Origin of the sequence: Paenarthrobacter sp. TA1.8, assembly GCF_048595705.1 — a bacterium.
Taxonomy (GTDB): domain Bacteria; phylum Actinomycetota; class Actinomycetes; order Actinomycetales; family Micrococcaceae; genus Arthrobacter; species Arthrobacter nitroguajacolicus.
Genome location: NZ_CP184287.1, coordinates 4111235 through 4167428, shown reverse-complemented (window position 1 = coordinate 4167428; position 56194 = coordinate 4111235). Strand labels below are relative to the sequence as shown.

Below are 56194 nucleotides of genomic sequence, written 5' to 3'. Positions count from 1 at the left end.
GTAACGCTCTAATGGCGCTTTCAGCTTGACCGGAACAGCCCCTCTGCAGGCGTTTGGCTAGGCGCCGACCGCCACCCTGGCCGCCATCACGCGATTTACCTGGGCCATGACTTCGTCAGGTTCGCCGTTTGCATCCACCACCACAAAGTCATCGAACTCAGGCAGCGAACGGTAGGCATCCCGGAATGCCCGCAGGTCGGCCACGGTCTCCTGGTCGGTGCCGCGTGCCGTGACGCGCTCGTGCGCGACGGTGGGATCAGCGTCGAAGTGCATGTGAAGATCAGCGGCAGGGAGCTTTTCCAGCAGCCATGGGAGCAAACGCCCGCGCTGCAATCCACTGGCTTGGCGTAGCGCGAGTTGGCAGTGCAGATGGCGATCCATGACTACCAGGCCGTCGAACTGCCGGGCGCGCGCATGGTTCACCAGCACGTTGAATAGGCGAACACCTGTTTCGATGAAGTCCGCAACCCGTGGCGCCACCTTCCAGCCATATCGCATCGAGAGAAGCGACATCCTCCGGCGAGCAGCGTGATTACTGAGCAGCAGGGCGCTTCGTCCTTCAGCGCGAGCCGAATCGACCAGGGCGTGGGCCGCCGTCGTTTTTCCTGAACCGTCAATGCCTGTCAGAACAATGAGCATGAGCCCTCCCTTCGTCTTCTGTGGGACTCGTTCTATGTACAACGCGGGGTTGGCCTCAGTTGTGCCGAGTGAGGTATAGATCACACACTGGCGCTGTTCGCTACGCTGCGTCGTGACAGGAGCGGCTCCGCAAAAGGGTACTAAGTTTCCTGTTCAAATACTTCGCCCCAGCGGAGTGCGCGCCTATCATGATGCTATGTACGTGCCCCTCAAGGGATGTGGTTCCGGTTTGAACCTAATTCCGCGGGGGTACGTAAGCGATATGGAGAGTAATTCTCCGATCGGTGCCCGTTGGCATGGGTGGCGCTTCAGAAATGGAGTACCAGCGGACGCCTTCCTGAATAGACAACCGTTATTGAAGGGATGCGTAGCTCAATGAATACACTTTTGATAATCGCCGGTGTTATAGCGATCATCTTGCTCCTCGTCGGCGGATTCAACCAAGCCCTCAGCTTCCTCCTGTGGGTGGGAATTATCCTGCTGGTGTTGGCCCTTATTGGCTGGGTACTAGGCCGTGGCCGGTCGCGCGTATGACGACTGATCCAAGCGAGGTTGCCGGCTTCGCGCAGGTTCGCGATGGGACAACCACGCCCGGACATCCCATTCCCAGGGATCCCGGGACGCCGGAAGCAAGCAACCAGGTACCTGTGGGTGATTCGTCGTCGGAAAGTCCGGAAGACTCCGTCGACGCTGGTCCCAGCGAATCAGCCAACCCGCCCGGGCCGGCAGAAGAGAAGGACGAAAAGACTGCGGACCATCGCGGTCTGACAACCGAAACCAACCCTACGGATTGAGCAGGGCAGGCGCGGCTGCGGACGGGAGGGATCCCGGTCCGCGGCCGCGTTTCTTTGGTCTTCGGCACTTTTGTCAGTATGCTTACTAATAGCTGGGGGTTATCAGTTCAGCGATTGGGGTAGTGATGCGGATCGGGTCGATTGTGGGGCTGTTCGTGGTGGTGTGGCTCATTATTGGGGCCGTGGCAGCAGGTCAGCGCGGGTACTTCACGGCTCCGCCCGCGCAGTGCTCGCAGCTTGCCACCATTGCACTAAATATTGTTGCGGGTCCATTGAATTACACAGGCTTGGATCCCCAGGGTGGCTGTGAGATTCCACAACCGTCTTGATGCGCCAGCGTTTTAGGGCTGTACGGTAACGCATTCACCCTCAAATTGCTAAGATTGCTGACTAATTTCGTCAGAGCATGGACAGGCCACCAGCTGCACTTATAGGTTCGAAGTGTTCCATAAACACGTTCACCGCTTTGGAAAGGACAGGTCTCATGGACAAGCAAAACGCCACACCGGAAGAGGAAGTGGGAGGCTACGGTACTCCTACGGCAGAGCAAGAGGCCGGCGGCGGCCAGGCACAGCCCCGCGTGGAAGAAGATATCGAGGAAGCCGCCCTCGGAGAAGGCACCGGCGCCCCGAACCTTAGCCACTTGGATCCGGAGGACTCCGACAGTTCCGGAGAGCCAGGCGCGGGCCGCTTTGGCGGAACTGACGAGCAGTACTTGGCTGAGCAGTCCACCCAGCCGGACGGAAACGACGGCGACCTGCCGGACGGCAGCGGCAATGACCTTCCCCAGGAAGAGTCACCCAACGACGATGACGAAGAAAGTTTCGACGCCGGCTAAGAGCTTTGGCTGGCGCGCTTTAGACAGGCGCGCCACTGGTTAAGCAGCCAGCTGGCTGGCGCGCCACCAGCATTACCGCATGAGCACCCGAGACACGATCGAAGGAGCAAAACCTTGGCTACGGTAAATAAGTCAATCGAAGTGGATGTACCTGTATCTGTTGCCTACAACCAGTGGACGCAGTTTGAGACCTTCCCTCAGTTCATGAATGGAGTGGAGGCCGTTGAACAGATCGATGAAACTGGCCTTCATTTTTCAACCAATGTGGGTGGTGTGAAGCGGGAGTACAACGCCCAGATCATTGAACAGGTCCCTGATTCCCTGGTCAGTTGGGCCAGCGTGGACGGTCCCCGCAACGGCGGAACGGTGAGCTTCGAGCCACTCGACACCGGCAGGACCCGGGTCAACGTGGAGATCGTCTGGGAGCCGGATGGCCTCGCGGAAAAGGCCGGCTCCGCCCTTGGCGTGGACAGCATGCGCGTAGGTGCGGACTTGGACAAGTTCAAGAAGTTCATCGAAGCCCAGAGGCATGAAACGGGTGCCTGGCGTGGCACGGTTTCCGGTGGCGATGTTGATGACACCGGTGAAACCTTCGGTAGTGGCGCAGTGGCAACGGCTGAGTTCCCGCCCGTCGATCCGGATCTCGCAGCGCCGGCTGCCAATGAAGGGCCCGCCGAGCCGCCACAGCCGCGCACTCCGGGGATCTAGCGCGACGGGTTGATCTAACTCAAACTGGACATGGAACCACATAAGCAGCTCCAACGAGGGCCGGCCATCACAACGGGCCGGCCCTCGCGGCATATCCCCGAAAGGCAGGAATTCCGCGGTCATGGCAACCTCCAGCAATGTGGAAGCTGAACAGAAATTCGACGCCGAAGCGTCCACTCCGCTCCCTGCCCTCGAAGCAATTGACGGGATAGGGAGTGTGGGTGAACCCGCGAGCCACAGCCTGGAAGCCATTTACTTTGACACCCGCCACCTGGCCCTGGCATCCCGCGGAATCACACTGCGCCGCCGGACCGGCGGGCCGGACGCCGGCTGGCACCTGAAGCTACCGCACAGTGCGGGCAAGCGAACAGAGATCCAGGCACCGTTGGGCAACGCCGACTCTGTCCCGGTGGAACTCATGGACCGCGTGCTTGCCTATACCCGGGGTCACGCAGTGGCGGCTGTCGCAACCCTGAACACGGAACGAACCAGCTACGCCTTGTACGGCGAGGATGGCCACCGACTGGCTGAATTCGTGGATGACTACGTTCGTGCCAGAGCGATGCTTGGCGAACCCCGCGAGCTGGAGTGGAGGGAGTGGGAGGTGGAGCTGGCACCGGAGGAAGCCGACGACGGTGCCGACACCTTGCTGAGCACCCTGACACAGCAACTCTCCGACGCCGGAGCAAAGCCGAGCGAGCGCACGTCCAAGCTGGCCACCGCCTTAGGCGACTCATGGCCTGCTTCGAAGCTAACAGACCGCGAAGAGCCCAGCGGCAACGGTCCAGCCGTCATTCCCGTGCTCAAGTACCTGGACGAGCAAGTGGCCGATCTGCTCCTTCAGGACTCCCATGTCCGCCTTGCCCGTGACGATTCAGTGCACCAAATGCGGTCACAGATACGCCGAATCCGTGCTGTCCTGCATGGTTACAGGGATCTCTTTGAACCGGACCCGGTGAAGGATCTCGAAAAGGAACTGAAGTCGCTCGCCAAGACCCTTGGCCGCTACCGGGACGTGGAGGTCTTGCACGAACGCTTGAGGAGCAGCTTCGATGAACTGCCAAGAAAGCTCGTCCTGGGTCAACTCCACAATGAGCTGGAAGAGCGTATGGCATTGAGGGCCGAAACTGCGATGTCTGCCGTAAGGAACCGGTTGAACAGTCCCCGCTACTTCAAGTTGCTGGACGCTGTGGAAGCCTTCATCGACGCTCCGCCCACAACGTCAAAAGGTGAGGCAGCGGCAAAGGAGACCACGGCGAAGCTCGTCAACAAGGCCGGCAAAAGGCTCCGCAAACGGCACGACGAAGCGGTGGGTGCCGCCGTCGGGCCTCAACGCGATAGGGCATTCCACGAAGTACGGAAGGCCGCCAAGAAGCTGCGCTTTGCCGCAGCGGCTGTGGAAGGCATCCACGGCAAACGTGCCGTGAAGTTGGAAGACGCGGCGCACAGGATTCAGTCGATTCTTGGCGACCATCAGGACAGTGTGATGGCGCGGGCGGAACTGCTGAAGCTGGGCTCAGCGCCGGGCGTCAGCAACGGTGCTTTCACTTATGGAGTGCTCCACGCGATGGAGCGCACCGCCGCTGACGCCACTCAGCAGGAGTACCTGCGAAAGGGCAAGAAGGCGCGGAACCTACGCCTCAAGAAGTAGCTCCACGTCTTACTTCTTGAGGAACGCCAGCAGGGCCTCGTTGATTTCCGCACCATGCGTCCAGAGCAAGCCGTGCGGTGCGCCCTCGATTTCAAGGTACTCGGCGCTGGGCAGGGCATCCTTGAATCGCCGACCCGTGACGTCGATGGGCAGGATGTTGTCCGCCGTGCCGTGGACGATCAAGGCCGGGACATCGATCTTGGGAATGTCCGATCGGAAGTCCGTCAGCCAGGTGGGCTGGGCGGCTACTGAGGCGAACGCACCGGATTTGCTGGCAAGGTTCCAGCTGGCGTCCACTGATTCCTGGCTGAGCCGTGCGGTGCCAAGGAAGGTGTCCGTGTTGTAGAAGTTCTTGAAGAAGTCGGTGAAGAAGGCGTACCGGTCGGCCTTAACGGACTCGGCGAGGCCATCGAAGACCTCCTGGGGGACGCCGTCGGGGTTGTCGTCGGTCTTCAGAAGGAAAGGCTCCAGCGAACCGAGGAACACGGCCTTTGCAACGCGCGCCGAGCCGTAGGTGCTGATGTAGCGCGCAACTTCGCCTGTACCCATGGAGAAGCCCACCAAAACGGCGTCGTTCAGGTCCAGGGTGTCCAGCACGGTCTTCAAGTCTGCTGCGAAGGTGTCGTAGTCGTAGCCTTCGGTCGGTTGGCTGGACTTGCCGAACCCGCGGCGATCGTACGTGATGACGCGATATCCGGCGTCGAGCAGTGCGGCCGTCTGCTTCTCCCAGGAGGATCCGTCCAACGGGTAGCCATGAATCAGGACCACTGGCTGGCCGGCCCCATGGTCCTCGTAGTAAAGCTCAATCTCAGTGCTGTTTTCGTCTCCGACGGTGATGTAAGCCAAAACTCAAGTCCCTTCGATGCAGTTCAACACGAACGTTTCCAGCCTACTGTCCGGGACTGACACTGACACCGGCTCCGGCTCAGGGTGGTGTTCCCACCACCACCATCCGCGGACACTGGTTGCCGACGCTGTTGCAGTGGATTCTTGGATCACCGCCGATGACGAAACCAAGGAACACTCATGCCCCTTGCCCTACGCCCCGCCACCGAGAGTTACGCCTCAATCGACGACCTCCTGGGCGACGGACGCCGCCGCTTCTTCAGCCACGGTTACAAGACCACCAACCCGCGGCTGCGGAACCTTCGCGTTGCCCACACCGTCGCTGAGTCCACACTGACTGCCCGAGCCAGCTTGGGTGTCGCGGGAGTTTGGTCAGTCAAAGGCAATCAAAAGCAAACACCGCACCTTGGCACCACGGACGTCCTTGTCCTTGCCTGCAGAATGGCGGAAGCCCTGCTGGCCAGCAGGTTTTCGCCGGATATATTGCCAGCCGCTTACCTGACGTCCGTCACCATCTCCGGCGGCAGTGAACCGGTGGAAGACACCTTGGGTGATCTTGGCTGCAAGGCTACGCTGCAGGACCACGGTGAAGGGTCCGTCCTGAGGTGCTCGGTGGCCTCCATGAGCGCGGTCCTTGAAGTAACCCACGCTCCGGCTGAACTTGGACTTGCGTCCGTCGAGTCACCCTCAGAAGAGGCGTTGGTGGGCGACGCCGCCACGCGACTCTATGGTGCCCTGTGGGCCGAACGGCAAGTCACGTTGTCAGACGTGGTTCTCGAAGCGGCACAGGGTGCAGCCCACGCGCAGCTCTCGTTTCGCCAGCAACCCACGTTGGGCCACCAGCTGGGTGACCGGCGCGGCCTGGAAGCTGCGTACCCGCAGGCGCTGTCCGCCGTCGAGTACTTTGTGGCCACCCTGCAACTAGGGCAGGTCCTGCTCTACAGCTTGGACGCCATGAACCGTTCCGACAGCAACACGCTCTGGATGCGCAAGACACGGGTTACTTTTACCGGTCCCGGCCCGAAGATTGGGGGCGGGCAGGGAACCGGTCTGAGTGTGGGGTTGCAGAAGAGCCGGCTGATCGGAAAGGACGGCGGGTCCTGGCGCTGCGCCGATGTAGTGGGAACGTTCGACGGCGGCGAGGTAGTCTGCAGCGTCGCTCACCAACTGCCGGCAGGGGCTGTTCAATGAGCGCGAAATCCGCGGTGGTCCGGGGCCTGGGCGGCGCACTTCCCGAACGCGTGGTCACGAATGAGCACCTCTCCTCCGTCATGGATACCTCCGATGAATGGATCCGGCGCCGGACCGGCATCGCCGAGCGGCGCCACTCAGACGAATCTGAGAGCACCAGCGTCCTTGCCACAACAGCTGGCCGACGAGCGTTGGCAAGCGCCGGCGTCGATACCGTGGGGCTGCTGATCGTGGCGACCTCGACGCCGGACAAGGTCTGCCCTGCCACTGCACCAAAGGTTGCGGCGAACCTTGGGCTACAAGGGATTGCCGCGTTCGATATCTCGGCCGTTTGTTCAGGATTTGTCTACGCGCTCGCTACGGCCGGCTGGGCCATTACCTCCGGCTCCGTTGGCTCTGCGCTGGTGATTGGCGCGGACACCTTCACCCGGCTGCTGGACCCGACGGACCGCACCACGTCCGTGATCTTCGGCGACGGAGCAGGAGCCGCCTATCTCTCGGCCGGTACCGCAGAAGAACCCGGGGCCATCCTTGCTACAACGCTGCACTCCGACGGAGACGGGGAAACGCTGATTCATGTCCCACGCAGCGCCGGTGCCTTCTTTGAGATGCAGGGCAAAGAAGTGTTCACGCAGGCGGTGACGGCGATGTCGGACTCCGTGCAGACCGTGCTGGCGAGTGTTGGCTGGACGGCTGGCGACGTCGATTCCCTGATCGCGCACCAGGCCAACCTCCGGATCCTCAACACGGTGGCCTCGGTGACCGGAATACCCGGCTCCAAAGCCGAGGTCCACTTGGACAGGGTGGGAAATACTTCAGCTGCCTCGATTCCACTGGCCATGACCGACGCCGGCACCAAGGGCCACAGGTCTCCCGGGGACAAAGTGGTGCTGACGGCCTTCGGCGGGGGAACCACCTGGGGTGCCATCGCCATGACCTGGCCTTCGATCTCGGTTGTGGACCCGCATTAGGGCCACTACCGATTCCTGCGGGCAGGGTGCCTTGCGGGATCACCGTGGCCCGGCCATCCCGGGCCACCCTACAAAGGGGGAAACCACATGGAAATTACAGCTTTGGACGTCGTCGAGGCTATCCGATCCACCATGGACGAGCTCAGCCACATGGGCCCGGACGACTCCTTCGCGGACCTGGACATCGATTCACTGTCCCTCGTTGAAGCGGCCGTCATCCTCAGCAACAAGTTCGGCGTGCGCGTGGACGAATTCGAACTCGCAGACGCAGGAACTGCCCGGGTTGCGGCCGGACTGGTGACCGGGAAGCTTGCCCTGCAACCCGCCGTCTAACCGGAATCCACTACCGCTTAATCTTTGCCATTACATAGACACAGATACGAACATTGAGGACACCCATGGCCACTCCGGCAATTGCAGTTGTTTACTATTCAGGTTCCGGTCACACCAAGGTCCTCGCGGACGCAGTGGTGTCCGCCGCCGCCTCCACGGGAGCCACCGCAGCCCTCCTGCGCGTGGATGAACTTACCCAGGAGTCCTGGGACTTCATCGATGAAGCCGATGCCATCATCTTCGGCGCACCCACTTACATGGGTACTGCACCTTCAGCGTTCCACGCCTTCGCAGAAAAGACGGCAGGCCGTTGGGCTGTGCAGAAGTGGCACAACAAGCTGGGTGCGGGTTTCACCAACGCCGCATGCAAGGCAGGGGACAAAAACTCAACCTTGGATTACTTCGCTACTTTTGGCGCCCAGCACGGCATGAACTGGATCAACCTCGGCCTGCTCCCAGGCTGGAAGAGCACCAAGGGTACCGAAAACGACCTCAACCGCTTCGGCTACTTCAACGGCGCTGCCGCACAAACCTTCTCGGACGTTGGGATCGAGGGCGTCCACCCCGCGGATATCGCTACGGCCGCCCACTTGGGCCGACGCGTTGCGGAAATCAGTGCGGTCTTCGCCGCCGGAAAGGCCGCCCTGGAGAACCGCACCTCAGACCGGGAACTCATCAGCACGGGAGCCTAGCCGTCCTCGTGCCGAGGAGCGGGCGGACACGGATAAAGCCTGGCGACACGGATAAAGCCTGGCGACACGGATAACGCCTGGTGACACCCATATTTGGGTGGCGCCAGGCTTTATCCGTGGCGCTGATCCGTCTGGGCGTCCCTACTCCGCTCCGGGGACAGGGTCTTTTCCACGAGTAACCGCACGGCAGGGTTGCCCAAGTGGAACAGATGACCTCCAGTGTCCAGTTTCATCAACCGTGGCTCGGCCGCGCACCATGCCGCCCAGCGGAGGGAATCGGCAACAGGCACCACAGGATCGTCGGCGCTGTAGAGGACGGTTGCTGGAACTTCCAACTGTTTCCCGGGTGGTCTTCCGGGATATCCTGCCAGGAGATCGAGGTCCTCAAGGAGGACTTCCCGGGCACGCGGGGACAGAGCGCCCGCAGCGGCAATTGCGGCAGCACCGGCGTCGTGCATTCCCGACGGCGGGCGCGTGGCGGCGAGGAAGACGTGGGCTACCCGGCCTGTGTGCTGGAGCCGCAGGGCGATCTCGAATGCGAGGACAGCCCCCATGCTGTGGCCGTACAGGGCTAGCCGGGCAGACGCCGACGCCGTCACGCGCTCTGCGAGTGCATCAGCAGCCGCCCCCAAGGACATGAAGTCCCAGCCACGGTAGCTGAGTTTGGTCACCGTCACGCCGTCGAAGCGCCAGCCTGCGAAACTGGCCGTGGTCCCACCGGCATGGTGCAGGCAAAACAGGTGCACGCCGGGGTCCTGGCCGTCAGTTGAAGGCGAGCCGGTGGCGGTCGTGCTCCAAACGGGACGCAGCAACATCATCCATGTGCTCCTCCGCCCACTCCTTCATTTCAAAGATGATGCGCAGCAGCGAGCGGCCGCGGGGAGTGAGTTCGTAGTCGGTGCGGATGGGAACAGACACCGTGACATGCCGGAGGACCAACCCATCGCGTTCCAGGGAGCGGAGGGTGGATGTCAGCATCTTCTGGCTGGCACCTGGTATGAGCTTCCTCAGGTCACTGTGGCGCTGCTGGCCGTCCTCAAGGGCAAGCATCACCAAGGTGACCCACTTGCTGCTGATGGCCTCCAGCAATTGCCGGGCCGGGCAAAGGTCCAAGGACGCGTTGTAGTGCTTCCGGGCTTTCTGGCGTTTCTGTTCAGCCGTGAGAGTCATATCCCCAATACTTTCCTCATCAAGTGGACTGCTGGGCTCAGTTTACTTGGGGCCTCTGACAGCTCGGGGAACGGTGTCGTAAACCTTAACTCACCGGCGTGGCTGAGACCCTCAGCTTGGCGTGAACCAACAGGGATTCCCCTGCCAAGGCCATGAATTGGAGATCCGAATGATGGTCCCCGTAAGCGAAGCTAGCCGCGAGATCAACATTGTTCGCTAACGCGTGGGCCAGGACGGCCCGGGCTTTGGCATCACCCACCAGTGCTTCCTCGATCCCACCCGTGTACTTGCCACCGGCCACTACCGGGTGGGTGCATAACAGCTCAAGGTGGGGCCACCGCCGTCGAACCCGTACCAAGGCCGGCTCGAACGATGCCGTGACTGCAACCAGCTGCCGCCCGGAGTCCGCATGGGCGTCCAGGATGGACACCACAGGCTCCAGGAAAGCCCAGTCGGCCGCCTGCCCATCCTGCAGATCCGCCCAGCGCTCGCCGAGTTCGGCCACCTCTGTGACGCTTCGGCCGCGCCACCAGCGGAAGTAGCGGGCGTTCGTCACCGAACGCGGGACCCCGTTCTCCGCTGCAGCCCGCAGACCTGCGAGGAACTCCTCGGCCTCTTCAGCGCGGGCATGTTCGGCGGCGTCGAAGCGAAGGAACTCGAAAATGGTGTTGTAAGCGGTGACGGTGCCGTCGATGTCTGTGTAGGCAGCTTGGATGCGGCTGCGGGAGGATTCTTCCACAGGAAGAATCCTAGGGACCGATCCGCCGTTCGGAAGCCCCTCAGGGCAGGGCACTTTGAGGTGCCCTAGGCACAAAAAAGTGCGTTCTTACGCGGCGCCGCGCTGTCAGTGAGGATCGATGACGGGGCACAAAGCGTCCCCGAAAGCACAGCCTTGAAAGGAAGCCAATGCCTACCATCCTCCACATCAACGCCTCTCCGCGCTACGCCAACAGCGACTCCCTGCGGTTGGCCCGGCACTTCATCGATTCCGTCCAGACTGCCGGTGCGGAGAGTTTCGAAGTGGAGACGCTGAACCTGTTCGACGACGGCGCGCTGCCCGTTTTCGGTCGCGTCGCCGCCGCTGCGAAGATGGCTGTTTTCACCGGACAGGACCAGACTCCCGATCAGGTTGCTGCGTGGGAATCCGCCCGTGCAGTATTCGACCAGTTCGCTGCCGCCGACGCCTACGTCTTCAACATCCCCATGTGGAACTCGGGCGTTCCGTATGTCCTGAAGCAGTGGATCGACATCATCACCCAACCCGGCTGGAGCTTTGGTTTCGACCCCGAGCAGGGCTACCGCGGCCTGCTGGAGGGCAAGCAGGCCCTGGCAATCCACACCAGCGGCGTTTACGCACCGGGCGTTCCGGCCGCGTTCGGCTCTGACTTCAGCAGCACTTTCTTTGCCGACTGGCTGAACTTCGTGGGCATCGAGGACGCCACGCACGTCCGCTTCGCCCCCACGGTGCTCAACGGAGACGTGGATGGCACCCGTAAGGTTGCCGAGGCGGACCTCAGTGACGCCGCCATCGAGTTCTCCGGCAAGCTCAGCGCCGCGGGAACCCTCCAGCTCGTCAACGACTAAGGCGGACGCAGTGCGCATCGGCATTTCAGGTACCTACTCCTCGGGCAAGACGTTCACGTCCATGGCCTTGTCCCACTACACGGGGCTGCCCCGGACCCGGGCAAGGACCATGCGTGAAATCCTCCCCGAGGCCGCGCCGGGCAAGACCCTTGAGGAGTGCACGGCCGCGGAGCTTATCCAGATGATCGTGACCCGCCACGTTGAGCGGGCCGTTTACGAGGACAAGCTCTCGGCAGGGTTCATTTCCGACGGATCATCCTTGCAGGAATGGATCTATGGGTCTGTGCGGGTTTCGCTTGGCCTGAATCCCAGTGCCTCGGCGCATCTTTCGGCGGGCGAGACCGTGGAGAAGACGCCGGAACTCGCCTTCTTCGAAGAGGTGATGACCAGCCTTGGCAACAGCTTCAAGAGGCACGTGCAGAACTCCTTCGATGTGTTCGTGCACCTGAAGAACGAGCTCCCGCTCTCCGCCGACGGGCACCGCCCGGTCAATGATCAGTTCCGGAACATGTCCGACGCCATCTTGCAGCAAACCATGGACGAGCTGGGGATGCCGTTCCATGTGGTGTCCGGTTCCGTGGAGGAGCGACTCGAGCAGATCGCTTCCCTGTTCAAGCTGGAACCACGCATGAGCCCGGAGGATGCTGCTCGTTTGGCCTCCGAAGAGTACGCACAGTTGGATGTCCGTTCTGAAAAGGAACGCGTCCTGCAGTAATCCGCCTGACCCAGGATTCCGGATTCGACTCACCCGTTCGTCCGGCCGACTGCCATAAAGCGGTCGGCCGGACGCTCGTCATTAGTGGAGAACCCATGCCCACCCATCCTTCTGCTTCCCACCAAGCGCGGTCCAACCACGCGCGACTAGGCGAGTTCTTCCGCACCCGCCGCGAGCAGACCCGGCCGGAGGACGTCGGGTTACCGGTCAGCCCACGACGCCGGACTCCCGGACTCAGGCGGGAAGAGGTGGCCGTCCTGGCGAACGTTGGGGTCTCCTGGTACACCTGGCTGGAGCAGGGGCGGGCCATCGGTGCCTCAGCAGAAATTTTGGATGCGATAGCCAATGCCCTGCAGCTCAGCCCGGAAGACAGGAACTATGTCCGCAGGCTGGCGTCCGGGCGTCGGCCCAGCCCTGACGCCGGCAACAGACAAGCCGCTCACAGCGGCTTTCAGGGGACCGGGGAGGGAGGACAGCGTTTCGACGTCGACAACACCCAGTTGGCGCTTCTGCAGCAACTGGTGGATGCCATGGCAAATCCCAGCTACATCGCAGACCCGTTCTGGACCGTCGTGGCAATGAACCCGGCCGCGGCTGACACTTTTGATACCCGGGTGGGCGAAAGCTGCCTCCACCGCTTCTTCACCGATCCGGAGCTTGCCCGGCCCCACGTCCACAAAGAGATGATGGCCCGATCCATGGTTGCCCAGTTTCGTGCGCAATCAGCCAAGTTCCCTGACGATCCCCGGTTCGACACCATGGCCCGGAGCCTCTGCGAGGTCTCGAAGGCTTTCAACGAACTGTGGCAGCGCCAGGTGGTGAGCGACTCGTACCATGTGGACGTTGTCTACGACCACCCAACACTCGGCCGGCTCAGCTTCGCCCCCATGGTTCTGGGCGTGCCGCAGTTTCCCGCCCTCCGCCTCTTTACCTACCTGCCCAAAAGCGGGACAGGGACGCAGGCGGCACTGTTGGGGCTTGGTCGGAAGGCTGTTGTCTAGTGCGGGTCAGAGGTTCGTCATCCGTTCGCCGGCCTCGTTGTAGCGCCCACCCTCCACGGTGATTTTCGCTGCGGCGGCTTCGATCTCGTCAATCTCTGCAGGCGAAAGTTCGACGTCGGCCGCCGCCAGGTTTTCTTCGAGGCGGTGCAGTTTCCGTGTGCCTGGAATAGGCACGATCCACGGCTTCTGCGCCAGCAACCATGCCAAGGCGATCTGGCCCGGCGTCGCGCCTTTTCGTTCTGCGATGCCGGCGAGCAGGTCCACCACAGCCTGGTTATTTTGCATGGCCTCCGGGGTGAACCGGGGGATGGTGCTGCGGATGTCGTTGCCGGATTCGAAGTTGGTGGAGGCGTTGATGGTGCCGGTCAGGAAGCCCTTGCCCAGCGGGCTGAAGGGAACGAAGCCGATGCCAAGTTCTTCGCAAACGTCCAGGACTTCTTCCTCCGGTCGGCGCCACCACAACGAGTACTCGCTCTGGACGGCAGCCACGGGAAGGACTGCATGGGCCCTGCGGATGGTGCCTGCCGCAGCCTCGGACATGCCGAAGTGCTTCACTTTTCCGGCGTCGACGAGTTCCTTGACTGCACCTGCTACGTCCTCGATGGGGACGTCCGGATCAACCCGGTGCTGGTAGTAGAGATCCAGGGCGTCCACTCCCAGCCGCTGCAGTGATCCTTCGACTACCTCTTTGATGACCTCGGGGCGGCTGGTGACCTTGCCGCTGGCTTTCCGCGCGGCGGGGTCAATGTCCCAACCGAATTTGGTGGCAATGACTACCTGGTCCTTGAATGGGGCCAGTGCTTCGCCGACGAGTTCCTCATTAGCGTAGGGTCCGTAGATCTCGGCGGTGTCGAAGAATGTCACGCCGCGCTCCACGCCTGTGCGGATGAGTGAGATCATTTCCTCGCGGTCCGGCTTCTCGCTGTAGCCGCCTGTCATGCTCATGCATCCCATGCCAATGGCGGAAACCTCAAGGCCGCCGGTGCCGAGTGTGCGCTTTTCCATGGTTGGTCTCCTATGGTGTTCGAGCTGATTGCTACCTCGACGGTATGGCCATGCTGAGACGCGAGGGAGTCCCTGGCATTACCCCTCAGTTCCCCTAGTTGCCCACAGCAACCAGACGTAAACTGGCCTTCGGTTCACATCGCCTGGCTCGGAGATTCCATGCTGTGGAAGGTACTTGTTCGCTTCCTGCGGCCGCATCAGCGGCTGCTGATCGCCGTCGTCGTCTTCCAGTTGGCCCAGTCCATCGCATCCCTTTACCTTCCCACCCTGAACGCTGACATCATCGACAACGGGGTGGCCACCGGGGATACCGACTACATCCTGCGCATGGGCGGCCTCATGCTGCTCATTACCTTGCTCCAGATCGCGTGTGCGGTGGTGGCCGTGTACTTCGGCGCGAAGGCAGCCATGGGAATGGGCCGCGACCTGCGGGACGCCGTCTTTGCAAGGGTGGGGGAGTTCTCGGAGCAGGAGGTCACCAGGTTCGGGGCGCCATCCTTGATCACCCGGTCCACCAACGACGTCCAGCAGGTGCAGCAGCTGGTCCTCATGTCCTGCACGCTCATGGTCGCCGCTCCCATGCTGAGCATTGGCGGCGTGATCATGGCTGTGCGGCAGGACGCGCAATTATCCTGGCTGATTGCCGTTTGCGTTCCGGTGTTGCTGGTGGCGGTCGGGCTGATCGTGACGCGGATGGTACCGCTGTTCCGGAAGATGCAGGTCCGGATCGACGCCGTGAACAGGGTCCTCCGCGAGCAGCTCACCGGCATTCGTGTGGTGCGGGCGTTCGTCCGCGAGGACATGGAGACAGCCCGGTTCGGCAAAGCGAACGACGACGTTACTGATGTTGCGCTCCGGGCCGGCCGTTTGATGGCGCTCATGTTCCCTGTGGTCATGCTTGTCATGAACGTTTCCAGCGTGGCGGTCATCTGGTTCGGATCTTTCCGGATCGAGGACGGCTCCATGCAGGTGGGCACCCTGATCGCGTTCCTGAGTTATCTGATGCAGATCCTCATGTCCGTCATGATGGCCACGTTCATGGCCGTGATGATCCCGCGCGCGTCCGTTTCCGCCGACCGCATCGGCGAGGTCCTGGACACCGAGTCAAGCGTCCAGCCGCCGTCGAACCCGGTCACGGGCGGGATACGCCGCGGCGAACTGGAAATGCGCGACGTCGGATTCGCCTACCCGGGTGCCGAGCAGCCGGTGCTGAGCGGACTTTCGTTTACCGCCCGGGCGGGAAAGACCACCGCTATCATCGGCAGCACCGGCGCTGGCAAGACCACTTTGGTGAACCTCATGCCGCGGTTGTTCGATGCGACCAGAGGATCAGTGCGGATGGATGGCGTGGATGTCCGGGAGCTGCACCCGGACCTCCTGTGGGGGCACATCGGGCTGGTGCCGCAGCGGCCCTACCTGTTCTCCGGGACGGTCCGTAGCAACCTGCAGTATGGCAAGCCCGATGCCACTGAGGACGAGTTGTGGCAGGCGCTCCGGGTGGCCCAGGCTGAGGACTTCGTGCTGGAAATGGAGGGCGGCCTGGATGCGGCGATCTCGCAGGGCGGTACCAACGTCTCCGGCGGGCAGAGGCAAAGGCTCGCGATCGCCCGGGCACTGGTGAAACAACCTGAGCTCTACATCTTTGACGACTCCTTCTCCTCCCTGGATACCGCCACCGACGCCAGGCTCCGGCAGGCCCTCAAGCGCCACACCAACGGCGCCACGTTGGTGATCTTCGCGCAGCGCGTCTCCAGCATCGCGGACGCGGACCAGATCCTAGTGCTCGACGACGGCAGGATCGTTGGGCGCGGAACGCACGATGAGCTGTTGGAGACGTCCGAAACATACCGGGAAATCGTGTCCTCCCAGCTCGCGGCGGAGGAGGCAGCATGAGTGCTGTGCCAGCCGGTCCCCGTGGTCCGCAGCGGCCGGCGATGGGCCCGGGCCGCGGAGGTCCGTTCGCCGGAATGAACATTCCGGCTGAGAAAGCCTCGAATTTTGGTGCCTCGGCACGGCGTTTGCTGGGGACCCTGCGGCCTGAACGCTTTTGGTTGATACTGGTGCTGGTCTTCGCGGTGGTCAGCGTTACTTTGTCCGTCATTGGCCCCCGGTTGCTGGGCGAGGGCACCAACCTGATCTTCGCCGGCGTCGTCTCCAAACAGCTGCCCGAAGGCGCGTCCAAAGCCGAAGTGATCGCAGGCTTGCGTGCATCCGGCGAGGACAGCAAGGCCGACATGCTGGGGGCCATGACCCTGACCCCCGGCGTCGGAATCGACTTCACGGCGCTGGCTTCGGTGCTGCTGTGGGCACTGGCGCTATATGTCCTGGCCTCGGCGTTCGGTTGGATTCAGGCGTACGTACTCAACGGCGTCGTGCAGCGGACCGTGTACCGCCTCCGAGAGCGGATCGAAGCGAAAATCCACCGGCTGCCCCTGCGCTATTTCGACTCCATCCAGCGCGGTGAGCTGCTGAGCCGGGTGACCAATGATGTGGACAACATCTCCCAAAGTTTGCAGCAATCCATCAGCCAAGTGGTCTCGTCCCTGCTGACGGTGGTGGGCGTGCTGGTGATGATGTTCCTGCTCTCGCCGCTGCTGGCGTTGATTGCCTTAGTAACTATTCCGTTGACGCTGGGGACCACGCTGCTGATCGCCAAGCGCTCGCAGAAACTGTTCGTGGCGCAGTGGAAGAACACTGGCGAACTCAATGGCCAGATCGAGGAAACGTACACTGGACATGCGCTGGTGAAGGTGTTCGGACGGCAGAACGAAGTCCAGGAGAAGTTCCGCGCGAAGAACGGTGAGCTGTATCAGGCGAGCTTCGGGGCGCAGTTCGTGAGCGGTCTGATCATGCCGGCCATGACGTTCATCGGGAACCTGGTCTACGTGGGGATCGCCGTGGTTGGTGGCCTGCAGGTGGCCTCGGGCTCAATGCAGTTGGGCGACGTGCAGGCATTTATCCAGTACTCCCGGCAGTTCACCATGCCACTGGCCCAACTCGGATCGATGGCGAATATGCTGCAGTCCGGTGTTGCCTCGGCTGAGCGGGTTTTCGACTTGTTGGATGAGGAGGAAGAGTCGGCCGAACCTGACCCTGTTCCGCCGTCGGGTCCGTCGCGTGGGCGTCTCGTCTTCGAGAATGTGTCCTTCCGGTACTCGCCGGACAAGCCACTGATCACGGACCTCAGCCTGGTGGCGGAGCCGGGGCAGAGTATCGCGATAGTTGGGCCGACGGGAGCTGGCAAGACCACCCTGGTGAACCTCATGATGCGGTTCTACGAGCTCGACTCCGGACGAATAACGCTCGACGGCGTCGACATCACTTCACTGTCACGGCAGGAACTTCGCTCGCGGATGGGCATGGTCCTCCAGGACACTTGGCTGTTCGGCGGGACGATCCGCGACAACATCGCCTATGGGCGCCCCTCCGCTTCCGAGACCGAGATCATGGAGGCCGCGCAAGCAACGTACGTGGACCGGTTCGTAAAGTCGCTGCCCGAAGGGTACGACACCTTGCTCGACGACGAAGGCGGCAACGTATCGGCAGGTGAGAAACAGCTGCTCACCATTGCCAGGGCCTTCCTGTCCCGCCCATCGGTGCTGATCCTTGATGAGGCCACCAGCTCCGTGGATACACGGACCGAGGTACTGGTTCAGAAGGCCATGAACGCGTTGAGGTCTGACCGGACCAGCTTCGTCATCGCCCACCGGCTCTCCACTATCCGGGACGCCGACCTCATCCTGGTGATGGAAGCCGGGCAGATCGTTGAGCAGGGGACCCACGCCGAACTGCTTGCCTCGGGCGGGGCGTACTCCCGGCTGTATGAGGCGCAGTTCGCGGCACCAGCTGCGCTTGAACCCTAGATTTATTGGGCCTGTGGCTTCTGGCCCAGCTACCCGCGTCGGCGGGCCAACGCGTAGGAAGGTTCACGCAGTCGCCTCGTCCAGCCGTACGTTCCTGCTGTTGGAAGCGGATTGAGGACCGGATCATATCGCTCAGCGGTATCTTGGCCCAGGGAGTCGGCGAGGCTGAGTGTCAACGTTCCGAACCTGGTCCACGGACCCAGCGGACTGGCGTGATGGAGTTCAAGGATCCACGAACCGCTGCCAAGGAGTGAGCGGAAAGCGCTCGGTTCGACGGGCAACCTGTCCGGGCTCCTGATGGTCCTTGCTGCTATCAAAACGGGGCCGCCATCAGACTTGTAGGGCATCATGCTGGAGAAAACCGCCGCCGCGGCATCCCGACGGAGCCGGAGGATGAAACGCCCAAGTCCTGTCGGTCCGGTGGTAGCAAGAAGCATGTCCGAGAGTTTGTCCTGCTCTGTGAAGCGCACGGCCAGTCCGATGATGTCCGGGAAGGCATCAGGCAGTCCGATCGAGCGGGAAAGCCTGGCATCCACCACGTTGCTCCCGGCGGTGTCCAGCCAAGGGATGCCCGAGGGCGCGCGCACACTGGAGTCCCTTTCCAGAGTTCCGACCAGCTGGATGCCCTTTGGGTGGATCGGCCTCTGCGGACGCACAACCTTGATGGCCCGGAAGACCGCGGCAAACGCGGATCCGGCGACGGCTTGCACTTTGCTGCTCACGGTATCCACCTGACCACCCTATGCGGCGAAACGCTTGATTGACAGGCTCCTGACTTTCGCGGGTGCATCTTTTGCAGGCGCAGGGTGGAGATGGTCAGGGCAACCGCGATGGGCGCAGCACGTTGGCGTCCCCGGCCTTCCTTGGGTCGAGCGGCACAGGACTACTCAGCACGGCGGGACCCCGATGCAACACGCCTCCGGCGATCACCTGGCATCGGACGCCGCCGCGCCCCCGCATCGCCTTATGGGCGCCCGGGGCAAGCATTTCATCCATCCACGCGCAAGGATGAGCCGGTCGCCCGGCTTTGAGCCGCACAGTGTCCTCACCGGACTCAAGCGTGAACTCATGGCCAAGCAAAGGCGCCAACTCCACTCCCCGCAGGACAACGTTCCGCCGGGTCAACAGGGGATCCAAGGGACCGGCCTCAAGTTTCGACGCGATGGCTTCCAGGGCCTCCACCGCGAACAACGTCACGGCGGCGTCCATGTGTGCGGCCTTGCCGAAGAACCTGTCGCCAACAATGCCTTTGCCCGCCACCAACTCGGCCTGTTCTGCGTCGGTAGTGAGGACGTCTGCGGCCCCTTCGCGGGCACGGCCAAAGTAGGCGTGGGCCGGCGACACCAAAAGGTGCAGCACATCGACGTCGTACCTGTACTCAGCGGTCATCCCTCAACGCTAGACCCAGCTTGGACAGTACGCATCAGCTATTGCCTGCCAAAGTAAAGGATGCTTTACTTTTCCCATGAGTAAAGCTTCCTTTACATCGAGGCGGGCGCCGGCCCACCACTACGTCTTGGCGATCATCCTCGGCGTCATCCTGACGGTGGTGGTTTCCGTCGTGGTGGGAGCATCGAACCCGGATGACTTCTGGCTCGCTGCAGCGATTGGCGCCCTTTGCGCCGCCTACCCGGCGATGTCCCTGGGCGGCAAGGTGTTCGTATCCAATCACACGATCACCCGCGATCCGCACGGCGAGCAGAGCGTGGAATTGCAGTGGATGCGGCAAGCGGGAGCGGGGGCTTTCCTGGATGTCCTGGTCGCTATCGTGGTCGCTTCACTGGTGCTGGCCATCGGCCGTTTCGCCGTGGACGCACTTCCGGTCCTTTTTGGCCTGATTGCCCTGAGCGCGGTTGACGCCGGGCTGCGATACGTGGCCATTCGCCACCGCGCGCTCAAGTGAAGAACAACCTCGCGGAGCGGCGCACCCAACGGCGCTGGACACAGGCGGACCTGGCGGCGGCACTTGGAGTTTCCCGGCAGACCGTCATCTCGATCGAGCGGGAGAAGTTTGATCCCTCGCTTCCGTTGGCCTTCCTCATCGCACGGACGTTTGACTGCGCCATTGAGGACATTTTCACCGCGGACTAACGTGCTTGTGTCCCACGCCGCAGCGCTTTGAGCCCCTCCCGGATACTGTGGCACGGTGAACTTTGCTGAGGCCGCCGACGGCGCTGAAATCGCCTGGACATCGGAAGGCGAAGGTGAGCCGATGCTGCTCATCGCCGGACAGGCGACAGCCATGGATGGTTGGGGTCCGACGGCGGAGCTTCTGTCGCGCTATTACCGCGTCATCCGCTTCGATCACCGGGGGATAGGTCGGAGTGGGAAGGGCGAAGCCGAGCGCTACACTACGCGGCTCCTCGCGGAGGATGCAGCAGCTGTCCTTGACGCTGCAGGAGTGGATTTAGCACACGTGTACGGTCATTCGATGGGTGGTCGAGTTGGGCAGTGGCTCGCTATCGACTACCCGCAAAAAGTCCGCACGCTGATCCTCGCCGCAACGAGCGGTGGAAGATCGCCGGACGCCGGAATGCAGCCGGACAGGGCGGCCTTGGATGCGCTGGTTAGTGGTGACATGTCCCGGCTTGAACCGCTCTTCTTCGACGCGGATTGGGTCCAGTGCAATCCCGCGGCGACGCACACGTTCTTCAACTCCCACGCGTCAGCATGGGCCAAAGCGCGCCACTTCAAGGCCAGCCGCGAGCACGATGCCTGGCAGGACCTCAGCTCCATCCGGTCGCCGACTCTGATACTTCACGGCGTCGAGGACGCGTTGACGCCCTTGCCCAACGCGCTGCTCCTCCGCGAGCACATTCCCCGCTCGGTGCTGGTGAGGGTTCCTGGTGCTGGCCATGGCTTGCACCTGGACCATCCCGAAACGGTTGAGTGGATCCGGCAATTCATCGCCGGAAAGAGCCGTTCGTCAGGATGATTGGCAGGCCTGCTTGGGTGGTCGGCCCTAGAGGGAATGCCCACCAAGGTGCCGGACCAAGGCATCGACGATAGGGAGTTGCCCTTTGACGAGCTTTGTCCGGGCCACGGATTCTTCAAGCCACCGGGCGTCGTCGATCTCCGGGAATTCCTTGATGGCACCCGAGCCCTTGGGCCATTCCATGGGAAAGGTGTTGCTGACAATCTGCTGAGGTTGAAAGTCGCTGGCTTCGGCAGTGAACGCGGTGATTAGTTTGCCGGAGGGCTGCCGAAAAACGCCCAGGAGGTCGTAGTGGGCCGCTGGCGGTGGTGTGCCAATTTCTTCGGTGAATTCCCGTTGGGCGGCAACCAAAGGGTCTTCGTCCTCGGGGAATTCTCCCTTGGGAATTGACCAGGCGTGTTCATCTTTGCGGGCCCAAAAGGGCCCACCCATGTGGGCTATCCACAGTTCCAATTGACCGGCGGTGTTTCGTCGGTGAAGGAGGATGCCTGCGCTGCGTATTGTGATGTGCCCTCCCGGGGTCAGACCCTGCGCGAAAATTCTCAACCACGTCAAGGCTACTCGTGGAGTTGGCGCCGTTATCCAATTGATGTTGTGTGGACGAATTTGCCTGTTCATTTCGCTTCCGGCAGGACCCTGGCTACTTGATAATCGAGGACAGGCGTTTCTCGGGGGGTGGAACGTCGCTGCGGTCAGCGGCATCAGCCGTTGACGGTTCCGGGCGCATCAGCAGGAGGAAACAGCTATGGCATTGTCAGTGAGGCTCCTTCCACGTGGGGGAAGAAAAGCAATGGGGTTGGCCGTCGTCGTTGCGGTTGGCTTATCGATGTTCACAGGAATAGGCCCCTCGCATGCAGCGGACACCACGCCCATGGCTGAGGATCCTGGCCCCGTGGGCAGCTTTGCGTGGAAAGGGTTCAACTGGCAGAAGCGCTTTTGGGGCGGGGCGCCCATGTATAACGCGAGTTGGGATGCCAATAACGTGAGCACCCCGGACGCAAACGGGTACGTCAAGTTGTCCATCAGCAACCCCACGGGATCGGCTCCTAAGGGAGCGGAATTCCAATCCACGCGTGAAGGCTTCGGCTACGGAACGTACAGCACCACCGTGGAAAAGGATGTCAGCGCCCTCCAGAAGGAAGTGGTGTGGGGATGCCTGTTCACCTACGACCCCAATGCGGTGCCTGGCTATACGGAGATTGATCTTTGTGAAGCCTCGGCCTGGGGTGGGGGCGCCGCCTATGGTGAAAACTGGCCCGTGACCCAAGGGCATGGATATTGGTTTGACGCCAGCTTGCCTCCGGGGCAGGGAAACAGCACCGTCACTTTTGATGTCACCAATGCCCCGATCCTCACCCACAGGATGGTCTGGGAACCAGGCAAGCTGACCTACGAGACATTTGCCGGGGAAGGCTACGACGGCACATTGCTCAAGAGGACCGTTTTGGAGGGATCCACGGTCCCGCTCCCGGCCAAGGAACAGATTCACTTCAACCTCTGGGTAACAGGCGGTGGAGGCGGAGATGCAGCACACGTGGTGCCCGAAACAGTCACCATCCGGGACTTCTCCTTCGTTCCCGCGAACCAAGGTCAGCTCGTTGCGCCAACACCCACCATCTCAGGCGCAGCAGCCGTAGGCTCAACATTGACCGCAGTTCCGGGAACCTGGACCACCGGGACCGCCCTGAGCTATCAGTGGTTCCGGAACGGCACGGCTATTGCCGGCGCAACCAGCGCCACCAGGGTCCTCGCCGCCGCGGATCAGGGCACCAGCCTGACGGTCCGCGTCACGGGAACCAAGGTCGGCTACGCAACTGCCGTCAGGGAGTCTGCTCCCACGGCGATAGTAGTAGCCGGGACTTTGGTAGCACCTACACCGACTATCACGGGAACGCTGACAGTGGGTTCAACGCTTATTGCCAATCCTGGTACGTGGACGTCCGGGACCACCTTGACGTATCAGTGGTATCGCTCCGGTGTGGCAATCCCCGGGGCAACGGCCCGTTCATACAAGCTGGTGAGTGCTGACCAGGCTGACGCGATGAGCGTGCGGGTTACCGGCACTAAAGCCGGCTACACCACGGTGGTCAAGTACTCAGCCAGCACGACCCCGGTGCAGTAAGCCAACAAGGCTGTAGACCAGTACGGCGAATACAACAAACCCGCCGTTGTGTCGCGCTGGAGGTAGCGACACAACTGCGGGTTCGTTGCCTGATGTGGTTCTTTTAGCCTACTTTTGTGCCCGGACTGGAACGATCCTCTTAACGGCGAGTCCGAGAGCCAGCATGGCAAAGGCCGCCAGTGCGAACCAGAAGAGGTCTCCGGCTCCGGTCAATGCGAGCGTGCCTGAGCCCATTCCAGCTGCTACTGCCCCTGTCACCGGGGTTACTGCGTTGTTGTACATGAGTCGATTTACCAAACTTTCTTTCTGTTGAATGCTGCATCCAGGTACGCCTTGGCGTGGACAGCCTGGAGGAAGATATCGATGACGGTTTCGTACATGGTTGCGGCCAGGAGCATGTACCTCCAGCCCCGGTAACGCACAGTGACTATGCGTTCCAGGATGAAAATGCCGGTGACGGTAATCCAGAAGGGCTGAAGGTTCAGGCCCATGCCGGAAATCAACGCGAACAGGAGGGAGCCGAAGTAGGCCAGCGTCACTAAGACGCCGATCATGGAAAGAAACTGGCGTCCCCAATATGGCCTGGTTACTTTGGTCCATCCATATTGCACGCAGTTCTCCACCGCGCCGCGCTTCCATCGCAGTCGCTGTGACCACAGTTCACGCCACGTGGGCATGACCTCGGTGACCAACGTGCAGTTGGATGGAGATGCGATGCGGTAGCCCAGGGTCAACAGGGCAAAGGAGAGTTCGTTGTCCTCGGTCAGCACCGAGGTGTCATAGACGCCGCCGTTGCCATTGCCGGGAGGGAGCATGCCCTTCAACCGGGCGGCCACGACGTCCCGCAGTGTCTTGACGCGGAAAAGCGCCGCTGTGCCGGTGACTACCAGGCACTTGCCGTGAAGTCGCTTCACGTCACGCGCGTAACGGGCGTATTCGTTGCGCTGCAGATGGCCAACAAAGCCGCCGCCCGGACCGCCGCTGAACACCCCGCCCACAGCGCCTAGCAGTTCGTCCGCGAGCAGGTTCCTGGTGGCGTTCTCGATGAAGTCGAGGGCCAGTTGCGAGTCGGCATCCTGGACCAGGAACAGGTCCTCCGGGTCAGCATCCGGAAGGAGCTCGCTGAGGGCGAAGTTCAGGGCACCGGCCTTCTTGTCTTTGTTGCCCACGGTGCGCATGACTTCGGCGCCCTGAGCGAGGGCAAGCTCTTCGGTGTCATCGGTGCAGTTGTCTGCCACCACGATCACGCGGTCCGGGCGCTGAGTCTGGTTATTCAAGGAGAGCAGCGTCTCGGTGATGCCGGCAGACTCGTTGTGTGCCGGAACCAGGACGGTGACCACCCCGCCTGGCGCCCGGTGGGATCGTCGCGGCCTGACAACCGTCTCCGGCGCGTTAGCCGGGGCCGGTGCAGCTGCATTGGCCGTGGTTTCCGTGAGCACTGTGATCCCTCCGTTCGTGCGTTGAAGCGTTGACTCACTTAGAGTTCCAACGCGAACGCAAGATCAGGGGAGGGAAACCATCAAGGAAGTCTCAAGGTTCCATCAGGACTTTCTGTATGGCGTCACGAACAGGGGGTAAGGCCCACTGGTGCCAATTCCCCGGTGGAACCCGGACTTGTTCGCGTCACGAGCCGTACAACGCCGGGGGAGGCGTACAACTGCGGGAGGCGCTTAAACGCAAAAGGACGACGTCGGGAGGTCCCGGCGTCGTCCTCTTGCGTAGTGCTTGAGCTGCTTAGCGGTTCAGGCTGACCGTGAAGGTCTTGGGGCCGCTCAGGGTAACTGCGATTCCGCAATTTTCGGCGGCAGCGCGGTGTGAGAGGGATTCAATGGCGGCATCGATGGTGTGGTCGATTGCCGACTTGTCCCAGATTTTCAGCGTGATGGAGTCAGTATGTGTCGTCATTGTCAGTACTTTCACTCAGGCCGTTAACAGCCCCAAGCTTCTTCGCAGGGGCCGCATCCTCGTCGGTGAGGATTGCTGATTCAGCTTGTATGGGAACGAACTCCCTCATTCATGGTTCATGCTGCCCACCACGGTTGACAAGTAAATCCGGCTAAGTGTGACCGATTGCACGTTGCTCATGACTCCGTGTAACCGCCAAGAGTAACGGTACAAAATCGAACATTCCCCACCGAAATCTCACAGTCATTTCGCGTCAGACTCTTGACCGCGTGATTCACGCGCTGGTAAACCTTGTGAGCGGAAAGCGTTTTCTCATGTCGCGGCACCATCGCCCCAAGGTTGGAGGTGCTTCTGTTCGTGGTGTGTGAAACGTTCCAATCGAAGAGCGACAGATCCCCCTGCCGCCCAGCATCAAAGGAGATGTTCTTTGGCTTACCCCTCGAAATGTTCCTACCGCAGTACCGGTGGCCGTGTATGGAAGGCCGTCCCCATGGCGGCCTCCGCTTCACTCGCTGCCGCGGCCATCGCACTGACGGGCGTCCCGCTCGCTCAAGCAGCCCCCGCCCAACTCCCGCAAGCAGCGCAAGCCGGCCGCCCCGGCGTCGTGCCTGCTGCGAAGGATCCATCCACCCTCAAGCGGCAAGTGGAGAACCTGGACCGGGCGCCGGTTGCTGTCCTGACGGATCAGGGCGTCACGGTGAGCTGGCGCATGCTCGGCCTGGACAAGGACAGCGTCGGCTTCCAAGTCCTGCGCGACGGGGTAAACATCACCCCGGAACCCCTCCGAAGCGCCACAATGTTCGTGGACCCGGATGGAACGGCGGAGTCCAACTACGTCATCAAAACCGTCGGCAATGGGCAGGGCGAGGACAAGCTGAGCGAAGCGGTGACGCCGCTGGCGCAGAACCATGTGGCCATCAAGCTGGACAAACCGGCCGATGGAGTGACCCCAGACGGCAAGCCCTACACCTACTCCGCCAACGATGCGACTGTCGCTGACCTCGACGGTGATGGCAAATATGAGGTCATTCAAACTTGGGCACCTTCCAACGCCAAGGACAACTCCCAGTCCGGATTCACGGGCAACGTCTACGTGGACGCCTACAAGCTCGATGGCACCAAGCTGTGGCGCATTGACTTGGGCCGCAACATCCGCGCCGGCGCGCATTACACCCAGGTTTTGGCCTACGACTTCGACGGCGATGGCAAGGCTGAGGTTTCCCTCAAGACTGCCGATGGCACTCGCGATGCCGCCGGAACGGTCATCGGGAACGCCGACGCCGACTTCCGCAACAGTGCCGGTTACATCCTTTCCGGTCCTGAATTCCTGACCGTCTTCAATGGCAGGACCGGCACCATCATGGACACTGTGGCCTACGAGCCCCCGCGTGGCACTGTCGGCGGCTGGGGCGACAACTACGGAAATCGTGTAGACCGCTTCCTGGCCGGAGTGGCCTACCTCGACGGGGTACATCCATCCATGATGGTCAGCCGTGGCTACTACACGCGCACCGTCCTGGTCACCTACGATCTGGTGGACGGCAAGCTCGTGAAGCGCTGGACCTTCGATTCGAACCTTGCCGGGGATGAATACAAGGGGCAGGGTAACCACAACTTGTCTGTTGCTGACGTGGACCAGGACGGCAAGGACGAGTTCGTCTTCGGTTCCATGACCATCGACGACAATGGCCAGCCTCTTTACAACACCAAGCTTGGCCACGGCGATGCCATACACACCAGCGACCTCGACCCGTCCAGGCCTGGGCTGGAGACGTTCGCCGTCCACGAGAGCATGAGCCAGAGCGGCAACCGTGGAGCAACATTCCGCGACGCCGCTACCGGTGAAGTCCTCTGGAGCATCCCCGCGGCCAGGGACACCGGTCGCGGTGCGGCAGGTGACATCGATCCCCGCTATGCCGGAGCGGAAGGATGGGCCGTCGGAGGCACGGCCGCGTGGGATTCACCCGTTGGTCAGTTGGTATCGGCCAAGGGTGAGCTGATCGCCGGGAAGATCCCCGCCGCGAACTTCCTGGCATGGTGGGATGGTGACCTGCTCCGCGAAATTGTGGACCACGACTATGACGCAACGTTGTCCCGCGGCGTTCCCACCATCTCCAAATGGAACTGGGAAACCGAGTCCAGCGACCGGCTCCTGACTGCCGAAGGTGCACGCAGTAACAACACCACCAAGGGCAACCCGTCAGTCCAAGCGGACATCCTGGGTGACTGGCGCGAAGAGATCGCCTGGCCGTCCACCGACAGCAGCGAGTTGCGGATCTACACCACTACGGCCCCCACCGAGGTTCGCCTGAGGACCCTCATGCATGACACGGTCTACCGCACAGCTGTGGCCCGCGAAAACGTCGCCTACAACCAGCCGCCGCACCCGAGCTTCTTCATTGGTGAGGGCATGCAGGCTCCGGCGATTCCCGACGTCGTCTACACGGGGACCAAGAAGTAGCCGGTTCCCTGCGGGCGAAGGCCCTTTAACACAGAGTGCTTAACAAGTGAGTGCCGCCCGGGTCGCGTTGAACCGGGCGGCACTCGACATTTAGGTTCAGCGCTGTCCTGGCAGCCATCCGCTCTGGGGCGGGATGAAGCCTGGGCCGCGGTCCTCGTCCTTCTGCCGTTCGGCGGCACTGCGGGTGTCGCTGTCAGCGGTTTCATCGGAGTCGCCCTCAAGGTCCACCAACCCGTTGGTTTGGTCAAAGACGTGGGTGACGGGATCGACGATCGGCGGCGAATCCGAGGTGGGGGTGCCGGAAGTCCCCGTGCCGGTGGCGCTGGCCGTGGTGGTTGACCCCGTGGTCTCGACGCCGGTCTCCGGTGCCTGCTTCTCGATGTACTCCTTGAACTTCTTCAAGTCTGACTCAGCCTGCCTTTCAACAATGTGCAGCTTGTCTCCCAGGAATTCGAGGACGCCGTGCGGTTCGTATTCCAGGGACAGATGCAGGGACATCTGGCTGGGGCCCGCCTCCTTGAAATCAACCCAGCCGGCATTCTTGGCACCCTCGACGGCGGCCCAGGCTACAGCGCGGTCCACGTCCTGCTGAACGATCTTGGCTTCCCAGCGGCGATGGACGCCCGCTATTTCGGCCACCCATTCCAGCCGGTCGTCGCTGAGCCGTGTCACGCGCTCGACCCCGCCCATGAAGTGCGGAAACTCCTCGAACTTGGTCCACTGCCTGTAGGCCGTACTGACCGGAACGTTGACCATGATGGTCTTGTTCACTTTCGTGGTCATCATGTCCTCCTACTCGATATTGATCAGCATACTTACATTATCGAGCTTTTGGGAGGGTAATAACAGGCCCGGTCAGCCCAAACGCTCTCTCACCTAACGGCCCCTTCCGCCCAACGCTCTATCACCGGGTGATAGAGCGTCGGCGGAAATGGCGCGTTAGGTGAGAGAGCGTCGGGAAGGACTGCACACGCGGCAGGCACAGAAGCTAGGAGATCACCCGGCCATTCTGGATGAGGTACTCAAGATGCCCGGAGATGTCGGCCAGCACGGAAATATCCGCAACAGGGTCGGCCCCGAGGACCAGCATGTCGGCATCTGCACCAGGCGAGATCACGCCAAGTTCACCTTCGCGCTCAAGCAGCAGCGCCGCCGTCGTGGTTGCAGAGCGGATGGCGTCAATTGCCGGCTGGACCTTGCCGAGCAGCCTGAACTGCTCGTTCTGGTGTCGGTGCATCCCGCCCAGAAGGTCCGAACCGAAGGCCATTTTGACTCCCGCTTCGTGGGCGCGGGCGATCGCTTCGAGTCCGCTGGTGAGTACGGAATCCACTTTGGCCCACATTTCCTCCGTGAGCCCGAATTCCTTGCCCTCTTCCTTCAGCGCCCAGTAGGTGACAAGGGTGGGGACCAGGAAAGCGTCCTTTTCCAGGAATAGCTTGAGGCTCTCGTCGTCCAAAAGGTTGCCGTGTTCGATCGAGCGGACACCTGCTTCCAGGGCGCGGTTGATAGCGCGGGCGGTGTAGGCGTGGGCGGCGACGTAGCGGTTGGCGGCTTGGGCCTCTTCCACGGCGGCGCGCATCTCTTCCATGGAGTACTGGGTGGAGTCGATGCGGTCCGTGGGAGAAGAGACGCCACCGGATGCCATGATCTTGATGTGGTGGGCGCCCTTGCGGATCTCGTCGCGAGCGGCGGCGCGGACAGCATCCACGCCGTCGGCCACGCGACCGATGCCGCAACAGCCGCGTCCGTTAGGGTCATGGTCTTCGCCTGGCAGGCGCATATCGCCGTGACCGCCGGTCTGGCTGAGCGCGTGACCGCAGAAGTGGATCTTCGGACCCTCGAGCAGACCTTCCTCCTGAGCCATCGCCAGCCCAAAATCGGCGCCGGACAGGTCTCGGACAGTCGTGAAGCCGCGACGCAGCATCTGTCCCATGACCCGGGCCGTCTGCGCGTAGACGTAGGACGCCGGGGTGTAGGTGAGTGAACGGAAGTCGGCGCTGGAAGCCACCACGTGGACGTGGGCATCGATCAGGCCAGGGATAACAAATTTGCCGGTGCCGTCGATGACCCGCGCGCCGGAGGGCATTTCGGCGTTCGGCCCGACGCTGCTGATCTTTCCGTCAACGCTTACGACGTCGGCAGTGGAGAAAGTGCCGGCCTCAACGTCCAGGACGCTCGCGTTGCGGATGACCAACGGGGTGGTTTCTGGGGTGGTACTCACGTTAAACGATGTCCTTCGCAGGGGTTTCGGGGGCTTTGGTGGGATGCGCTTCAAAGGCCTGAACCAGTTCAGCCCGGTTCGCGTTGATGACGTCGACGGCGGTTTCCACACTTTCCTGCGTGTACTTGCCTTCTGCGTCCAACAGGGCCAGGACGCCCACAACATTGTGCTGCTGGTCAAGGACGGGCACGTTGATGACGGCGCCGCAGCCCAGTTGCTGGATGAGTCCGGAGTCTGAAAAGACTTCCCGTAGCGCTTCCAGATCGGGGGCGAGGAACGGCTTCTTGTCCTCAATGACCGTTCCCAACCAGCCGGGGGAGATCTCCACGGTCTTCTCGCCGCCTACCGGGTATTCGGCCGGGTGGCTGGTGAAAAGTCGCTTCAGGCTGGAGCGTTCCGGAATCCACTGCAGGGCGGTGAACAGGATGACTCCTGGTCCCTGCTGGATTGCCTCGAAGGTTTGCTGGAAAACTGCGTCTGCATTCATCGCTTTCACTTGCTTCCTGCCGCGGCCGGATCATGTTCGGCGCGGGCGTTGATGTCCTCCAACGACTTGCCCGCTGTGGAGGCGCCGAAGATCACGACGCCCAGCACGCCGATGGTCAGTACTACCGTGGTCATGGTGAACACTCCACCGAAGCCAAGGGAAGCGGCGAAGATGCCGATGATGGACGGAGCCAGGATGCTGCCGATACGGCCTACCGCGCTGGCCAGGCCGACACCTGTGGCACGCATCCAGGTGGGGAAGAGCTCCGGAGTGTAGGCGTAGACGCCGGCGTAGGTTCCGTTAAGGAAGAAGGACAACGTTGCGGCTGCTACGAGGATCATGCCGGAGTCGTTGGATTGGCTCAACCAGAAGGCGCTGATGGCCGATCCCGCCAAGTACAGGGCAATGGTGTTCTTACGGTCAATCCGGTCACACAACCAAGCGGCGGAGAAGTAGCCCGGGATCTGCGCCAGATAAATGAGGATGGAGAACTCGAAGCTCTTGGTGATGGTGATGCCGCGGCCTACAAGGAGGGTGGGAATCCAGGAGAAGAAGCCGTAGTAGGAGAACGTGATGACGAACCAGATCAACCAAATCACGGCGGTCCGGCGACGCATGGCCTTGGACCACATGAACTTGAGGGCGTTCCAGATGCTGATCTTCTGCTCGTGTTTAGTGATCTCTTCCTCGGCAGGCGGCAGGGGCGCGAGTGGTTTGCCGGTGGCCTTCACTACGCTCTGCTCAAAACGATCCACCACTTCCGTAGCCTCAGCTATGCGGCCACGACTGATGAGGTATCGCGGTGATTCCGGCAGGCTGCGGCGCCACCAGAGAAGGAGCAGGATGGGAATTGCAGTGATCACCTGGGCCCACCGCCAGCCGTCCTCGCCCAGCGGGACAACGAAGCGGCCGATGAGTGCAGCGCCCACGAAGCCGAAGGAGAAGAAGCCGGCCAAGGTTCCGATGAACCAGCCGCGACGCCTCGGAGGAATGAACTCGGAGAGGAACGGTGCAATGATCACACTTTCAGCACCTGCACCCAAACCTGCAAAGATCCGTGCAATGAGGAAGACTTCAAAGTTCGGGGCCATGGCCGCCACCACTGACATGACGCAGTAGAAGGCGAGTGCCCAGAGCATGACCTTCTTACGGCCAAAGCGGTCGCCCATCCAGCCGGCCAGGATTGCGCCGAAGAAGAAACCGAACGGGGCCGCCGAGCCCACCAAGCCGAGGCTGGCGGTGTTGAGGCCCCACAGTTCCTGGATGCGCGGGAGCAGGAAGGCGACCACAGCCCCGTCCATACCGTCGAACGAGTAGCCGAGGCCTCCAATGAGGAGAAGCTTGTAGTGTGGTCGACTGAGAGCCAGACGATCCAAGCGTGCTGTGAGAGACATGGTGATTCCTGCCAAAGTGGGCCAAGTTGTACATTTTGAGGAATATGCACGGGTCTGTGCAGAAGCGATGTATCGAAGTTACGGCCAAAGTGTGAGGTAGGTCAATAGGTGGAAGAAGATTTCGACTCGTCAACGTTGACCGAGTGGCTGGATAGTCGCGTCCAAGGGCGGAAGCTCGCGTCGCGCCAAATGCAAGTGATCGGCATCCTCCGTTCCCAGCCCCGGCTTGCGTCCTACGGCTCCGTCAGCGACATTGCCGCAGTGGCCGCCTCGAACGCCTCAACCGTGACCAGAACCGCGCAAACACTGGGATTTAAAGGGTGGGCGGACTTTCAATTTGAGCTGCGCTCGCGGTTCCTGGCGTCGCTGAGCGCAGTGGAGGTTGCGGCCGAACACAACGGCCACATCAGCAGTCCTGCTCAGGCTGCAGTGTCCACAGACCGCGCGAACCTGGCCCATTTTGAGCGCACCTTGGATGCGGACACGCTTCACAATATTGCGAAGGCGATAGCGGGTGCGCGGCAAACTTTCATCGTCGCGGCAGGAAGTTACGCCATCCCCGGCAAGGCGCTGGAGCACAACGCGATCATTGCCGGATACAATGTCCGGCTCCTCGATGCAGATGTCGCTGCTCTCACCAATGCCATTGCACGGCTCGGTGCAGAGGACCTGGTGATCGCCATCAGTCTCTGGCGGGTTTACGACAGCACCATGCGGGCTGTGGACATCGCCCACAATCTGGGCACGCCCATCGTTTCCATCACCGACAGTGCGGGATCGCCTGTGGCGGTGCACGCTGACCATCGGATTGTGGTGCCCACGGAGGGCGCCGGCTTCTTCCCTTCCCTGACAGGTGCGGTGGCCGCGGTCCAGGCGATCGCCGTCGAGCTTGCCTCCTTGGACCGCGAACGCTCCAACCAGAACATCGCCGCCTCGGAGCGGACCTGGGATCAAATGCGTATTATGCATCCCCGCTCAAGTTCCTAGGTCCGCCCCCTCAGCGGGGGCGGTGGGCGCGCAAGTACTCTCGCGCCGCGATAATTCATCCTCGACACCCACATCCGGGCGTCCCCGGTGAATTTGCGTGTCGCCAGCGAATTGATGCCGACGACGGCGGGTGCCTCCCGTCGTCGTCGGCGTATGGTTAAGTCCCGGCTGCCTCTCGAAACGGACCAGTGTCATGGCGCGATTGATCATCATGGGCCCTCCGGGTTCCGGCAAAGGCACGCAGGCGGAGCATATCGCGCGGCATTTTGGGATCCCTGCCATTTCTACTGGTGAGCTGTTCCGCGCCCACGTCCTCGACAAGACAGAGTTGGGTGCTGAAGCCAGCGGATATATGGATCGCGGCGAGTTTGTGCCGGACCACGTCACCACGGCCATGCTGAGGGTGCGGCTTGAAGAAGCCGATGCCGCGGCCGGTTTCCTCCTGGACGGCTACCCCAGGACCGTCATCCAGATTGGTGCGCTGGACGAGATCCTCGCTGATCGGCAGCAAGCCCTTGAAGCGGTCCTCGAACTAACGGGTTCCGATGATGAACTCATTGCCCGGATGCTGCTCCGAGCGCAGGAAGAGGGGCGTGCCGATGACACGGAACCCGTGATCCAACGCCGTCTGGAACTGTACCGGGACGAGACGCAACCGGTGCTGACGGCGTACGCGCACCGCGGGATTCTGCTCCGTATTGATGGATCCGGGCAACGGGAAACGATCACGAAGGCAGCGATTGCCGCGTTGGAGGGGGCACTGAGGGGATAGCTGCTGGCGGGCTAGCTGCTGGCGGGTTAGCCGCTGGCGGCAGTCGGAAGCTCGGCAGGGGGCAGCTCAGCTGCAAGGGAGCGCAGATACGTGGCGAATCCTTCCGGAGCACGGGCGTGCGTCCGCCCCGAGGTCAAAACGCGGATGGTGTCCGTGGCGGTGACCGCAAAACCATGCCGGCGGAGCCGCTCAACCAGGACGCGGTCCTCGTGGGCGCGCAGCGCTGGGAAGCCGCCTGCAGTGAGATAGGCCGAGGCACGGATGCCCAGATTGGCGCCATAAATGTGCTGGTGATCCTCCCGAAACGGATGGAGCTCCAGCCAACGGCGATGGATAACGGGATCCATGTCCTCGGGGTCGGGTTCCACCGATCCAAGAATGGCGTCCGCTCCCGCGTTGGCCAGTTCCACCTGCCGTGTTAACCAATGCTGCGGAACGGTGGAATCGGCGTCTGTGGTGGCCAGCCAGATACCCTCCGGCCCGTTCGCTGGCAGGCATTCCAATGCCGTGCGGAAGCCGAAATCCCGGCTCGCCCCCGTGCTCCGCAGCTTGACGTTGACCACGCGGAAGCGAGGATCGTTGGAGACACGCGCGGCGGTGATCTCAGCCGAACGGTCACTGCAGTTATCCAACACCACAACGATCTTGGCTTCCATGGCGCGGTGCCGCCGTTCCAGCGCATCAGCGGCCGTCTTCAGCGCGAGCAGGGCCTTACCGATGTGTTGCTCCTCGTTGTGCGCAGGCATCACGACTCCCACGCTCTTGATATCGCGTCCGCCGGGCACGGTTATCCTGTCCCGCCCGGAGCGAGAAGGACCTCCAGCATGAAATCCTTCTCGCGGTAGAGTCCGTGCGTTGACCAGCCGGGTTGGTTGCGGGCCATCGCATGGACCGCCTCCGCATCCAATTCCCATCCGGAGATGGGGTGCCGCCAATGGCACAGGAGCAGTGTGCCGCCGGGACGGGTGGATGCTTCGATATTTGCCAGTAGTTCGGTGAGCTCATCCGGCGAAAGGTAATAGCCCGTCTCGGACAACACCACCAAATCGAAGGTACCCTCGGGCCACTCGCCGGGCATTGTGAGGTGTCTTGCCTCCGCGGATGGGAACTGGGAAAGCCGCTCAGTTGCCTGGGCAAGTGCAGCACTGCTGGCGTCCACAGCCAGGAACTGACCGCAACGTTTTGCGAGCTCCTCGCTGAGGGTGCCAATGGAGCAACCTATTTCCAGGCCGGATTCATAAGATTCCTCCGGCAGAGCAGCCAAGGTCAGTGCCCTTTTGCGCCGTTCATACCAGCTGGTCGTGTAACTCCACGGATCCTCGGCCTTGGAGTGGACCTCGTCGAAGATCCGCTCCGCGTCGGCGGCACTGTTGCTGCCCGCCTTGGAAGGATGCCAGGCGAACGTTTCCCACGGCCTCTTGAAATGCTCAAGGAAGCCGTCCGACAGTAGCGTCTCATCGCCCGGCTTACTGGACAGCGGCTGCGTTTGCGAGGCGTGGGCGCTCATGGCGTTGGCCTTGGCTTGCTGTTCGTGGTTGTTCAATGGGACCCGAACCCACGACTCCCACGTTGCGTCATCCGGTCCTGACCATAGCCAGTACCAGATGGGATATTCCAGGAGCCCGTGACCGTCCTTGGTTGCGACTTCCGCGGCGACAGTGCCCAAAACGTCATGGTCCGTGTGCCCGTCAGCACGGTACGGGGCCACAAGCACAACGTTCTCCGCGGCGTGGCCGAAGGACGCGACGGCTTCCCTGACGGCTTTCGCGATGACCTCGGTGTGGGCCGCAAGTTGCCCATCGGGAAGTTCCAGAAACCGCCATGTGGCGCTGGGAGCCAGCCCGGACACTCCCGTGTCGAACTCCGTGAGCCTGACAGCGGCAAGCTGTTCCGGCGTCGTGGTTTGTGAGTCCGGGTGCGACGCTTCGCCTGCAGTGCAAAGCAAGAACTGCACTGCAGCTCCGGCTGTATGAAGTTTGGCCAGGAAGCCACCGGCGCCAAGAGATTCGTCGTCCGGGTGCGCGGCCAGCACCACGAAGGCTGTGGCCGCAATTTCGGACGGATCCAAGGGCAATTCCGGCAGGGCTGCAACTCCGCTGACTGCCCATTCCGACTCGGCTGTCCCGGTGTCCGTGTGCGAGAAAGCTACCACCAGCGGTCCCCTTTCAGAGCCAGTGCGCCCAGTTGGGCATCGTCCCTCATGGCGTGATGCTGCCGGATGTACAGCGACAGGTCCGCCATGCGCTTTCCATACGTCTCGTTGAAAGCCAGCGGCCCGGGACCGAGGTTTTGCGACACCAGCATTTGAACACGCTCGACGGCGGCGGCAACAGTCCCGCGCACACGAAGGGCTTCGCTCCAGGTGCTCGGGCCGTCAGGATCCGAGCCCTCCAACTCGCCGGAGTCGATGCGTTCTGCCGCGACTGCAAGATAGCCGGTAGCGGAGGTGATGATCCGATCAATTTCGCCTAGGGAAGCCAGTGCAATCTGATCGGGTTCGCGCCCGTTGTCTGCAGCTTTGGCCAGGGCAGCCGCAAAATCACGCGCCACCGCGACGGCGCCACCCAGCCAGCATGCAGCAACGCCCATGCCACCCCATGCGAAGCCAGGACGCTTGAAATACCAGTCCTCTTGGCCCAAAGGCTGGGCTGCGACCTGGTCAAAATGGACTGTCCCGCTGGGGATTTCCTGCAGGCCGCGGCTGGTCCACTGAGGCGTTTCGGCTGTCACGCCCTGATGTTTTAGGTCAACGGCAAAGGCGCGCCGGCTGTTATCTCCAGCGTGCGCGGTGATCACGGCATGGTCCAGCTGCGCGGCCAGCGAACACCACGGCTTTGATCCGTTCAGGGCGTAGTTGCCGTCAGCATCTCGCTTGGCTTCGAGCTTCATCCCAGCGCCTTCCGCTGCGAAGACTCCCCAGGCCCCTTTTTGTTCGCCGTCGGCTCCGGCCTGGGCTTGGACTCCGGCTTGGACTCCGGCTTGGGCGAGGATCGCCAGAGCATCGAGGTGCGGTTCGAGCACTCGTCCCGCAGCGACATCCACGGCAGTCACGGAGGCAAGGAGCTCCCACAGCTTGACGGTGCTTCCCTCGCCTGGCTTTGGCGCTGTCCGTCCGATGTCCTCGGCGATGGTCAGCAATGTGGGTACGTTGCCCACTGCTGCCCGCACTTTTTCGAGCACGGGTTCCAGGGCTTGCAGCTGCGCGGGCTCAGAACTAATGCGGACGGGCTGTGGGTGGGGTTCGGTCATGAGACCCAGCCTATTCTAAGGCGCCTTAGGGTCTTGCCATGTTGGGCGTACAGCGAACGACGACGGGAGGTTCCCGCCGTCGTTCGCTTTGCTTTTGTTTTCCGGGGCCTAGATGATCAGGTTCATGGCGTTCCAGCCGGAGCCGACCAGGCCGCGGGGGAGCCAGCCTCCCTGGCCGTTGCTTGGGTAGAGCCAGAGAGCTCCGCCGGCGTCACGGGCTAGGAGGTCAACGTTGCCGTCGCCGTTGAAGTCACCGGGGCCCACGATTGCGGTCATGGCGTTCCAGCCAAAGCCGACTGCTAGCCCGTTGATATGGTTGCTTTGGTCGAAAACCGAATGCCGGCCTCCCTCGAACAGATTCAATGCCCCTGAGGCATCGCGCGCCATGAGATCTTCGAAGCCGTCTTTGTCAAAGTCGCCTGCGCCTGTCAGGGAATTTGCGCTGTTCCACCAGAAACTAAAATGATTCTGGCCGAGCCACCCGCTATTCCCGTTCCCCCAATACTGGACCAATGAACCCCAATCGGTGCGAGCGAAGATGTCTGGATTTCCGTCCAGATTGAAGTCTCCGATTGCGGTGATCTCGCTCATCTCGTTCCAGCCTTGCCCCACGCGGACTCCTGGCAGCCAGCCGCCCTGGCCGTTGCCCTTGTAGAGCCACATGGTCCCACTACCATCCCGAGCAAGAAGGTCCGCCTTTCCATCGCCGCTGAAGTCGCCTGGAGAGATGATGGCCGTCATAACGTTCCAACCTTGACCTACTTGAACACGCGGTAGCCACCCGCCGTAGCCGTTTCCGGGATAAAGCCATAGTCCCCCGCTGCCATCTCGAGCAAGAACATCGGTTCTTCCATCGCCGGTGTAGTCGTGTCTGATATCCCGATTTTTCACGGTGACGCCAAACGTTGGAGTCACCGCGTCAGGGACCGTTCCATTCGTTGCCGTCACCTTGAAGTATGAGGTGCCTGCTGCGGTGGGAATGCCACTGAGCAGGCCTGTTTCATTCAGGGTCAGGCCTGCGGGAAGTGTCCCTTCAGATACTCTGAATTTCGGAGTCAGGGATCCGTTGGCAGCGAATTGATGTTCAAAGTATGAGGCGACCCGTCCCTTGGAGGGTGGGGCCGATGAAATGATGGTAGGGGCCACGTTCCTTCCATCGATGACGTCGACCCTTTCATAGTTTGAGATGTAAATCTTGTTGGTCTTCTCATTTATTGCAATAGCACCGGGATTTGTGCCGTATTCCGTCTTGATTCGTCCCGAGGACATCGTCGCGGCATCCAGCACGTCGATGTATGGGAAGCCGACGTGTCCGGAAATGTAGATCTTATTTGTCGCTCTGTTGATGGCAAGATACGTTGGATTGATGCTCAGTGGGAACGATTGAATGGCATTCGTTGCACCGTTCAATCGCGTCAAGCTTGCCATGGGATAGGTGGCGTGGACGATGTACACCTGGTTCGTCACGTCATTGATAATCACCTGCTCAGGAGGCGAGCTCAGTGGGAGAGCGACACTCGTATTGGTTGTGCCGTCGATGATGGTCACTTTGCCCGATGAGTAGCCACTTGAACTGGTTACGTACGCCTTGTTGTCCCGCTGATTGACCGTGATTTTATCTATGGAATCATCGAACTTGATGACGGTTTGCAATCCCGTTTTAACGTCGATGATAAAGAGGTTGGTGCCAAGAGAATCCGCATAAATTTGGTTGGTTTGTGAGTTCACAGCAAGCGATCTCACAAAAGGACTTACGGTGATGCGGCTTATGGCATTACTGGCGCCGTCAATGACAACTATGCCTTGGCCGTCGGGCAAGTAGATCTGATTTGTCACCTCATTCAGCACGAGACGTGCACTTGATCCGCCTGTTTGGATCGTCGTGAAGGTATCTGTTGCGCCATCAATAACCGTGACATAGCCGTCGCTATGACCAACATAGATCTTGTTAGTTGTGGAGTTGACCACTGCCGTTTCCGGCTTGGGCCGGGTGATCAGGACCTGCGGCTTATTCGTCGTTCCATTAATGACGGAAACAGTTTGGCTGTTTTTGTTTGGGACGTAGATCTTGTTGGTTGCGGGATTTACCGCCAGATTGGAAGGGGTGATTCCAGCGGGCACCGTAGCCGAGATGAAGTCGGCCTGCGCCGGCCCGGCTCCTACTCCAACGAAGACCGTCGCCGTCGTAAGCAAGGCCAGAAGCCCAGCAGCAAGGCGCCTGCCAGCACCGATGGAAGACATGGATATACCCCGAGCAGCCAAGGCTCAACCCCCAATAATTCGATTCGCGACTATCGCTTCAACCAGCGAAGCCTACAGCCAGCCGTGCATCGAATGTGATCCGGGTCGCAATGTTTCATCGAGGCACACCAAAGATCCGGACCTTCAACGCACTCCATACCCGCGAAAGTTCCCCTTGGGCCCCATATGAAGCGCGGCTTCACGACTTTTGTCATGCCTGTCACATCCACTTGTCATTAGTGGTGACAGGTTCCGTAGCTTGGAGAGGTCAGCAGTTCCGAGCCAGGAGTAACCATGCCGCAATCCAACGAATCCGCCACCGTTCCCGCCGACTCACACAGCCCGCCGAGAACCAAGCCCGCGTTCCTGAGCAACTTCGGGGCAGACCTTCCCGCGTCACTCGTCGTCTTCCTGGTTGCCCTTCCCCTTTCCCTCGGCATCGCCGCCGCCTCCGGTGCTCCCGTCATGGCAGGCCTCATCGCCGCAGCAGTCGGCGGCATCGTCGCGGGCAGCCTCGGGGGCTCCCCACTACAGGTGAGCGGCCCTGCCGCCGGCCTGACCGTCGTCGTTGCCGGTCTGGTTGATGAGTTCGGCTGGCAGGTGACGTGCGCAATCACCGCTGCTGCCGGCGTCGTGCAGCTGCTTATGGGTGTCAGCCGCATTGGCCGGGCGGCGCTGGCGGTGTCGCCGGTGGTGGTCAAGGCAATGCTCGCAGGCATTGGGATTACCATCATCCTCCAGCAACTTCATGTGCTTCTCGGCGGTCAGGCCGCGGGCTCAGCTATCGAAAACCTCACCGGGCTTCCAGCGGCCATCACCAATGTTGAGCTCCACTCTGCGCTGCTGGGTCTGGCCGTCGTCGCAATCCTGCTGACGTGGAAGTTCCTCCCCGCAGCAGTGCGGAAAATCCCCGGACCGCTTGCCGCCGTCGTCGCCGTGACAGCCGTTTCCGTTGCGGTTGCACCAAGCGTCGAGCGCATCAGCTTCAGCGGGTCCATTTTCGACGCAATCGCACTTCCCAGCTTGCCCGACGGAAACTGGCGCGCCGCGGCCATGGCCGTCATCACCGTGGCGCTGATCGCGAGCATCGAGTCGCTTTTGTCAGCCGTCGCCGTGGATAAGATGCACGGCGGCTCGCGCACCAACCTGAACCGCGAACTCGTCGGTCAGGGCTCAGCGAACGTCGTTTCCGGCATGCTGGGCGGACTCCCCGTGACCGGAGTGATCGTCCGCAGCGCAACCAACGTTGAAGCGGGCGCCAAGAGCCGCACCTCGGCCATCCTGCACGGGGTGTGGGTCCTGGTGTTTTCTGCGCTTTTCGCCGGCCTCATCCAGTTGATTCCGTTGTCCGTGCTCGCGGGTCTGCTGCTGGTGATCGGCGCAAAGCTCATCAAGATTGCCGACATCCGCACCAGCCTCCGCACCGGCGACCTCCTCGTCTACAGCGTCACCTTGGTCTGCGTCGTGGCCCTCAACCTCCTCGAGGGCGTCATCATTGGCCTCGCGCTGGCTGCCCTGTGCGTGCTCTGGCGTGTTCTCCGCGCGCAGATCCAGGCCCATGCTCCCTCAGCTGAGGCGCTGCCGTGGCGTGTGACCATCGCCGGCTCATGCAGCTTCTTTGCGCTGCCCCGGCTCAACCGCGTCCTCCATTCCGTGCCCGAACGCCAGGACGTGGTGGTGGAACTCAACGCCGACTACCTCGACCACGCCTTCCGCGAAGCCCTGGTCGCCTGGCAAAAGCAGCAGCGCAACACCGGCGCGTCGGTGATCCTCGAAGAACACGGCACCACTGCTTTCAGCGACGCCGAGGACAACACTCCGCAGCGCCAGGACCCGCGCGAATTCCCGCTGCCGCCCCGCACGTCATGGTTGCCTTCTGGAGCCAACCCAGTTGACGACGGCGGGCGGCTGCCGCTGCACTCAATCCTCCTGGGCATCGACAAGTATCACCGGCGCCACGCGGACAAGGTCCGTCCGCTGGTGCAGGACCTCACGGAAGGGCAGAATCCGGACACGCTCTTTGTTGCCTGCGTGGACTCCCGGGTGAACCCCAACCTGATCACCAGTAGTGGACCGGGCGACCTCCTCACACTCCGGAACATCGGCAACGTGGTGTGCAACGACGGCAGCGATGCTTCGATCGACTCGGCACTGTCCTTCGCCGTGAAGGGCTTGGCCGTGGACTCGATAGTGGTCTGTGGCCACTCCAATTGCGGTGCCATGAAGGCCGTCATTGCAGATGCTGAGGGTGCTTCGCCTGACATGGGCGATGGCTTCGACGCGTGGCTGGAGCATGCGCGGCCGAGCTACTCCGCGTTGCTTGCCGGGCACCCTGTAGCGGTTGCCGCTTCGGCTGAGGGGTATAGCCGACTCGACCAATTGAGCATGGTGAACGTGGCCCTTCAACTCCGGAAATTGGAAGAACACCCTGTCACAGGCCCCGCCCTGGCATCCGGTCAACTGCAGGCCACCGGATTGTTCTACGACATCTGCACTGCCCGGGTTGTCCTGGTGACGCCGGAGGGCATCGAGCAGCTGGATCCGAGCATGGCTGTCCGCGTGTAGCTCCTCATTCGGGCCGCCGGACCCGGGCCGCCACCACCCACTTTGAGCTGCGATCAGCCCCCACACGCCCCTTGGGGCGGCGTGTCGGGGCTGCTGCAGTTTCAAAGTGGGTGGCAGCGGTCCGCACCCACTCCACAGGGGTCCCTCCGGTTTCAAATAACGAGCCCCGGGGTACGGGAATTAACCACAGCAACGTGCGGAATACTGGATTCAGAACCACGATTTCCGGCAGGCGAGGGCTGCCGTGTGAGGAGGTGGCGGGAACGTGAACGCCGAGAACAACGCCTTCAGGCGCAAGCTCGAGAGGGGCGCGGAACTGCGGGCGGTGCGCTCCTGGGGCGGAAATGCCGAGGAAGATGCAGAGCTTGAGGCCGCGGATGCCCAAGAACGCGAGAAGCGCCGCAAGGTAGACGACGCTGCCCGGGTTGAGTACCTCATCCGGGACGCCATGAACCAAGGCAAGTTCGACAACCTGAAGTTTGCCGGCAAGCCAATCCCCGGCTTGGGGGAGCACTACGACCCCGACTGGTGGGTCAAGGGACTCATCCAGCGGGAACGGCTGAGTGGGATCGGCCCGCCCGCCATTTTGCTACGGATCGAGGACTCGGAGCTCGACGCCAAGCTGGACCACCAATACACGGACAAGCAGGTCCGGGACATCCTCGAGGACTTCAACAAACGCGTGATCGAGGCGCGCAGGCAACTACAAGGCGGGCCTCCAGTGATCACCAGGCTCCGTGATGTGGAGGCCGAGGTGGAAAAGTGGCGGCAGCGCAGGGCAGCCGCAGCATCTCCCGAGCCGGAAACCGGACCGCCGGGCAAGCGGACGTGGTGGCAGCGCCTGTGGAACGGCTCCGGCTAACCCAACTGAGTCGCATTTGTGCGCGTTTTGAGCGCCCAAAACGCGCACAAATGCGACTCACTTGGGCGGGGACGGCACAAACAGCAGCCGACGGCGGGACTGAACTTCCGCCGTCGGCTGCAGTTCTGCGAAGGGTCCCTTAGGCGAAGCTGTCCTCCTTGGCCTCCGGAACGGCCGCAGCCGGCTTCCGTGTAACCAGTGCCGAAAGGTGCGCCTGCTGTTGGCGGAAATGGCCGTGGGCGGTGAGGCCGAACTCGTAGGCGGACTCGGCGTGCTGGGTGAGGTCGACGCCGGTGACTTCGTGCTCCAGGGGAACCCGGAATCCGATGGTCTTGTGGATGGCCCGGCCGATAACCAGCGTTCCCAGACCGGACAGGGCGATGGTGATCAGCACGGCGACTGTCTGTGCAATAAGCTGCTGCGGGCCGCCACCGTAAAGGAGGCCGCCGGCCATGCCCTCGGTGGGGAAGGCGATGAAACCCAAGGACAGTGTGCCGATGACGCCGGCGCCGAAGTGCACGCCCACCACGTCCAGGGAGTCGTCGAAACCGAACCTGTACTTCAGGTCAACGAACCATGCGCAGGCGGCGCCGGCAACAAGGCCCAGCCCGAGGGCGGCAAGAGGGCTGATGTTGGCGCAGGAAGGGGTGATGGCCACCAAGCCAGCCACGACGCCGGACGCCGCACCCAGCGACGTCGGGTGTCCGTGACGGATCTTCTCGACAACGAGCCAGCTGAGCATTGCCGCGGCCGGCGTGACCAAGGTGTTGATCCAGATGAGGCCGGCTTGCTCGGCCGTGGTTGCTGCGCCGCCGTTGAAACCGAACCAGCCGAACCAGAGGATGGCCGCACCGATCATGATGAACGGCACGTTGTGCGGGCGGTGGTTGGGGTCCTTGGCGAATCCGTGACGCTTTCCCACGATCAGTGCGAGGACGAAAGCGGCGGTTCCGGAACTGACCTCAACCACTGCGCCGCCGGCGAAGTCGATGACCTGGCCGAAGATTTGGGTCACTGCACCCCCGGCGCTCATGAGGCCACCGCCCCAGATCATGTAGGCCAGCGGGCAGTAAACTACGGTGATCCAGATCGGAACGAACAGTGCCCAAGCGCCGAACTTGGCGCGGTCGGCGATCGCACCGCTGATGAGGGCCACGGTGATGATGGCGAAAGTGGCGGCGAAGCCGGCCTTGATGAGATCGGGCGAGCCGATCAGGTCCTGGAGGCCGAAGTGCGCGAAGGGGTTGCCGAACAGGCCGAGGAAGCCGTCGCCGGTGGTCATCGAGTAGCCCCACAGGACCCACACCACGCCAACGATGCCCGCCGAGATGAAGCTCATCATGATCATGTTGAGTGCAGCCTTGGCTCGGGTCATGCCACCGTAAAAAAGGCCGAGGCCGGGGGTCATGAACAGCACCATTGCCGCCGACAACATCATCCAGACGTGTTGCGCAGAGATCTCCACCTGCGTTCCCTTCTCATTGAGCCTGTCCGAAACGGGGCCGTTGTTCCGGCCCACGCCAACCCCCCGATCAATATTCGGTGAGCTATGTTTCCGACTCAGAAGAGCTAAGTTGCAGGTAAGTTACAGAAATCCCCCGTTCGTGAAGATCACGTCACTGCCATGTTTCGGGGATGTTAACGGCGCTTCTCTTGCGGCCCGGCTGGATAGCCTCCGCGTCGGCTGGCGATGATGATCACTAAGGCGATCGCTGTGGGCAGGGCTGCGGCCAGAGGCACAAGTTGGGCACCTACTGTGGTGAGGGCGAAAGCCCCGTACACGGCGCCGACGGCGATACCCAGCTGGATGGTCACCACGGTGAGCCCGTTGGCAGCATCCTTGTGCTCGCCACCTGCACGGAGAATCGCGGCCTGGTTGTAGATGCCCACCGCACCGAACGCGATGCCCCACAGCGTCATCAGCCCGAACGCCCCCACCCAGGTGCCGCCCAGCGCAGGCAGCAGGGCGAACGCAAGGGTCAAAAGTCCGACGGCGGCAATCACCGAGGTGCGTGGGCGGGAGTCAGCCGTCATGCCGGCAATCCAAATACCTACAAGGCTGGCGATTCCCACCACGGACAGGGAGATGCTGGTTGCAGATTCCGGCAGACCCGAGGCGAGCAAGAACGGAGCCACGTAGGTGAACAGCGTGAAGTGGGCAAGCAACAGAAGTGGCCACGCGATGGCCACAGCGATCACGCCGGGCAGTTTCATTGCCGCACGGAGGGACGGAGTCTTCTGGCTGGCTTGGTCATGCGCGCCCGGGAGAAGCCAGAACGCCAGGACTGCCAGGAGCGCGCCCACTCCGGCAAGGACCAAGAACGAGGCCCGCCACGTCATGAGTGAACCCATCAGCGTCCCAATGGGAGCGCCGACGGCCAGCGCGATGCTGTTGCCGCTGAACACAACAGCCATGGCCTTGCCCACGGAATGTGCTGGAACGATGCGCGCCACATACGGCGCCATGCTGGACCACAACATTCCGTGCGCGATGCCGCCAAGGAGCCGCGCCCCGATCGCCCAACCCAACGTGGGGCTGAGTGCGAGGAGTACGTTGCTGAGGGCAAACGCCAGAACAGTGCCGATCAACAACGTCTTGCGGGGAACCCGTCCAGCCAGGAACCGGGAGAGCGGAAGGGCGGTAAAGACGATGATCGCAGCGTAGACCGCAGTGAGAAAACCTACGGCCGATTCGTCCACGCCCAGATCACGGCTGATCTGGGGGAGCAGACCCGAGGGCAGGAGCTCGGTGGTCACTGCGGTGAAACCGGCAGCCGCCAGTACCAAGAGGCCGCCCCACGGGATCTTCTTCGGTTGCTGCGTTTCAGCACGCGACGCCTTGGATGATGGCGTTCCGACGACCACGGGGTGCTGCTTCAAAGATTGCTCCTCTGGAATGATTCTGGGGGTTTTGTAGGGATCCCTACAACGTTATGCAGCCACGGTGATGCGAGGGAGTCTCTGTCAGAAACCCCCTCCGGTTTGCAACACACTTTGTCCGTCAGCCATTCCTCGCGCAGACTGGGCCTGTGAAGCCCTTCCTCTTGCTGGCCACCCGCGCCGAAGATGCCGCAGCCGATGACGAGTACCAGGCCTACCTCCGGTACTGCGGCCTGAAACCGGAGGAGTTGGTTCGTATTCGGCTGGAATCCGGGCCTTTGCCTCCCCTTGAACTGTCCGACTATTCCGGCGTGATCGTCGGTGGCAGCCCTTACACGTCCAGCGATCCTGTGGAGGAAAAGAGCGCAGACCAGATCCGGGTTGAGACGGAACTCTCATCACTCCTGGACCGAATCGTGGCCGATGACTTTCCTTTTCTGGGGGCTTGCTACGGAGTCGGCACCCTGGGCGTGCACCAAGGCGCCGTGATAGATCGCCGATTCGGCGAAGCAGTAGGGCCAACGGAGATCACGCTGACTGCAGAGGGGGAGCAGGATCCCATGCTTAGCGGCGTCCCCCACACCTTCGAGGCGTTCGTTGGGCACAAGGAAGCGTGCAGCCAACTTCCCGAGCACGCTGTGCTGTTGGCCAGTTCAGAGGCGTGCCCGGTGCACATGTTCCGGATCAAGAACAACCTCTACGCCACGCAGTTCCACCCCGAACTCGACGCCGACGGCCTGATCACCCGCATCAACATCTACAAGAATGCCGGTTACTTCCCGCCCCACACAGCCGATGAACTCATCGAGACGGCCCGCCAGTCATCCGTGACCGAACCCATGCGGGTGCTCCGGAACTTCACGAAGCGCTACGCCCGCTAGACCCATGAGTTGTGGGGCCCGCTTTGCATCCTTTCGCTGCGGGATACCGGGTAGATCGGGCCTCGCAACGTGGGAGGTCGGGGTGGTGGTTTGTTGAGGGGCCTGCTCTGCGCGCTTTCGTGGGGGAATTGCGTGCAGATTAGGCCTCGCAACGTGGGGTGGTTTGTTGTGGGGCCTGCTCTGCAGCCTTTCGCGAAGGAATTGTGCGCAGATCGGGCCTCGCAACGTGGGGGGGTGGGGGTGGTCACCGCCTGGTCAGCTGCGGAGTCGCCGGTGTGGTGGGCGCAGGGGAGGGCGGCGGAGCCGGTGCCACGAACGGCCCGCTCGGGTAGAGGGCCACAGCTTCCACCATGTAGTTGGCCCATTGCGGCCCGGCGATCATGTACCCGTCCAAGGATTTGTAGAACTTGCCGTTGATGGTGACATTCTGCCCCGCCCGCTGCTGTCCCGCCGTCGTATCGCCAAAGAACGACGCCGTGGCGAGGGTCGTGGTGTAACCGGCCACCCACGTAGCTCCGTTGTTGTTGGACGTCCCCGTCTTTGCGGCGACGGGAACCTTGGTGTGGACCTTGGGTTCAATCCAGACGCCGGAACCCACCTTCATCACATCCTGAAGGACGGCGTTCACACCGCGGGCTACAGCCGGTTTCACAGCTTCCCGGCATTCGGGTGTTTGAGCTTCGAACTGGCGCCCTTGGAAATCGCTGATCCCGGTAATGGCAATGGGCTTGCAGTAGGTGCCGTCATTGGCAAAGGTGGCGTAGGCGCTGGCCAGAACCATCGGGGCCACGCCAATGGAACCAAGGAGATTGCCGATCTGGTGCATGTTCACCGGCGCGTTGTCCAAACCGCTGTGGAGGCCAACGGCGTCCACCATTTTCTGGATCCCGCAGAAGTCCAGTTGGGCTGCAGTGGCGAAAGTGGCGGTGTTGATGGAGTTGTAGAGGCCGTAGTTGATGGGCATCGGGCGGTAGTAGCCGTCGTCGTTATTTTGCAGGTCGTCGTCGGCACCCAGGTTCTGGGCCTTCTGGGCTGTGCTGTAGCCGCCAAGGACCTTGCCACAACTCGAACGCCAGGGGAAACCCACCGGGTACACCCTGCGCGAGGCGTCGACCGTGGCGGTGGGGTGCTTGCCCTCATTGAGCCACTCGGCGTAGATGAACGGTTTCATGGTTGAACCGGGCTGGAAACCGCCCGCCCCATTGAGGTCGTAGCCGTTCTCGTCTTTGGCATCCACATTGAAGTTCAGCTGGGTGTCGTACTTTCCTTCCTGGGGTACGAACACCGTGTTTTGGGCCATCGCCAGGATCTTCCCCGTGCCCGGCTGAACAGTGGTCATCGCTGCGCCCCACTTGTCCGGGTTGGCTCCGGCGGACGCGTCCACTTGTTGCTGGGCGAGATTCTGGAGGCGACTATCCAACGTGGTGGTGATGGTCAGGCCACCGCGGTAGAGGAGCCGCTCACGTTCCTCCAATGTCGAACCGAAGGCCTCATTGTTCAGGATGAGGTGGGAAACGTAGTCACAGAAGTAGGTGGCGAACGATGTGCCCGCACACCCTTGCAGGGAAGGAGTTATGTCCAGTTCGATAGGTGTGGCCACCGCTACGCCGTGGTCCACAGCCGTGATCTTGCCCTGTTCCAGCATCCGGCCCAACACCAGATTGCGGCGGTCGAGTGCAGCCTGGGGATCGGCAATGGGGTCATAAATGCTGGGACCATTGACCAAACCGGCCAGGAGGGCTGCTTGGGGCAGGGTCAGATCCATGGCGGAGGTACTAAAGAAGTAGCGGGATGCGGCCTCGATGCCGTAGGCGTTCCGGTTGAAGAACACGATGTTCAGGTAACCCTCAAGGATCTGGTCCTTGCTGAAGCGCTTCTCCAGTTCCAGGGCAAGCTTGATCTCGCGCAGCTTGTCGCCCACGGTCTTCTGGCCGCTGAGGACCACGTCCTCCGGCCGCCCGTCGGACAGGCGGGACTCGTTGAGGACGTTGGTGACGTACTGCTGGGTGAGCGTGGAAGCGCCTTGCCGGGTGCCTTGGGTCAAGTTGGAGCTCAGGGCCCGCATGATGCCTTGGGCGTCCACACCTGCATGCTCGTAGAAGCGGCTGTCCTCGATAGCGATGATCGCCTCACGGATGAACGGCGACATCTCCTCCAGGGGGACTTTCACCCGGTTCTCGGCGAAGAAGGTGGCTATTAGTTGCCCGTCTGCAGAGACTACCGTGCTGGAAAGCGAGGGGGAATCGACGTCGAGCTCGGCCGGAAGGCTTTGATAAAACCCTACGGACCCGCCCACGGTGGTGCTGGTGAAGGCAACCACGGGGGCCAGGAATCCTGTGATCAGCACCCCGCAGAGAATGCTCACGAAGAAGAACCCGAAGACCCTCAAAAGGACCTTGCCCAGACTTATCTTTGGATCCTTGTTCCGCTTCATTTTCGTGCCACTCCCTAGGGATGTCAGGCTGAAAAGTAGCTACAGAATACGTCCGCCAACGCTGTGGGGCTATGGGTTTGACGCCCTATTATGGTCCCAAATCGGACTCAATCCAGCGGCAGCGTAACCCTCACAGTGGTGCCCCGCCCAACCGCAGAATCGATGTCTACTGTCCCGCCGGCGTCGTGCACTGCAATGGACATCAGCAGCAATCCGAAACCGTGCCGCCGGCCACTGGGGGCGGCGTGGATTTCGAAACCGCTGCCATCGTCCGTGATGGTGATTTGGATGCCGTGGTAAACGGCGTTGAGCCGGACGGTGAGCTGGCTGGCGTTCGCGTAGTTGAGGGTGTTGCTGAAGGTCTCCTGCGCCACGTGATACAGGAGGGCGGCGGCTGAGGAAGAGATCTCGATGCCGTGATGGGGAGTGTGCCAGTGCACTGTGACGCCTGCACGCCGGAGCGGTGCGGCCAGCCGGTCGATGCATCCTGCGACACCCAGCGCGTAGAAATCCACGGGGTGCTGGTCCTGGATGATGCCCTTGACGGAGACCACCTCGGTTAGTGCTGATGCCTGTTCCATTGCTTCCCCCACATCGTCGTGTTTCATACTGGAAATTCGTTGCCGAAACCCCTGTGTATTGGTGCTTCGTCTGTTTCCAGCGTGGCGCTGCTATATCAAGGAAGCTTTTCGATTGGCTCAAGTTCTCATCAAGTTTGCGGGGGAGGCTTGCGGACCCTTGCGGGGTTCTTCAAAAAGCGCCCGACGACGGCATTTGAGTGCCGTCGTCGGGCGCTGCTCTTTGTGTTTAAGACAGAGCCGCGAGCACCAGCCGGCAGGCGCTTGGGATCGGTTGGATGATGTCGACGGCGGTTGTCTCCGCCAGCCGCCGCGCGGTGGCGCTGAGTGGGCCGCCGGCGATGATGACTGCCTCAGTGTTGTCAGTGGCCGTAGCCTCTGTGACGGCCTGCGCCAACTCCTGGAACTGGCGTTCAGGGTCTGCCGCCAAGACCAAGGGTTCGGACAGCGTCAGCCGGACACCGGTGAAGTGCTCCTGGAACCCGTGGTCTGCCACCAGCTTGCCCAGGGCTTCCACCAACAATGGTGTGCTTGTTGCCATACCGAAGTGACGGAGCCCGCCGTGAGAGTCCAGTGCGGCGGCGTAAACGGAGCCTTGTCCTATGCCGATCACCGGGATATCCAGTTCGTCGTCCAACTGTGCCCGCCCCGGATCACCTATCGCTGCAACGATCACAGCGGCCACCCTGCCGCCGTCGGGCCCGGAAAGATAGCCGTGCACAGCATTGCGGACGTGCGCCTCAGATTCGGACAGGGAGACCGGATCCACGATCATGGAAGGCCCGGCGGCTGCGGTAATGCCCACAACCCGGAGACCATGCGGCGCCAAGGTCTCCTCAGCCAGGTCCACCATCATGGTTGTGGTGTCGCCGTTGGTGTTTGGATTTACCAGGAGGACAGTGTCCGGGGTTGGAAGGTCAGTGTCCATAGATCGCAGCTTCCTCGTCATCGCCCGGTTCAGCGTCCTCTTCCAGGGGCTTGTTGAAGGTCTCGGGAGGGAATTGGACCACGATCGCCAGGACGACGAACAGCACTGCCAGAGTGGTGAACATGCCCGGCAAACCGGCGGAGTCGAACACGGCCCCGGAGATGAGCGGGAACAGGCCTCCGGACAAAGAACCCGCTGCCAGGATGATGGACGTACCGAAACCACGTGTGCGCGTGGGGTAGAGCTCCGGCGCAAACAGCCAAATGGTGGTGTTGAGGATGATCACGGAGAAGTTGAAGAGAACTCCGAAGATCACGACGAGCACGATGTCGGTGGCAAGGAAGGCCATGGACAGCCCGGACAGGCAGCCAAGAATTGCGGCCGCTGTGAGCACTTTCTTCCGGGGCAGTCGGCTGGCGAGGTAGGCGGCTGTGCAGGCACCCAGCAATGAACCCGACTGCATGATCAGAGTGAACCAGAGGCTCGTGTTCACGGCATAACCGCGGGACACCAGGATGGTGGGCATCAGCGTCAGCATGGAAATCTGGGCGGCGTAGGACATGCAAACGGCGATGCACAGCAGCACCGTACGCTTGAGGAGCTTGCCGCGGAGGGCGTCCTTCCAGTGGCCGGACGATTTCACCACCACAGGATCGGGTACTGCCGTGATGTATGTTTCCGGGTCCTTGATGGGGCCGGAGAGCTTGTTGCGGGCAAGCCGGGTGATGACGAGGTTTGCCTCATCGATTTTGCCTTGGGAAGCCAGGAAGCGCGGCGTTTCCGGAACGTACCTCCTGAAGAACATCACCAGCAGGGCGGGGATGAAGAGCAGGCCGAACACCCAGCGCCACTTGTCCGGGCCGTCGAAGAGCGTGAAGACGAGGATGCCGAAGGCCGGTGCCAGCATGTTGCCCAGACCGGCTGCGGTGACGTTGATCAGTCCCACAGCGGTGCCGCGGTGTTTGGCGGCGAAGAACTCCGCCATCATGATCACGGCGACGGCTATTTCACCACCGAGCCCGAAGCCGACAATGAAGCGGCCCGCGGCCAAAATGGGATAGTTCGGGGCAACGGCGCAGAGCAATGAGCCACCGGCGAAAATGATGAGGTTGATGACCAGCATGTGCCGCCGGCCATACTTGTCGACGATGAGGCCCGTCGCGAGCCGTCCAAGTGCGGTTGCCGTAAACGTCATTGTGTTCAGCAAACCGATTTCGGTGGCTCCCAATCCCCACGATTGGCGGAGGATGGGGCCGGTGATTCCTACGGCATTTTGTTCGAGGGCGTCGAAGAAGACGCCCAGCAGGATCATGAAGACAATCTGGCGATGTGCGCCAGTCACCCCAATCCGTTGATACGCGCCTTCGATTTGTTTGGCCAGGGATCCGGTCCGCGGTGTTGCAGCCTCCTGGGCAAGGTCTTTTTCCACAGTGCGCTCCTATCTGAGCTCTGAAGGTTTCATTCATTGCCACGCGAATGGTTCCGTCATGCGGAATGCGAATATCACATGAGGGAATGTGATGGAGATTACACTTTGGGATACCAAAAGGCCATGGTTGGCGTGTAAACAGAATGTGACCGGGAGCTCATTGAGAGGTGGAGGCTGCTGCATTTCTGACTCGCTTTAGAAGCTCAGATGCCAGAATGCACCCGAAATAAGTTGATTTTGGGCATCATTGAGGTCGAAGAAGGTCAGGAAGCCGCACCTCCGCCCCCTCCCGAACCTCACTAAGAACGATCCAGGCAATAGTGGCCTGCGAGCCCGTTAGTATGCCAGCGCCTCACCGAGCCGCCTATGAAGGTTTAGGCGGTGCTTTCGCCTGCCTGCAGCGCCGCCTGTTCAATGCGGGCACGGTGGGCTGCCCACTCTTCCGTGGACCGGCCCGGGATGTTCGGATCGCCCGGTCTCTGCCCAATGTTGCCGTCAATGAATTCGCGAATAATGTCCGCGTGCCCCGCATGCCTCGACGTTTCCACGCACATGTGGACCAGGATCTGGTGGAGAGTGACGTTCTTCTTCTCATCCGACCACCACGGCACGACGCCCGGCGCATCCAACGGGAGGGATTCGATGGTTTCATCGCTGTGCTTGGCCGAGAAGTGGTGCAGCTCCAGGATTTCCTCGCGGCTCTCGGTGGCGGGGACCCACATATCGGAATCCGGTGCCGCATCGTCAGCAAACCACGGCAGCTCCCTGCCGCTGGACCGGCCAAAGGTCTCGCCGAAATACCCCAGCTCCACACTGGCCACATGCTTGACCAGGCCCAGCAGGTTGGTTCCCGTGGGGGTCATGGGCCTGCGGGCATCGTACTCGCCCAGCCCGTCCAGTTTCCCGAGCAGGTCTGCCCGGCGGAGGCGCAAGTATGTGAGCAGCGTCGCTTTTTCATCCATGGTCAGGACTCTACCGAAGTGGCGGACGCGTTCGGGACCGCGACCGCGACTTCGCGGGAACTGTGCTGGATCGCCGGAACGCTCGGGCGGCTTGGCAGCTTTCCCGCCGACCGTGCACGTTTCCGGCGACCTGGGACCCCAGCGTAGGACTCGACGACGGCACTACCGCGGGCTCGTGTCGATGACACAGAAGCCGATGGTCAACATTCGCCCAGCCGGATCGCGGCAGCATCCCTTGTGGCAGAACAAAGGCGGTGCCACAGTGAACCATGGCCACTGAGGACGACGTAAGACGCATCTGCCTGAGCATGCCCGGAGTGACCGAGCGCCAGAGCTGGGGGCAGCCCGCGTGGTTCGCCAAGTCCCTCATGGCCCGCATGTGGGAAGAAGGCGTGGGCACGGTGAAAACCGATGAACGCGAAGCACTCGCAGCCATGGAACCGGACACTTTCTTCTGGACCCCGCATCACGAACAGTCCCCGAAGCTGATGCTGATCCGGCTGGAACGAATCGACACGGAAGAGCTCGACGAACTGCTCCAGGAGTCGTACCGAATCGCCGGCGGCCCGGGCAAACCCAACTAGGTCGCAGCAGAGCGCGTTTAGAGAGCTCAAAACGCGCTTAACTGCGACTCAGTTGGGTGCACGCGCGCAGGCTAGACTCGGCCGCATGGGGGAAAACAACAAATTTGGGGAACAGAGCACACCGCAGCCTGCCCGCAGCGTCTCTGCCGTCGTCGTGCCTTTGCTGGGGCTGCTCGCTGTGATCGTGGGGCTGATCGTGGCGTGGACCAACCAGAACACGAACTTCGGCTGGTTCGCCTACGCACCGTTGAGCGACACTGTCTTCGTCGGGAACGGTGGGGCCATGGTCAGCCAAGGCACCCAGCTCGGGCTGGTCGTGACGGTCGTTGGCCTGCTTGTCCTCGCGTTCTGGGCCGGGCTCGCCATAGGCCGCCGAAGCCGCTGAGTTAGCCGGACCCGTGCCGAAACGGCCCGAGAAACGCGAAATCGCAGGAAAGCTGCCAGCGAACTGGCAGCTTTCCGGCGATCCCGGCGTAAACAAACGGACTAGGTGAGCTTCACCTGGCGGTTCATGTCCTTGTACAGCAGGTAACGGAACTCGCCCGGACCGCCGGCGTAGCAAGCCTGCGGGCAGAACGCGCGCAGCCACATGAAGTCGCCGGCCTCCACTTCAACCCAGTCGTTGTTGAGCAAGTACATGGCCTTGCCCTCAAGCACGTACAGGCCGTGCTCCATGACGTGAGTCTCCGGGAAGGGGATCACGCCGCCGGGCTGGAAGGTGACGATGTTCACCTGCATGTCGTGGGCGAGGTCGCTGGAGTCCGTGAAACGTGTGGTCTTCCAGACGTCGTCGGTGTCCGGCATGGAGGTGGGCTCCACGTCCTTCTCATTGGTGACGAAGGACTTGGCCTCGAAGCCTTCAAGGCGTTCGTAGGCCTTGCGGATCCAGTGGAAGGAGACGATGTCGTCGGACACGTTCTCCAGGCCCCATTCCGCGCCGGCAGCAAGGTAGGCGTAGCCGCCCTCTTCGAGGTGGTGCAGTTCGCCGTCGAGGGTCAGGTTGACCTGGCCCTTGGTGACGAAGATGACGCCTTCAACGCCGGACTCAAACTCGGCCTTGGGTGCCCCGCCGCCCGGTGCGATCTCCACGATCAACTGGGAGAATGTGGTGGCAAAGCCGGAGATCGGCCGCGCGATGATCCACGAGCGCGTGTTGGAGAAACCCGGCAGGTTGCTGGTGACGATGTCCGTCATGACGCCCTTGGGGATCACCGTGTAGGCCTCGGTGACGATGGCCCGTTCGGTGGTCAGCTGGGTCTGCGGCGGCAGGCCGCCCTGAGGGTAGTAGTACTTGCCCATGCGAAATGCTCCTATCAGTGCGAAGTTGGTTGTGCGAGCCGCGGGTGCGCCAGTGCGGTCAGCTGCGAAAGTTCGACGCCGGCAAGCGCCTTGACCTCGTCGGTCCCCACCGCGCCGCACTGGACGCCGCGGAGGACGAAGCCCGCAAGCGCGCGGGCGGTGGCGGGCTCGTCCATGACGCCGCCTTCGGTGCGCTCCACGTAGTTGCGGAGGCGGAGGGCCGCTGCGGGCAGGCCTTCGCGGTAGAAAGCGTACGACGCCGAGAAGCGGCTGGGCAGTTGTGCTGCGTGGAGATCCCAGCCCTGGTAGTAGCCGTTTTCCAGGGAGCGACGAACCAAGCGGCCGTGTAGCTTCCAGGCATCTTCCACACCATCGCCCACGGGGATGATGTTGGTGGAACCGTCGGAGAGGCGGATGCCCGTGCCGGCGACGGCGAGCTGCATGACTTCCTTGGCGAAGTCCGCCACAGGGTGCTCCATGGACTGGTATTCCGCGGAGATACCCAGTGACGCGCTGTAATCGTAGGTCCCATAGTGCAGGGCGCTGATGCGTCCCGGAACCACGTGGGGGAGCTGGGCTACCGGTGAGGTTCCGTCAGCGCCGATGATGAGCTGCGGTGTTTCCACCTGCACCTCAAAGCGGAGCCGGCCGGCGGGAAGCCCGTGGACTTCTTCAAGGCGGGACACTGCGAAGTCCATCGCCTGTACCTGGGCCACTGTGGTGACCTTGGGCAGGGTGAGGATCAGGCCGGCCGGGAGTTCGCCGGCCGCGGCCAACGTGGAGACGAACAGGTCCAGTGTCTTCAGGCCGCGGGCCCTCGTGGGGGCTTCGAAGCACTTGAAGCGGATGCCGATGAACGGCGGAGCTGTTCCGGCCGAAACTGCAGCGGCAACAGCGTTGGCGGCAGCTACGGCGTCGGCGTCTTCTGCCTCATCGCCGCGATCGCCGTAGCCGTCTTCGAAGTCCAAACGGAGGTCTTCGATCGGCTCAGCAGTAAGCTTCGCAGCCACACGCTCCGCAACAGCAGCAGCCAAGTGAGGTTCCTGGCCCAACAGCTGACCGAGCTTTTCCAGGCCTCCGTGAGCCTCCGCCGTCGCGAGTGCCTGGGCGCCCCACTCTGCCGCAAGGGAAGGCGTGAAGCGGTCGGCGGGGATGTAGACAGTGTGGATGGGCTGGCGTGAGCCGTCGTCGCCGGGATAGTTGCGGTCCAGCAACTGGTCCGTCGCGGCGAGCTGTGACTCGATGTGGGCCAGGTCAGAGGAAGAGAATGAGCCCATCTCAGCCCACCAGTTCATACGCGGGCGTGGTGAGGAAGTCCGTGTAATCGTCGGACAAACAGATGTCCTCGATCAGCTTCGACGCAGGCTCGTAGTACTTTGCGAAGTTTTCGTCGCCGAATTCTATGCGCAGGCGTTCGGTTTCCTCGCCCAGGATGCGGCTGACGAGTTCGCGGGTCACGGTGTTGCCGGTGTCCGAGAGGACGGATTTGTTGCGGATCTGCTGCCACACCTGCGAGCGGGAAATCTCCGCGGTTGCGGCATCTTCCATGAGGTTGTGGATGGCAACGGCACCGCTGCCGGAGATCCAGACGCCCGTGTAGGCGACGGCGACGTACAGGTTCAGCCGCAGGCCGGCTTCGGTGACCGTGCCGCCGGCGGAGGCGACGTCGATGAGCTGCTCGGCCGTGACGCTCACCTCGGGGCGCTGCTTGTCGAGCTGGTTGGGGCGGTCGCCGAGCACGGAGTCGAAGACTTCGCGGCAGGTGGGGACCAGGTCCGGGTGTGCAACCCAGGAGCCGTCGAAGCCATCGTTTGCCTCGCGGGTCTTGTCGGCTCGGACCTTGTCGAAGGCTGCGGCGGTGACATCCGGCTGCTTGCGGTTGGGGATGACGGCGGCCATGCCACCCATGGCGAAGGCGCCGCGCTTGTGGCAGGTCTTGACCAGGAGTTCGGTGTAGGCGCGCATGAAGGGAGCGGTCATGGCGACGGTGGCGCGGTCCGGGAGGACGAACTCTTCG

56 protein-coding genes (1 of these 56 only partly in view) are annotated in these 56194 nt (G+C 62.0%); 26 read left to right on the top strand and 30 right to left on the bottom strand.

What is annotated here, in order from left to right:
- Nucleotides 1–57: 57 nt before the first annotated feature.
- The gene (locus ACNAOT_RS19390; RefSeq protein WP_420179024.1) at nt 58–639 is read right to left on the bottom strand and encodes a dTMP kinase; all 582 of its coding nucleotides are present in this window, start codon (nt 637–639) and stop codon (nt 58–60) included.
- Nucleotides 640–1014: 375 nt separating this feature from the next.
- Between ACNAOT_RS19390 and ACNAOT_RS19385 the strand changes: the two genes are divergently transcribed.
- The 5 genes from ACNAOT_RS19385 (at nt 1015) to ACNAOT_RS19365 (ending at nt 4630) form a co-directional block, all read left to right on the top strand.
- A complete protein-coding gene (locus ACNAOT_RS19385; RefSeq protein ID WP_017200690.1) occupies nt 1015–1173 on the top strand; it encodes a hypothetical protein in 159 nt (52 codons plus the stop codon).
- A complete protein-coding gene (locus ACNAOT_RS19380; protein WP_420179023.1) occupies nt 1170–1433 on the top strand; it encodes a hypothetical protein in 264 nt (87 codons plus the stop codon). The genes ACNAOT_RS19385 and ACNAOT_RS19380 overlap by 4 nt, the downstream gene beginning before the upstream one ends.
- Before the next feature lie 406 nt (nt 1434–1839).
- Nucleotides 1840–2271 carry a hypothetical protein gene (locus ACNAOT_RS19375; RefSeq protein ID WP_091470236.1) on the top strand — a complete coding sequence of 144 codons (432 nt, stop codon included), beginning with the start codon at nt 1840–1842 and terminating at the stop codon, nt 2269–2271.
- Nucleotides 2272–2385: 114 nt separating this feature from the next.
- Nucleotides 2386–2979: an SRPBCC family protein gene (locus tag ACNAOT_RS19370; RefSeq protein WP_420179022.1), complete on the top strand. Its 594-nt coding sequence runs from the start codon at nt 2386–2388 to the stop codon at nt 2977–2979.
- 121 nt (nt 2980–3100) lie between these two features.
- A complete protein-coding gene (locus ACNAOT_RS19365; RefSeq protein WP_420179021.1) occupies nt 3101–4630 on the top strand; it encodes a CHAD domain-containing protein in 1530 nt (509 codons plus the stop codon).
- 9 nt (nt 4631–4639) lie between these two features.
- Here ACNAOT_RS19365 and ACNAOT_RS19360 read toward each other — a convergent pair whose 3' ends face one another.
- Complete coding sequence (locus ACNAOT_RS19360) at nt 4640–5476, bottom strand: alpha/beta fold hydrolase (RefSeq protein ID WP_420179020.1); 837 nt, start codon at nt 5474–5476, stop codon at nt 4640–4642.
- A 180-nt stretch (nt 5477–5656) separates the two neighbouring features.
- Here ACNAOT_RS19360 and ACNAOT_RS19355 point away from each other — a divergent pair, with 180 nt between their 5' ends.
- The 4 genes from ACNAOT_RS19355 (at nt 5657) to ACNAOT_RS19340 (ending at nt 8663) form a co-directional block, all read left to right on the top strand.
- Complete coding sequence (locus tag ACNAOT_RS19355; RefSeq protein ID WP_420179019.1) at nt 5657–6667, top strand: AvrD family protein; 1011 nt, start codon at nt 5657–5659, stop codon at nt 6665–6667.
- Nucleotides 6664–7638, top strand: coding sequence for a beta-ketoacyl-ACP synthase III (locus ACNAOT_RS19350; protein WP_420179018.1), 975 nt, complete (start codon nt 6664–6666; stop codon nt 7636–7638). Before ACNAOT_RS19355 ends, ACNAOT_RS19350 begins: the two co-directional genes overlap by 4 nt.
- Nucleotides 7639–7725: 87 nt before the next feature.
- Entirely contained in the window at nt 7726–7971 is a 246-nt protein-coding gene (locus ACNAOT_RS19345; protein WP_017200682.1) for an acyl carrier protein, read from the top strand.
- A gap of 65 nt (nt 7972–8036) precedes the next feature.
- On the top strand, nt 8037–8663 hold the full coding sequence (locus ACNAOT_RS19340) for a flavodoxin family protein (protein WP_420179017.1): 627 nt from the start codon (nt 8037–8039) through the stop codon (nt 8661–8663).
- A gap of 110 nt (nt 8664–8773) precedes the next feature.
- Here ACNAOT_RS19340 and ACNAOT_RS19335 read toward each other — a convergent pair whose 3' ends face one another.
- The 3 genes from ACNAOT_RS19335 to ACNAOT_RS19325 form a co-directional block, all read right to left on the bottom strand.
- Nucleotides 8774–9481, bottom strand: a complete 708-nt coding sequence (locus ACNAOT_RS19335) for a thioesterase II family protein (RefSeq protein ID WP_420179016.1) — start codon at nt 9479–9481, stop codon at nt 8774–8776.
- Entirely contained in the window at nt 9426–9833 is a 408-nt protein-coding gene (locus ACNAOT_RS19330; RefSeq protein ID WP_017200679.1) for a winged helix-turn-helix transcriptional regulator, read from the bottom strand. The genes ACNAOT_RS19335 and ACNAOT_RS19330 overlap by 56 nt, the downstream gene beginning before the upstream one ends.
- Before the next feature lie 85 nt (nt 9834–9918).
- Nucleotides 9919–10572 carry an HAD family hydrolase gene (locus ACNAOT_RS19325; protein ID WP_420179015.1) on the bottom strand — a complete coding sequence of 218 codons (654 nt, stop codon included), beginning with the start codon at nt 10570–10572 and terminating at the stop codon, nt 9919–9921.
- Nucleotides 10573–10739: 167 nt separating this feature from the next.
- Here ACNAOT_RS19325 and ACNAOT_RS19320 point away from each other — a divergent pair, with 167 nt between their 5' ends.
- From ACNAOT_RS19320 to ACNAOT_RS19310, 3 genes are all read left to right on the top strand, one after another.
- A complete protein-coding gene (locus ACNAOT_RS19320; RefSeq protein ID WP_420179014.1) occupies nt 10740–11417 on the top strand; it encodes an FMN-dependent NADH-azoreductase in 678 nt (225 codons plus the stop codon).
- A gap of 10 nt (nt 11418–11427) precedes the next feature.
- A complete protein-coding gene (locus ACNAOT_RS19315) occupies nt 11428–12132 on the top strand; it encodes an AAA family ATPase (protein WP_091470258.1) in 705 nt (234 codons plus the stop codon).
- 95 nt (nt 12133–12227) lie between these two features.
- Complete coding sequence (locus ACNAOT_RS19310; RefSeq protein ID WP_091470260.1) at nt 12228–13133, top strand: helix-turn-helix transcriptional regulator; 906 nt, start codon at nt 12228–12230, stop codon at nt 13131–13133.
- A 6-nt stretch (nt 13134–13139) separates the two neighbouring features.
- On the opposite strand, the gene ACNAOT_RS19305 is transcribed toward ACNAOT_RS19310, so the two are convergent.
- Nucleotides 13140–14138, bottom strand: a complete 999-nt coding sequence (locus tag ACNAOT_RS19305) for an aldo/keto reductase (protein ID WP_420179013.1) — start codon at nt 14136–14138, stop codon at nt 13140–13142.
- 159 nt (nt 14139–14297) lie between these two features.
- On the opposite strand from ACNAOT_RS19305, the gene ACNAOT_RS19300 reads away from it, so the two are divergent.
- Both ACNAOT_RS19300 and ACNAOT_RS19295 read left to right on the top strand, forming a co-directional pair.
- Nucleotides 14298–16031 (top strand): ABC transporter ATP-binding protein, encoded by a 1734-nt coding sequence (locus tag ACNAOT_RS19300; RefSeq protein ID WP_420179012.1) that lies wholly within the window; start codon nt 14298–14300, stop codon nt 16029–16031.
- Nucleotides 16028–18001: an ABC transporter ATP-binding protein gene (locus ACNAOT_RS19295; protein WP_420179011.1), complete on the top strand. Its 1974-nt coding sequence runs from the start codon at nt 16028–16030 to the stop codon at nt 17999–18001. Before ACNAOT_RS19300 ends, ACNAOT_RS19295 begins: the two co-directional genes overlap by 4 nt.
- A gap of 29 nt (nt 18002–18030) precedes the next feature.
- On the opposite strand, the gene ACNAOT_RS19290 is transcribed toward ACNAOT_RS19295, so the two are convergent.
- Together ACNAOT_RS19290 and ACNAOT_RS19285 are read right to left on the bottom strand one after the other, a co-directional pair.
- On the bottom strand, nt 18031–18723 hold the full coding sequence (locus tag ACNAOT_RS19290) for a hypothetical protein (RefSeq protein ID WP_420179010.1): 693 nt from the start codon (nt 18721–18723) through the stop codon (nt 18031–18033).
- 94 nt (nt 18724–18817) lie between these two features.
- Entirely contained in the window at nt 18818–19390 is a 573-nt protein-coding gene (locus ACNAOT_RS19285) for an MOSC domain-containing protein (RefSeq protein ID WP_420179009.1), read from the bottom strand.
- 76 nt (nt 19391–19466) lie between these two features.
- On the opposite strand from ACNAOT_RS19285, the gene ACNAOT_RS19280 reads away from it, so the two are divergent.
- The 3 genes from ACNAOT_RS19280 to ACNAOT_RS19270 are packed head-to-tail and all read left to right on the top strand — an operon-like array spanning nt 19467 to nt 20936.
- Entirely contained in the window at nt 19467–19904 is a 438-nt protein-coding gene (locus ACNAOT_RS19280) for a hypothetical protein (RefSeq protein ID WP_091470293.1), read from the top strand.
- Nucleotides 19901–20092 carry a helix-turn-helix transcriptional regulator gene (locus tag ACNAOT_RS19275; RefSeq protein ID WP_420179008.1) on the top strand — a complete coding sequence of 64 codons (192 nt, stop codon included), beginning with the start codon at nt 19901–19903 and terminating at the stop codon, nt 20090–20092. The genes ACNAOT_RS19280 and ACNAOT_RS19275 overlap by 4 nt, the downstream gene beginning before the upstream one ends.
- A gap of 55 nt (nt 20093–20147) precedes the next feature.
- Nucleotides 20148–20936: an alpha/beta fold hydrolase gene (locus ACNAOT_RS19270; protein WP_420179007.1), complete on the top strand. Its 789-nt coding sequence runs from the start codon at nt 20148–20150 to the stop codon at nt 20934–20936.
- A 27-nt stretch (nt 20937–20963) separates the two neighbouring features.
- Here the strand turns inward: ACNAOT_RS19270 and ACNAOT_RS19265 are convergent, their stop codons facing one another.
- Nucleotides 20964–21443 (bottom strand): NUDIX domain-containing protein, encoded by a 480-nt coding sequence (locus tag ACNAOT_RS19265; RefSeq protein ID WP_420181200.1) that lies wholly within the window; start codon nt 21441–21443, stop codon nt 20964–20966.
- Between the two features lie 238 nt (nt 21444–21681).
- On the opposite strand from ACNAOT_RS19265, the gene ACNAOT_RS19260 reads away from it, so the two are divergent.
- Nucleotides 21682–23058 carry a hypothetical protein gene (locus ACNAOT_RS19260; RefSeq protein WP_420179006.1) on the top strand — a complete coding sequence of 459 codons (1377 nt, stop codon included), beginning with the start codon at nt 21682–21684 and terminating at the stop codon, nt 23056–23058.
- A 108-nt stretch (nt 23059–23166) separates the two neighbouring features.
- Here the strand turns inward: ACNAOT_RS19260 and ACNAOT_RS19255 are convergent, their stop codons facing one another.
- The 3 genes from ACNAOT_RS19255 to ACNAOT_RS19245 all read right to left on the bottom strand — a co-directional run bounded on the left by ACNAOT_RS19255 (nt 23167) and on the right by ACNAOT_RS19245 (nt 24963).
- Nucleotides 23167–23340, bottom strand: a complete 174-nt coding sequence (locus tag ACNAOT_RS19255; protein WP_166660328.1) for a hypothetical protein — start codon at nt 23338–23340, stop codon at nt 23167–23169.
- Nucleotides 23341–23348: 8 nt separating this feature from the next.
- Entirely contained in the window at nt 23349–24497 is a 1149-nt protein-coding gene (locus ACNAOT_RS19250) for a glycosyltransferase family 2 protein (protein ID WP_218649243.1), read from the bottom strand.
- Nucleotides 24498–24792: 295 nt separating this feature from the next.
- Nucleotides 24793–24963 carry a hypothetical protein gene (locus tag ACNAOT_RS19245; protein WP_178994140.1) on the bottom strand — a complete coding sequence of 57 codons (171 nt, stop codon included), beginning with the start codon at nt 24961–24963 and terminating at the stop codon, nt 24793–24795.
- Between the two features lie 427 nt (nt 24964–25390).
- Between ACNAOT_RS19245 and ACNAOT_RS19240 the strand changes: the two genes are divergently transcribed.
- Entirely contained in the window at nt 25391–27424 is a 2034-nt protein-coding gene (locus tag ACNAOT_RS19240) for a rhamnogalacturonan lyase (RefSeq protein WP_420179005.1), read from the top strand.
- Nucleotides 27425–27520: 96 nt separating this feature from the next.
- Here the strand turns inward: ACNAOT_RS19240 and ACNAOT_RS19235 are convergent, their stop codons facing one another.
- The 4 genes from ACNAOT_RS19235 to ACNAOT_RS19220 form a co-directional block, all read right to left on the bottom strand.
- Nucleotides 27521–28207: an SRPBCC family protein gene (locus ACNAOT_RS19235; RefSeq protein ID WP_420179004.1), complete on the bottom strand. Its 687-nt coding sequence runs from the start codon at nt 28205–28207 to the stop codon at nt 27521–27523.
- Nucleotides 28208–28412: 205 nt separating this feature from the next.
- Nucleotides 28413–29645: an amidohydrolase family protein gene (locus tag ACNAOT_RS19230; protein ID WP_420179003.1), complete on the bottom strand. Its 1233-nt coding sequence runs from the start codon at nt 29643–29645 to the stop codon at nt 28413–28415.
- Nucleotide 29646: 1 nt separating this feature from the next.
- Nucleotides 29647–30132 carry a GAF domain-containing protein gene (locus ACNAOT_RS19225; protein WP_420181199.1) on the bottom strand — a complete coding sequence of 162 codons (486 nt, stop codon included), beginning with the start codon at nt 30130–30132 and terminating at the stop codon, nt 29647–29649.
- Nucleotides 30133–30137: 5 nt separating this feature from the next.
- Nucleotides 30138–31526 (bottom strand): MFS transporter, encoded by a 1389-nt coding sequence (locus tag ACNAOT_RS19220; RefSeq protein WP_178994163.1) that lies wholly within the window; start codon nt 31524–31526, stop codon nt 30138–30140.
- A gap of 108 nt (nt 31527–31634) precedes the next feature.
- On the opposite strand from ACNAOT_RS19220, the gene ACNAOT_RS19215 reads away from it, so the two are divergent.
- Together ACNAOT_RS19215 and ACNAOT_RS19210 are read left to right on the top strand one after the other, a co-directional pair.
- The gene (locus tag ACNAOT_RS19215; protein WP_420179002.1) at nt 31635–32513 is read left to right on the top strand and encodes a MurR/RpiR family transcriptional regulator; all 879 of its coding nucleotides are present in this window, start codon (nt 31635–31637) and stop codon (nt 32511–32513) included.
- A 193-nt stretch (nt 32514–32706) separates the two neighbouring features.
- The gene (locus tag ACNAOT_RS19210; protein ID WP_420179001.1) at nt 32707–33285 is read left to right on the top strand and encodes an adenylate kinase; all 579 of its coding nucleotides are present in this window, start codon (nt 32707–32709) and stop codon (nt 33283–33285) included.
- Nucleotides 33286–33311: 26 nt separating this feature from the next.
- On the opposite strand, the gene ACNAOT_RS19205 is transcribed toward ACNAOT_RS19210, so the two are convergent.
- The 4 genes from ACNAOT_RS19205 to ACNAOT_RS19190 form a co-directional block, all read right to left on the bottom strand.
- Nucleotides 33312–34070, bottom strand: coding sequence for a glycosyltransferase (locus ACNAOT_RS19205; RefSeq protein ID WP_420179000.1), 759 nt, complete (start codon nt 34068–34070; stop codon nt 33312–33314).
- A gap of 2 nt (nt 34071–34072) precedes the next feature.
- The gene (locus ACNAOT_RS19200) at nt 34073–35437 is read right to left on the bottom strand and encodes a PIG-L family deacetylase (RefSeq protein WP_420178999.1); all 1365 of its coding nucleotides are present in this window, start codon (nt 35435–35437) and stop codon (nt 34073–34075) included.
- On the bottom strand, nt 35431–36534 hold the full coding sequence (locus tag ACNAOT_RS19195) for an acyl-CoA dehydrogenase family protein (protein ID WP_420178998.1): 1104 nt from the start codon (nt 36532–36534) through the stop codon (nt 35431–35433). The genes ACNAOT_RS19200 and ACNAOT_RS19195 overlap by 7 nt, the downstream gene beginning before the upstream one ends.
- A gap of 108 nt (nt 36535–36642) precedes the next feature.
- Entirely contained in the window at nt 36643–38775 is a 2133-nt protein-coding gene (locus ACNAOT_RS19190; RefSeq protein ID WP_420178997.1) for an FG-GAP-like repeat-containing protein, read from the bottom strand.
- Nucleotides 38776–39069: 294 nt separating this feature from the next.
- Between ACNAOT_RS19190 and ACNAOT_RS19185 the strand changes: the two genes are divergently transcribed.
- Both ACNAOT_RS19185 and ACNAOT_RS19180 read left to right on the top strand, forming a co-directional pair.
- Nucleotides 39070–41340 carry a SulP family inorganic anion transporter gene (locus tag ACNAOT_RS19185; protein WP_420178996.1) on the top strand — a complete coding sequence of 757 codons (2271 nt, stop codon included), beginning with the start codon at nt 39070–39072 and terminating at the stop codon, nt 41338–41340.
- A 265-nt stretch (nt 41341–41605) separates the two neighbouring features.
- Nucleotides 41606–42202, top strand: coding sequence for a DnaJ family domain-containing protein (locus ACNAOT_RS19180; protein ID WP_420178995.1), 597 nt, complete (start codon nt 41606–41608; stop codon nt 42200–42202).
- Between the two features lie 139 nt (nt 42203–42341).
- Here the strand turns inward: ACNAOT_RS19180 and ACNAOT_RS19175 are convergent, their stop codons facing one another.
- Entirely contained in the window at nt 42342–43667 is a 1326-nt protein-coding gene (locus ACNAOT_RS19175; RefSeq protein ID WP_420181198.1) for an ammonium transporter, read from the bottom strand.
- Nucleotides 43668–43840: 173 nt separating this feature from the next.
- Nucleotides 43841–45067, bottom strand: a complete 1227-nt coding sequence (locus ACNAOT_RS19170) for an MFS transporter (protein ID WP_420181197.1) — start codon at nt 45065–45067, stop codon at nt 43841–43843.
- 164 nt (nt 45068–45231) lie between these two features.
- Here ACNAOT_RS19170 and ACNAOT_RS19165 point away from each other — a divergent pair, with 164 nt between their 5' ends.
- Entirely contained in the window at nt 45232–45963 is a 732-nt protein-coding gene (locus ACNAOT_RS19165) for a glutamine amidotransferase (RefSeq protein ID WP_091470345.1), read from the top strand.
- Between the two features lie 244 nt (nt 45964–46207).
- On the opposite strand, the gene ACNAOT_RS19160 is transcribed toward ACNAOT_RS19165, so the two are convergent.
- The 5 genes from ACNAOT_RS19160 to ACNAOT_RS19140 form a co-directional block, all read right to left on the bottom strand.
- Nucleotides 46208–48397, bottom strand: a complete 2190-nt coding sequence (locus tag ACNAOT_RS19160; protein WP_420178994.1) for a transglycosylase domain-containing protein — start codon at nt 48395–48397, stop codon at nt 46208–46210.
- A gap of 107 nt (nt 48398–48504) precedes the next feature.
- Nucleotides 48505–49005: a sensor histidine kinase gene (locus tag ACNAOT_RS19155; protein ID WP_166660329.1), complete on the bottom strand. Its 501-nt coding sequence runs from the start codon at nt 49003–49005 to the stop codon at nt 48505–48507.
- Nucleotides 49006–49204: 199 nt separating this feature from the next.
- A complete protein-coding gene (locus tag ACNAOT_RS19150) occupies nt 49205–49903 on the bottom strand; it encodes an aspartate/glutamate racemase family protein (protein WP_420178993.1) in 699 nt (232 codons plus the stop codon).
- Nucleotides 49893–51332: an MFS transporter gene (locus tag ACNAOT_RS19145; RefSeq protein WP_091470348.1), complete on the bottom strand. Its 1440-nt coding sequence runs from the start codon at nt 51330–51332 to the stop codon at nt 49893–49895. The genes ACNAOT_RS19150 and ACNAOT_RS19145 overlap by 11 nt, the downstream gene beginning before the upstream one ends.
- A gap of 374 nt (nt 51333–51706) precedes the next feature.
- Nucleotides 51707–52294: a DinB family protein gene (locus tag ACNAOT_RS19140; RefSeq protein ID WP_420178992.1), complete on the bottom strand. Its 588-nt coding sequence runs from the start codon at nt 52292–52294 to the stop codon at nt 51707–51709.
- 269 nt (nt 52295–52563) lie between these two features.
- Between ACNAOT_RS19140 and ACNAOT_RS19135 the strand changes: the two genes are divergently transcribed.
- Nucleotides 52564–52878, top strand: a complete 315-nt coding sequence (locus ACNAOT_RS19135) for an MmcQ/YjbR family DNA-binding protein (RefSeq protein WP_420178991.1) — start codon at nt 52564–52566, stop codon at nt 52876–52878.
- An 85-nt stretch (nt 52879–52963) separates the two neighbouring features.
- The gene (locus ACNAOT_RS19130; RefSeq protein WP_420178990.1) at nt 52964–53263 is read left to right on the top strand and encodes a hypothetical protein; all 300 of its coding nucleotides are present in this window, start codon (nt 52964–52966) and stop codon (nt 53261–53263) included.
- Nucleotides 53264–53364: 101 nt separating this feature from the next.
- Here ACNAOT_RS19130 and ACNAOT_RS19125 read toward each other — a convergent pair whose 3' ends face one another.
- The 3 genes in view from ACNAOT_RS19125 to aceB are tightly spaced (at most 14 nt apart) and all read right to left on the bottom strand, a layout consistent with a single transcriptional unit that may run on beyond the window.
- Nucleotides 53365–54177, bottom strand: a complete 813-nt coding sequence (locus ACNAOT_RS19125) for a bifunctional allantoicase/(S)-ureidoglycine aminohydrolase (RefSeq protein WP_062071654.1) — start codon at nt 54175–54177, stop codon at nt 53365–53367.
- A gap of 14 nt (nt 54178–54191) precedes the next feature.
- On the bottom strand, nt 54192–55454 hold the full coding sequence (locus ACNAOT_RS19120; RefSeq protein WP_420178989.1) for a DUF6986 family protein: 1263 nt from the start codon (nt 55452–55454) through the stop codon (nt 54192–54194).
- A 1-nt stretch (nt 55455) separates the two neighbouring features.
- On the bottom strand, nt 55456–56194 hold the end of the coding sequence (gene aceB / locus ACNAOT_RS19115) for a malate synthase A (protein ID WP_420178988.1). Its footprint extends 860 nt past the window's final position; 739 of the gene's 1599 nt are visible here — the last part of the coding sequence; its start codon lies off the right edge, out of view; it ends in the stop codon at nt 55456–55458.

Bases quoted from the DNA above. Each gene is read 5' to 3' on its own strand.
- ACNAOT_RS19285 (WP_420179009.1), bottom strand. From the start codon at position 19,390: ATGACCGCTGAGTACAGGTACGACGTCGATGTGCTGCACCTTTTGGTG.
- ACNAOT_RS19235 (WP_420179004.1), bottom strand. From the start codon at position 28,207: ATGACCACGAAAGTGAACAAGACCATCATGGTCAACGTTCCGGTCAGT.
- ACNAOT_RS19255 (WP_166660328.1), bottom strand. From the start codon at position 23,340: ATGTACAACAACGCAGTAACCCCGGTGACAGGGGCAGTAGCAGCTGGA.
- ACNAOT_RS19195 (WP_420178998.1), bottom strand. From the start codon at position 36,534: ATGACCGAACCCCACCCACAGCCCGTCCGCATTAGTTCTGAGCCCGCG.
- ACNAOT_RS19380 (WP_420179023.1), top strand. From the start codon at position 1,170: ATGACGACTGATCCAAGCGAGGTTGCCGGCTTCGCGCAGGTTCGCGAT.
- ACNAOT_RS19190 (WP_420178997.1), bottom strand. From the start codon at position 38,775: ATGTCTTCCATCGGTGCTGGCAGGCGCCTTGCTGCTGGGCTTCTGGCC.
- ACNAOT_RS19210 (WP_420179001.1), top strand. From the start codon at position 32,707: ATGGCGCGATTGATCATCATGGGCCCTCCGGGTTCCGGCAAAGGCACG.
- ACNAOT_RS19355 (WP_420179019.1), top strand. From the start codon at position 5,657: ATGCCCCTTGCCCTACGCCCCGCCACCGAGAGTTACGCCTCAATCGAC.
- ACNAOT_RS19335 (WP_420179016.1), bottom strand. From the start codon at position 9,481: ATGATGTTGCTGCGTCCCGTTTGGAGCACGACCGCCACCGGCTCGCCT.
- ACNAOT_RS19135 (WP_420178991.1), top strand. From the start codon at position 52,564: ATGGCCACTGAGGACGACGTAAGACGCATCTGCCTGAGCATGCCCGGA.
- ACNAOT_RS19350 (WP_420179018.1), top strand. From the start codon at position 6,664: ATGAGCGCGAAATCCGCGGTGGTCCGGGGCCTGGGCGGCGCACTTCCC.
- ACNAOT_RS19310 (WP_091470260.1), top strand. From the start codon at position 12,228: ATGCCCACCCATCCTTCTGCTTCCCACCAAGCGCGGTCCAACCACGCG.
- ACNAOT_RS19280 (WP_091470293.1), top strand. From the start codon at position 19,467: ATGAGTAAAGCTTCCTTTACATCGAGGCGGGCGCCGGCCCACCACTAC.
- ACNAOT_RS19345 (WP_017200682.1), top strand. From the start codon at position 7,726: ATGGAAATTACAGCTTTGGACGTCGTCGAGGCTATCCGATCCACCATG.
- ACNAOT_RS19225 (WP_420181199.1), bottom strand. From the start codon at position 30,132: ATGAATGCAGACGCAGTTTTCCAGCAAACCTTCGAGGCAATCCAGCAG.
- ACNAOT_RS19305 (WP_420179013.1), bottom strand. From the start codon at position 14,138: ATGGAAAAGCGCACACTCGGCACCGGCGGCCTTGAGGTTTCCGCCATT.
- ACNAOT_RS19245 (WP_178994140.1), bottom strand. From the start codon at position 24,963: ATGACGACACATACTGACTCCATCACGCTGAAAATCTGGGACAAGTCG.
- ACNAOT_RS19385 (WP_017200690.1), top strand. From the start codon at position 1,015: ATGAATACACTTTTGATAATCGCCGGTGTTATAGCGATCATCTTGCTC.
- ACNAOT_RS19260 (WP_420179006.1), top strand. From the start codon at position 21,682: ATGGCATTGTCAGTGAGGCTCCTTCCACGTGGGGGAAGAAAAGCAATG.
- ACNAOT_RS19150 (WP_420178993.1), bottom strand. From the start codon at position 49,903: ATGGACACTGACCTTCCAACCCCGGACACTGTCCTCCTGGTAAATCCA.
- ACNAOT_RS19320 (WP_420179014.1), top strand. From the start codon at position 10,740: ATGCCTACCATCCTCCACATCAACGCCTCTCCGCGCTACGCCAACAGC.
- ACNAOT_RS19375 (WP_091470236.1), top strand. From the start codon at position 1,840: ATGGACAGGCCACCAGCTGCACTTATAGGTTCGAAGTGTTCCATAAAC.
- ACNAOT_RS19220 (WP_178994163.1), bottom strand. From the start codon at position 31,526: ATGTCTCTCACAGCACGCTTGGATCGTCTGGCTCTCAGTCGACCACAC.
- ACNAOT_RS19160 (WP_420178994.1), bottom strand. From the start codon at position 48,397: ATGAAGCGGAACAAGGATCCAAAGATAAGTCTGGGCAAGGTCCTTTTG.
- ACNAOT_RS19390 (WP_420179024.1), bottom strand. From the start codon at position 639: ATGCTCATTGTTCTGACAGGCATTGACGGTTCAGGAAAAACGACGGCG.
- ACNAOT_RS19330 (WP_017200679.1), bottom strand. From the start codon at position 9,833: ATGACTCTCACGGCTGAACAGAAACGCCAGAAAGCCCGGAAGCACTAC.
- ACNAOT_RS19120 (WP_420178989.1), bottom strand. From the start codon at position 55,454: ATGGGCTCATTCTCTTCCTCTGACCTGGCCCACATCGAGTCACAGCTC.
- ACNAOT_RS19185 (WP_420178996.1), top strand. From the start codon at position 39,070: ATGCCGCAATCCAACGAATCCGCCACCGTTCCCGCCGACTCACACAGC.
- ACNAOT_RS19295 (WP_420179011.1), top strand. From the start codon at position 16,028: ATGAGTGCTGTGCCAGCCGGTCCCCGTGGTCCGCAGCGGCCGGCGATG.
- ACNAOT_RS19365 (WP_420179021.1), top strand. From the start codon at position 3,101: ATGGCAACCTCCAGCAATGTGGAAGCTGAACAGAAATTCGACGCCGAA.
- ACNAOT_RS19130 (WP_420178990.1), top strand. From the start codon at position 52,964: ATGGGGGAAAACAACAAATTTGGGGAACAGAGCACACCGCAGCCTGCC.
- ACNAOT_RS19140 (WP_420178992.1), bottom strand. From the start codon at position 52,294: ATGGATGAAAAAGCGACGCTGCTCACATACTTGCGCCTCCGCCGGGCA.
- ACNAOT_RS19125 (WP_062071654.1), bottom strand. From the start codon at position 54,177: ATGGGCAAGTACTACTACCCTCAGGGCGGCCTGCCGCCGCAGACCCAG.
- ACNAOT_RS19300 (WP_420179012.1), top strand. From the start codon at position 14,298: ATGCTGTGGAAGGTACTTGTTCGCTTCCTGCGGCCGCATCAGCGGCTG.
- ACNAOT_RS19155 (WP_166660329.1), bottom strand. From the start codon at position 49,005: ATGAAACACGACGATGTGGGGGAAGCAATGGAACAGGCATCAGCACTA.
- ACNAOT_RS19340 (WP_420179017.1), top strand. From the start codon at position 8,037: ATGGCCACTCCGGCAATTGCAGTTGTTTACTATTCAGGTTCCGGTCAC.